This is a genomic window from Pseudacidovorax sp. DMC4, from assembly GCF_056314265.1.
This window is the reverse complement of record NZ_JBQUYR010000020.1, coordinates 1-55,503: the sequence shown is the minus strand read 5'-3', so window position 1 is coordinate 55,503 and position 55,503 is coordinate 1. Positions and strand designations below refer to the sequence as shown.

The 55,503-nt window shown below is 71.5% G+C and carries 51 protein-coding genes and 1 pseudogene (1 of these 52 only partly in view); 27 read left to right on the top strand and 25 right to left on the bottom strand.

The genetic code is table 11. The features are described 5' to 3' along the window. Nucleotides 1-142: the 3' portion of a hypothetical protein gene (locus tag ACT54X_RS27100; RefSeq protein ID WP_476349644.1), read on the top strand. It extends 86 nt beyond the left edge of the window; the window shows 142 of its 228 coding nt (coding positions 87-228); its start codon lies off the left edge, out of view; it ends in the stop codon at nt 140-142. 73 nt (nt 143-215) lie between these two features. On the opposite strand, the gene priA is transcribed toward ACT54X_RS27100, so the two are convergent. The 4 genes from priA to ACT54X_RS27080 all read right to left on the bottom strand — a co-directional run bounded on the left by priA (nt 216) and on the right by ACT54X_RS27080 (nt 5,603). Continuing rightward, nucleotides 216-2,339 carry a replication restart helicase PriA gene (priA, locus tag ACT54X_RS27095; protein WP_476349642.1) on the bottom strand — a complete coding sequence of 708 codons (2,124 nt, stop codon included), beginning with the start codon at nt 2,337-2,339 and terminating at the stop codon, nt 216-218. A 359-nt stretch (nt 2,340-2,698) separates the two neighbouring features. Next, nucleotides 2,699-3,805 (bottom strand): uroporphyrinogen decarboxylase, encoded by a 1,107-nt coding sequence (hemE, locus tag ACT54X_RS27090; RefSeq protein ID WP_294375934.1) that lies wholly within the window; start codon nt 3,803-3,805, stop codon nt 2,699-2,701. A gap of 79 nt (nt 3,806-3,884) precedes the next feature. Next, a complete protein-coding gene (locus ACT54X_RS27085; RefSeq protein ID WP_017758377.1) occupies nt 3,885-4,595 on the bottom strand; it encodes a thioredoxin family protein in 711 nt (236 codons plus the stop codon). Nucleotides 4,596-4,796: 201 nt separating this feature from the next. After that, nucleotides 4,797-5,603, bottom strand: coding sequence for a hypothetical protein (locus ACT54X_RS27080; protein WP_294375937.1), 807 nt, complete (start codon nt 5,601-5,603; stop codon nt 4,797-4,799). Nucleotides 5,604-5,687: 84 nt separating this feature from the next. Between ACT54X_RS27080 and ACT54X_RS27075 the strand changes: the two genes are divergently transcribed. From ACT54X_RS27075 to ACT54X_RS27055, 5 genes are all read left to right on the top strand, one after another. Then, complete coding sequence (locus ACT54X_RS27075; RefSeq protein ID WP_294375940.1) at nt 5,688-6,701, top strand: sugar-binding transcriptional regulator; 1,014 nt, start codon at nt 5,688-5,690, stop codon at nt 6,699-6,701. A gap of 213 nt (nt 6,702-6,914) precedes the next feature. Further along, on the top strand, nt 6,915-8,246 hold the full coding sequence (locus ACT54X_RS27070; RefSeq protein WP_017758324.1) for an NAD(P)H-dependent oxidoreductase: 1,332 nt from the start codon (nt 6,915-6,917) through the stop codon (nt 8,244-8,246). Beyond that, nucleotides 8,243-9,292, top strand: a complete 1,050-nt coding sequence (locus tag ACT54X_RS27065) for a thiamine pyrophosphate-dependent dehydrogenase E1 component subunit alpha (RefSeq protein WP_294375943.1) — start codon at nt 8,243-8,245, stop codon at nt 9,290-9,292. The genes ACT54X_RS27070 and ACT54X_RS27065 overlap by 4 nt, the downstream gene beginning before the upstream one ends. Continuing rightward, on the top strand, nt 9,282-10,280 hold the full coding sequence (locus ACT54X_RS27060) for an alpha-ketoacid dehydrogenase subunit beta (protein WP_017760769.1): 999 nt from the start codon (nt 9,282-9,284) through the stop codon (nt 10,278-10,280). Before ACT54X_RS27065 ends, ACT54X_RS27060 begins: the two co-directional genes overlap by 11 nt. A gap of 2 nt (nt 10,281-10,282) precedes the next feature. Further along, complete coding sequence (locus ACT54X_RS27055) at nt 10,283-11,584, top strand: acetoin dehydrogenase dihydrolipoyllysine-residue acetyltransferase subunit (RefSeq protein WP_294375949.1); 1,302 nt, start codon at nt 10,283-10,285, stop codon at nt 11,582-11,584. A gap of 331 nt (nt 11,585-11,915) precedes the next feature. Here ACT54X_RS27055 and ACT54X_RS27050 read toward each other — a convergent pair whose 3' ends face one another. Beyond that, entirely contained in the window at nt 11,916-12,488 is a 573-nt protein-coding gene (locus ACT54X_RS27050) for a hypothetical protein (protein ID WP_294375952.1), read from the bottom strand. A 170-nt stretch (nt 12,489-12,658) separates the two neighbouring features. Here ACT54X_RS27050 and ACT54X_RS27045 point away from each other — a divergent pair, with 170 nt between their 5' ends. The 6 genes from ACT54X_RS27045 to ACT54X_RS27020 all read left to right on the top strand — a co-directional run bounded on the left by ACT54X_RS27045 (nt 12,659) and on the right by ACT54X_RS27020 (nt 18,048). After that, complete coding sequence (locus ACT54X_RS27045) at nt 12,659-13,123, top strand: transcriptional regulator GutM (RefSeq protein ID WP_294375955.1); 465 nt, start codon at nt 12,659-12,661, stop codon at nt 13,121-13,123. A gap of 87 nt (nt 13,124-13,210) precedes the next feature. Next, nucleotides 13,211-13,765, top strand: coding sequence for a PTS glucitol/sorbitol transporter subunit IIC (srlA, locus tag ACT54X_RS27040; protein ID WP_234197908.1), 555 nt, complete (start codon nt 13,211-13,213; stop codon nt 13,763-13,765). A 70-nt stretch (nt 13,766-13,835) separates the two neighbouring features. Beyond that, a complete protein-coding gene (gene srlE / locus ACT54X_RS27035) occupies nt 13,836-14,858 on the top strand; it encodes a PTS glucitol/sorbitol transporter subunit IIB (protein WP_294375961.1) in 1,023 nt (340 codons plus the stop codon). A gap of 26 nt (nt 14,859-14,884) precedes the next feature. Next, a complete protein-coding gene (locus ACT54X_RS27030) occupies nt 14,885-15,262 on the top strand; it encodes a PTS glucitol/sorbitol transporter subunit IIA (protein WP_017761672.1) in 378 nt (125 codons plus the stop codon). Nucleotides 15,263-15,397: 135 nt separating this feature from the next. Further along, nucleotides 15,398-17,368, top strand: a complete 1,971-nt coding sequence (ptsP, locus tag ACT54X_RS27025; RefSeq protein WP_294375966.1) for a phosphoenolpyruvate--protein phosphotransferase — start codon at nt 15,398-15,400, stop codon at nt 17,366-17,368. Further along, a complete protein-coding gene (locus tag ACT54X_RS27020) occupies nt 17,365-18,048 on the top strand; it encodes an HAD family hydrolase (protein WP_294375969.1) in 684 nt (227 codons plus the stop codon). Before ptsP ends, ACT54X_RS27020 begins: the two co-directional genes overlap by 4 nt. Nucleotides 18,049-18,200: 152 nt before the next feature. Here the strand turns inward: ACT54X_RS27020 and ACT54X_RS27015 are convergent, their stop codons facing one another. Both ACT54X_RS27015 and ACT54X_RS27010 read right to left on the bottom strand, forming a co-directional pair. Further along, a complete protein-coding gene (locus ACT54X_RS27015; protein WP_294375975.1) occupies nt 18,201-20,486 on the bottom strand; it encodes a protein-disulfide reductase DsbD family protein in 2,286 nt (761 codons plus the stop codon). A 122-nt stretch (nt 20,487-20,608) separates the two neighbouring features. Beyond that, nucleotides 20,609-21,427 carry an alanyl-tRNA editing protein gene (locus ACT54X_RS27010; protein ID WP_476349637.1) on the bottom strand — a complete coding sequence of 273 codons (819 nt, stop codon included), beginning with the start codon at nt 21,425-21,427 and terminating at the stop codon, nt 20,609-20,611. Between the two features lie 119 nt (nt 21,428-21,546). On the opposite strand from ACT54X_RS27010, the gene ACT54X_RS27005 reads away from it, so the two are divergent. Further along, nucleotides 21,547-22,875, top strand: a complete 1,329-nt coding sequence (locus ACT54X_RS27005; protein WP_354321916.1) for a PQQ-dependent sugar dehydrogenase — start codon at nt 21,547-21,549, stop codon at nt 22,873-22,875. A 28-nt stretch (nt 22,876-22,903) separates the two neighbouring features. Here ACT54X_RS27005 and ACT54X_RS27000 read toward each other — a convergent pair whose 3' ends face one another. After that, nucleotides 22,904-23,749 carry an IclR family transcriptional regulator gene (locus ACT54X_RS27000; protein ID WP_294376048.1) on the bottom strand — a complete coding sequence of 282 codons (846 nt, stop codon included), beginning with the start codon at nt 23,747-23,749 and terminating at the stop codon, nt 22,904-22,906. Nucleotides 23,750-23,884: 135 nt separating this feature from the next. Here ACT54X_RS27000 and ACT54X_RS26995 point away from each other — a divergent pair, with 135 nt between their 5' ends. The 8 genes from ACT54X_RS26995 to ACT54X_RS26960 all read left to right on the top strand — a co-directional run bounded on the left by ACT54X_RS26995 (nt 23,885) and on the right by ACT54X_RS26960 (nt 31,486). Next, a complete protein-coding gene (locus ACT54X_RS26995) occupies nt 23,885-25,174 on the top strand; it encodes a 3-isopropylmalate dehydratase large subunit (RefSeq protein WP_476349634.1) in 1,290 nt (429 codons plus the stop codon). Beyond that, the gene (locus tag ACT54X_RS26990) at nt 25,171-25,743 is read left to right on the top strand and encodes a 3-isopropylmalate dehydratase small subunit (RefSeq protein WP_354321918.1); all 573 of its coding nucleotides are present in this window, start codon (nt 25,171-25,173) and stop codon (nt 25,741-25,743) included. Before ACT54X_RS26995 ends, ACT54X_RS26990 begins: the two co-directional genes overlap by 4 nt. 11 nt (nt 25,744-25,754) lie before the next feature. Further along, a complete protein-coding gene (locus ACT54X_RS26985; RefSeq protein WP_017762000.1) occupies nt 25,755-26,618 on the top strand; it encodes a branched-chain amino acid ABC transporter permease in 864 nt (287 codons plus the stop codon). A gap of 16 nt (nt 26,619-26,634) precedes the next feature. Continuing rightward, on the top strand, nt 26,635-27,603 hold the full coding sequence (locus ACT54X_RS26980; RefSeq protein ID WP_294376055.1) for a branched-chain amino acid ABC transporter permease: 969 nt from the start codon (nt 26,635-26,637) through the stop codon (nt 27,601-27,603). Next, nucleotides 27,600-28,457: an ABC transporter ATP-binding protein gene (locus ACT54X_RS26975; protein WP_294376058.1), complete on the top strand. Its 858-nt coding sequence runs from the start codon at nt 27,600-27,602 to the stop codon at nt 28,455-28,457. Before ACT54X_RS26980 ends, ACT54X_RS26975 begins: the two co-directional genes overlap by 4 nt. Continuing rightward, a complete protein-coding gene (locus ACT54X_RS26970; RefSeq protein ID WP_294376062.1) occupies nt 28,441-29,184 on the top strand; it encodes an ABC transporter ATP-binding protein in 744 nt (247 codons plus the stop codon). The genes ACT54X_RS26975 and ACT54X_RS26970 overlap by 17 nt, the downstream gene beginning before the upstream one ends. Nucleotides 29,185-29,242: 58 nt before the next feature. Continuing rightward, nucleotides 29,243-30,451 carry an ABC transporter substrate-binding protein gene (locus tag ACT54X_RS26965; protein ID WP_294376064.1) on the top strand — a complete coding sequence of 403 codons (1,209 nt, stop codon included), beginning with the start codon at nt 29,243-29,245 and terminating at the stop codon, nt 30,449-30,451. A gap of 159 nt (nt 30,452-30,610) precedes the next feature. Then, the gene (locus tag ACT54X_RS26960) at nt 30,611-31,486 is read left to right on the top strand and encodes an isocitrate lyase/PEP mutase family protein (protein ID WP_476349630.1); all 876 of its coding nucleotides are present in this window, start codon (nt 30,611-30,613) and stop codon (nt 31,484-31,486) included. Between the two features lie 58 nt (nt 31,487-31,544). Here the strand turns inward: ACT54X_RS26960 and ACT54X_RS26955 are convergent, their stop codons facing one another. Beyond that, the gene (locus tag ACT54X_RS26955; protein ID WP_476349628.1) at nt 31,545-32,555 is read right to left on the bottom strand and encodes a zinc-binding alcohol dehydrogenase family protein; all 1,011 of its coding nucleotides are present in this window, start codon (nt 32,553-32,555) and stop codon (nt 31,545-31,547) included. Between the two features lie 92 nt (nt 32,556-32,647). Here ACT54X_RS26955 and ACT54X_RS26950 point away from each other — a divergent pair, with 92 nt between their 5' ends. Continuing rightward, the gene (locus tag ACT54X_RS26950; RefSeq protein WP_476349626.1) at nt 32,648-33,634 is read left to right on the top strand and encodes a LysR family transcriptional regulator; all 987 of its coding nucleotides are present in this window, start codon (nt 32,648-32,650) and stop codon (nt 33,632-33,634) included. Next, nucleotides 33,631-34,470 carry a creatininase family protein gene (locus ACT54X_RS26945; protein WP_476349624.1) on the top strand — a complete coding sequence of 280 codons (840 nt, stop codon included), beginning with the start codon at nt 33,631-33,633 and terminating at the stop codon, nt 34,468-34,470. Before ACT54X_RS26950 ends, ACT54X_RS26945 begins: the two co-directional genes overlap by 4 nt. A gap of 80 nt (nt 34,471-34,550) precedes the next feature. On the opposite strand, the gene ACT54X_RS26940 is transcribed toward ACT54X_RS26945, so the two are convergent. Beyond that, nucleotides 34,551-35,171 (bottom strand): YbhB/YbcL family Raf kinase inhibitor-like protein, encoded by a 621-nt coding sequence (locus ACT54X_RS26940; RefSeq protein ID WP_476349622.1) that lies wholly within the window; start codon nt 35,169-35,171, stop codon nt 34,551-34,553. A 208-nt stretch (nt 35,172-35,379) separates the two neighbouring features. On the opposite strand from ACT54X_RS26940, the gene ACT54X_RS26935 reads away from it, so the two are divergent. Genes ACT54X_RS26935 through cutA form a run of 3 tightly spaced genes read left to right on the top strand, consistent with a single transcriptional unit; the run spans nt 35,380 to nt 37,714 of the window. Continuing rightward, a complete protein-coding gene (locus tag ACT54X_RS26935; protein WP_476349620.1) occupies nt 35,380-37,074 on the top strand; it encodes a response regulator in 1,695 nt (564 codons plus the stop codon). A 48-nt stretch (nt 37,075-37,122) separates the two neighbouring features. Then, nucleotides 37,123-37,374, top strand: a complete 252-nt coding sequence (locus ACT54X_RS26930; RefSeq protein ID WP_294376081.1) for a GlsB/YeaQ/YmgE family stress response membrane protein — start codon at nt 37,123-37,125, stop codon at nt 37,372-37,374. A gap of 4 nt (nt 37,375-37,378) precedes the next feature. Beyond that, entirely contained in the window at nt 37,379-37,714 is a 336-nt protein-coding gene (gene cutA, locus ACT54X_RS26925; RefSeq protein WP_234197889.1) for a divalent-cation tolerance protein CutA, read from the top strand. Here cutA and ACT54X_RS26920 read toward each other — a convergent pair whose 3' ends face one another. The 10 genes and pseudogenes from ACT54X_RS26920 to ACT54X_RS26875 form a co-directional block, all read right to left on the bottom strand. Then, nucleotides 37,715-38,389 (bottom strand): histidine phosphatase family protein, encoded by a 675-nt coding sequence (locus tag ACT54X_RS26920; RefSeq protein ID WP_476349617.1) that lies wholly within the window; start codon nt 38,387-38,389, stop codon nt 37,715-37,717. A gap of 122 nt (nt 38,390-38,511) precedes the next feature. After that, nucleotides 38,512-39,495 (bottom strand): threonine dehydratase, encoded by a 984-nt coding sequence (locus ACT54X_RS26915; protein WP_294376086.1) that lies wholly within the window; start codon nt 39,493-39,495, stop codon nt 38,512-38,514. 89 nt (nt 39,496-39,584) lie between these two features. Then, nucleotides 39,585-40,535, bottom strand: coding sequence for a PhzF family phenazine biosynthesis protein (locus ACT54X_RS26910; protein ID WP_476349615.1), 951 nt, complete (start codon nt 40,533-40,535; stop codon nt 39,585-39,587). 106 nt (nt 40,536-40,641) lie between these two features. Continuing rightward, nucleotides 40,642-41,283 (bottom strand): glutathione S-transferase family protein, encoded by a 642-nt coding sequence (locus ACT54X_RS26905; protein WP_354321929.1) that lies wholly within the window; start codon nt 41,281-41,283, stop codon nt 40,642-40,644. 25 nt (nt 41,284-41,308) lie between these two features. Next, on the bottom strand, nt 41,309-42,157 hold the full coding sequence (locus tag ACT54X_RS26900; RefSeq protein ID WP_476349612.1) for a PhzF family phenazine biosynthesis protein: 849 nt from the start codon (nt 42,155-42,157) through the stop codon (nt 41,309-41,311). Nucleotides 42,158-42,194: 37 nt separating this feature from the next. Then, nucleotides 42,195-42,833 (bottom strand): LysE family translocator, encoded by a 639-nt coding sequence (locus tag ACT54X_RS26895; RefSeq protein WP_476349610.1) that lies wholly within the window; start codon nt 42,831-42,833, stop codon nt 42,195-42,197. Between the two features lie 17 nt (nt 42,834-42,850). Then, entirely contained in the window at nt 42,851-43,468 is a 618-nt protein-coding gene (locus ACT54X_RS26890) for a DJ-1/PfpI family protein (protein WP_476349608.1), read from the bottom strand. Nucleotides 43,469-43,490: 22 nt separating this feature from the next. Beyond that, nucleotides 43,491-44,705, bottom strand: a complete 1,215-nt coding sequence (locus ACT54X_RS26885; protein WP_476349657.1) for an aminotransferase-like domain-containing protein — start codon at nt 44,703-44,705, stop codon at nt 43,491-43,493. A gap of 129 nt (nt 44,706-44,834) precedes the next feature. Then, nucleotides 44,835-45,704 (bottom strand): annotated as a pseudogene (locus tag ACT54X_RS26880) (DMT family transporter); the annotation flags it as partial. Beyond that, entirely contained in the window at nt 45,701-46,300 is a 600-nt protein-coding gene (locus ACT54X_RS26875; protein ID WP_476349606.1) for a LysE family translocator, read from the bottom strand. The pseudogene ACT54X_RS26880 and the gene ACT54X_RS26875, both read right to left, overlap by 4 nt. A 92-nt stretch (nt 46,301-46,392) precedes the next feature. Here ACT54X_RS26875 and ACT54X_RS26870 point away from each other — a divergent pair, with 92 nt between their 5' ends. Continuing rightward, entirely contained in the window at nt 46,393-47,829 is a 1,437-nt protein-coding gene (locus ACT54X_RS26870; protein ID WP_476349605.1) for an aminotransferase-like domain-containing protein, read from the top strand. Here ACT54X_RS26870 and ACT54X_RS26865 read toward each other — a convergent pair whose 3' ends face one another. The 5 genes from ACT54X_RS26865 to ACT54X_RS26845 all read right to left on the bottom strand — a co-directional run bounded on the left by ACT54X_RS26865 (nt 47,830) and on the right by ACT54X_RS26845 (nt 54,841). Further along, nucleotides 47,830-48,546, bottom strand: coding sequence for an MgtC/SapB family protein (locus ACT54X_RS26865; RefSeq protein WP_476349603.1), 717 nt, complete (start codon nt 48,544-48,546; stop codon nt 47,830-47,832). Nucleotides 48,547-48,599: 53 nt separating this feature from the next. Further along, nucleotides 48,600-49,652 carry a serine hydrolase gene (locus tag ACT54X_RS26860; RefSeq protein ID WP_476349601.1) on the bottom strand — a complete coding sequence of 351 codons (1,053 nt, stop codon included), beginning with the start codon at nt 49,650-49,652 and terminating at the stop codon, nt 48,600-48,602. Then, nucleotides 49,582-50,838, bottom strand: coding sequence for a serine hydrolase (locus tag ACT54X_RS26855; RefSeq protein ID WP_476349599.1), 1,257 nt, complete (start codon nt 50,836-50,838; stop codon nt 49,582-49,584). Before ACT54X_RS26855 ends, ACT54X_RS26860 begins: the two co-directional genes overlap by 71 nt. Nucleotides 50,839-51,007: 169 nt before the next feature. Beyond that, entirely contained in the window at nt 51,008-52,768 is a 1,761-nt protein-coding gene (locus ACT54X_RS26850; protein ID WP_476349597.1) for a phospholipase D-like domain-containing protein, read from the bottom strand. A 171-nt stretch (nt 52,769-52,939) separates the two neighbouring features. Beyond that, on the bottom strand, nt 52,940-54,841 hold the full coding sequence (locus ACT54X_RS26845) for an ATP-binding cassette domain-containing protein (protein ID WP_476349595.1): 1,902 nt from the start codon (nt 54,839-54,841) through the stop codon (nt 52,940-52,942). Between the last annotated feature and the right edge of the window lie 662 nt (nt 54,842-55,503).

Genomic DNA, 55,503 nt, shown 5'->3' with positions numbered 1-55,503 from the left:
CGCCGCCCTTCTGGCGGCTGGCGCCGTCTTGTTCGCGATCGGTCTGTGGGCCGTCCGCCTGCGCTCGACGCGCCGGCGGGTGCTCTCCTACGTGCAGGTCATCAAGCCGCCGCTCGGGCACATCGAGCACCGTCAGGCCTGAGGGATGCCGGCATACCCCACGGGCCGGGCTGACCGCCCCGCGGTGAAAGGCCGCGATGCCGCGAGAGCGTGCCTCAGATCGCCTGGGGATCCACGTCGATCAGCCACCGGATGATCCCCTGCCCCTCCGGACCGCGCCGCAGCGCATGCAGCCGCGGATGCCACTGCGCCAGCAGGCGCTGCAGCGCCACCCGCGATTCGCTTTCGACCAGCATCTGCGCCCTTTCCACATTGGCCACGCGCTGGATCGCCAGCGGCACCGCCGGATAGCGTTGCACGGCGGTTGCCTCGGGCAGATCGTTCACCGCCGAGCTGGCGGCCGTCAGAAATGCCTGTGCCGCTTCCTGCGTACGGGCGTCGGCGCGCAGCAGCGCCTGGAAGGCGAAGGGTGGCAGGCTGGCGGCGCGCCGCTCTTCCAGCTGCTGTTCGGCAAAGGCCGCGTAGTCGTGCCGCCGCAGCGCCGCGAACAGCGGATGCTGCGGATGGAAGCTCTGGATCCACATCTCCGCTCGGCTGCCCTGTGCCGCCAGCCAGGCGCTGTCGCGGCCTGCCCGCCCGCCCGACTGCATCAGCAGCGAGAACAGCCGCTCCGGCGCGCGGAAGTCGCTGGAGAACAGCGCGCCGTCGGGGTTGATGGCCGCCACCAGCGTGATGCGCCGGAAGTCGTGGCCCTTGGCGATCATCTGCGTGCCCACCAGCACGTCCACGGCGCCGTCGTGCACCTGCGCCAGCTGCTGGGCCAGGGCGCCCTCGTGCCGGGTGCTGTCGGCGTCGATGCGGGCGATGCGAACCGGGCCGCCGCCGTCGCCCTCGGGCCGCTGCACGCCCGCCAGCAATTCGGCCAGTTCCTCCTCCAGCCGTTCGGTGCCGCGGCCCACGGGGGCGATGTCCAGGTTGCCGCAGGCCGGGCAGGCGCGCGGCACGCGTTCGGCAAAGCCGCAGTGGTGGCAGCGCAGGCTGCGGTCGATCTTGTGGAAGACGCGGTAGGCGCTGCAGTGCGGGCATTCGCTCTTCCAGCCGCAGTCGCCGCAGGCCAGCACCGGGGCATAACCGCGGCGGTTGAGCAGGAGCATGCTCTGCTCGCCGCGGGCCACGCGCTGGGCGATGGCGTCCACCAGCGCGGCCGACAGGCGGGTGCGCGGCGGCTGCAGGGTCATGTCCACCAGCCGGACGGTGGGCAGGTCGCCGGCCCCGACGCGGCTGGGCATGGACAGGCGCCGGTAGCGGCCGCCGGCATCGCCGTCCGACGGCGGGCGGCTGCCCCACCAGCTTTCCAGCGACGGCGTGGCCGAGCCCAGCAGCACCCGGGCGCCTTCGCGCCGGCCCCGCCACACGGCGAGGTCGCGCGCGGAATAGCGGGCGCCTTCCTGCTGCTTGTAGCTGGGGTCGTGTTCCTCGTCGACCACGAGCAGCGCCAGCCGGGGCAGGCTGGCGAAGATGGCCATGCGCGTGCCTAGCACGATGCGGGCGCGGCCCAGGTGTGCCGCCAGCCAGCTGGCCAGGCGCTGGGGATTCGTCATGCCGCTGTGCATCGACACCACCGCGCCCGGCCCGTAGATCGGCGCGAAGCGGGCGACGAAGCGCGCCTCCAGCTGGGGCGTGAGGTTGATCTCCGGCACCATCACCAGGGCCTGCGCCTCGGGGTCGGCCTCCAGCAGCTCGGCCACGGCCTGCAGGTAGACCTCGGTCTTGCCGCTGCCGGTGCTGCCGTGCAGCAGGAAGACGCCCGCATCGCCTGCGCGCAGTTCGGCCAGCACGGCCGCCTGCTCGGCGGTGGGCGGGCGGGGCGCGTCGCCCTCCACCGGCGCCGCCGCCTTGGGCTGGCGGGCGAGCCGACGCGCGAGCTGGTCGGCGCCCAGTTCCCGCAACTGGGGCGGCAGGCCGGCCAGCGCCACTTCGCCGATGGCGCGCTGGTAATAGCGGGCCGCGAATTCCACCAGATCGCGCCAGCCGGCCGAGAGGGGCGGCAGGCCCTCCAGCACGGCGGCCACGGCGCGCAGGGTGGTGCCTGCGGGCTCCCCCCCGGCCTCCCCCCACACCACGCCCAGCACCTCGCGCTGGCCCAGCGGCACCCGCACCAGCGCTCCCGCCGGCACCGGGCTGGGCGTGATGTAGGTCAAAGGTTCGGAGATGCCGCTGTGGGCCGGCGTCTGCACCGCCACCCGCACGCGAACCCCGGTTTGGGACGCTTCATTCATGCTTGTTTCGACAAGCAACATCTAAGTGTTTGATTTCTCGGGAGTTTGGCAGTCATCCAGAGTTCCTGTGGATAACTTTGTTGATAGGCGGCTGTGAAGGCCGCCAAAGCCCGTCAAATCAAGGCCTTGGCCAGATTGCCCGTAAAAAGGGCAGGGTGACGAATCCATAGGAATCAATCACTTAGCAGTGCTCGACGGCAGGGGCTCCGCCGTGGCAGGCACCCGGTGTTATGGCGCACCGCAGCACGAACTTTGTGCATAAGTAGGGGCGCGGGGGCTTGACAAAGCGCCAAAGCCCTGCCGGCGCCCGTTCCATGCGGGCTGGATGCTCCCTCAATGCGTGCAGCGGCGGCCGGCCGTCATGCAGTCCGCTGGGCGCGCGAATGCCGGTGGACGGCCTCCACCAGCGCGGCGACATGCTCGGGCGGCGTGAACTGGCTGATGCCGTGGCCCAGGTTGAAGATGTGGGTCGGGCCGGTGGTGGCCGGATCGCGGTGCGGCACGCCGAAACGGTCGAGCAGGCGCACGGCCTCGGCCGCCACCCGGCCGGGCGGCGCGAACAGCACATTGGGGTCGAGGTTGCCCTGCAGCGCCTTGCCCTTCGGGCCTTCGCCCACGCGGGCGCGGGCCACGGCCAGGTCCACCGTCCAGTCCAGGCCGAGCACCTCGCAGTCGAGCGTGGCCATGGCCTCCAGCCACAGGCCGCCGCCCTTGGTGAACACGATGCGCGGCACGCGCTGGCCGTCCGCGCCCTCGCGCTTGAGCTGCGACAGCACGCGCGCGGTGTAGGCCATGCTGAATTCGTGGAAGGCCCCGTCGGCCAGCGCCCCGCCCCAGCTGTCGAACACCATCACCGCCTGCGCGCCGGCGTCGATCTGGGCGTTGAGGTAGGCGGCCACGGCGTCGGCATTGATGGCCAGCATGCGGTGCATCAGGTCCGGGCGGCCGTACATCAGCGCCTTGGCATGCCGCCAGTCGCTGGAGCCGCTGCCTTCGACCATGTAGCAGGCCAGCGTCCACGGGCTGCCCGAGAAGCCGATCAGCGGCACGCGGCCGGCCAGCGCGCGGCGGATGGAGGCCACGGCGTCGAACACATAGCGCAGGCGCTCCAGGTCGGGCACTTGCAGCGCGTCGACCGCCGCCTCGTCGCGCACGGTGCGCGCGAAGCGCGGGCCTTCGCCAGCCTCGAAGGACAGCCCCAGCCCCATGGCGTCGGGCACGGTCAGGATGTCGGAGAACAGGATCGCCGCGTCCAGCGGAAAGCGGTCCAGTGGTTGCAGCGTGACCTCGGTCGCGTAGTCGACGTTGGTGGCCAGGCCCATGAAGCTGCCGGCCCGGGCGCGGGTGGCGACGTACTCCGGCAGGTAGCGGCCGGCTTGGCGCATCAGCCAGATGGGCGTGTGGTCGGTGGCCTGACGCCAGCAGGCGCGCAGGAAGCTGTCGTTCTGGAGGGGGGCGAAGGGCATCGCGGGATTGTCGCAGCGGTGCCCCAGAGCGTGACGGACTTGGCGGCGGCGGTGGCTGGCGCCCCGCCGCCGGCCTCGGTCAACCCGTGCGGTACTTGATCGAGCAGCCGTAGGGCTTGGTGCTCGCCACCGAGATCGGGCGGCCGCCGAAGGCATCGGCCAATGCCTGGTTCACGTAGTTGGTCGCGGTCCTGATGTCGTCGGGCCGCGCCGAGGCGATGCTGTCGATGCCGCCGGCGTACACCAGCACGCCCTGGGGATCGATGATGAAGATGTGCGGCGTGGTGCGCGCGCCGTAGGCCTGGCCCACGATGCCGTCCTCGTCCATGAGCACGGCGGTGGGGGCGCCCGACTGGGCCTTCATCCAGGCGGCCAGCTCGGCCGGCGGCAGGTAGTCGCTGGCGGCGCGCTCGGTGGAGTTGATGGCCAGCCAGACCGCGCCCCGCGCGGTGGCGGCCTTCTGGGTGGCCGGCATGTTGCCGCTGCCGTAGTGCTTGCGCACGAAAGGGCAGCCGGGGTTGGTCCATTCGAGCACCACGTACCTGCCGGCAAAGTCGGACAGCTGGTGGCGCTGGCCGCTCGTGTCCACGGCGACAAAGTCGGGCGCCTTCTGGCCCACGGTCGGGGCGGCATGCGCCTGGGCATTGATCAGCAGGCTGGCGCCCAGGGCCATGGCGGCCGTCATCACGGCGCGGCGCGAGGCACGGGAGAGGGCGGCACGGGCCGCGCGGACATTGCGCGCGGCGCGCTCGGTGCGCGAAAGTTTGGATGGCGACGGCGAGGTCGACATGGATGGATCAGCTCCTCATGACGGAAGGGGCCTTTGCACGGGCGGCGGGCGCCGTGTCGGCCGGGTTGAATGCTGAAGCGCAGCGGGAGCTTAGACCGCTTTCTTGAAGCCGGCGCGACAACCTGTACGGATCGGGGGAAATCGGGATCGCGCGTGCAGGCGCGGTGGCACCGGTCCAGGGCCGGGGCGCCCGGCGCCGCGTCAGAGGTGCCGGGCCACGAAGCCGAACCAGCGGGTGAGTGCGCCGACGGCATCGTCGGACTGGAGCGCCTGCAGCCATGCCTCCTCCTGGGCCCGCATGATGTCGTCGGCCATGTCCAGCGCGTCACGGTAGCGCCGGGCCGGGTCCTGCGCCGGGGTCAGCGGGTAGGTTTCCCCGACGAGCATGGCGACGATGGCGCCGCGCGCCGTCAGGCGCTGCAGGTCGTCGCCGCATTCGCCTGCGGGAATGATCGGCCCGCTCAGCGCGCCGTGCGCCACCATGGCGGCCGCTACCGTGGCCAGCACCTGCGGGGCCGTGGCGCCGTCGCCGCCGGCGGCCAGGTCGTCCCGCGCCTGCAGGCCGGCGGCTTCGATCGCCGCCTCGTGCACGAACACGCGGTCGTGGCCCGCCCGCTTCAGCCAGTGGCGCTGCCGCCAGCCGTGGTCGACCGTGAAGGCATGCAGCGACAGCGCAGGGTCGGCGCTGCCGCCGAAATAGCGGGCCGTGGGCAGGGGCGGCGCCTGCATGGCGCGCAGCGGCGCATCGTCGGCCAGCAGGCTGACGGCCGCGTGGTCCACGTTGCTCAGCAGCGAGGCGGTGGTGCGCAGGGCCAGGCCCAGCGGCTCGCCCAGCATGGCCAGCGGACCGGGCGCCGGCAGGTCGCGTGCCGAGGCCATGGCGTCCACCGCCTCGGTCAGCTTGCGCACGCCCTGCTTCACGTTGAAGCGCACTTCGCGCAGGCCGTCCTTGAGCGCCAGCGCCTTGTCCGGACTGGCGGCAGCGGCATCCTGGGGTTTGCGAGACATTTGCGACTCCGGCAAGGCACTATGTACAGGGGGTAGCATACCGGCTGGACGCAAGGGGTGTCCGCCAAGCAAGAGGTCCCTCCATTGAACCGTAAAGCCACGTCGACGGACGAAGCGGCGGCGCAGGACGGTGGCGCCGACAAGGTCACCGCCAATGCCCGCAACCGGCGCATGCGCCTGCGCGCCGCCTGGATGTACTACATCGAGGACATGACCCAGAACGACATCGCCCAGCGCCTGGGCCTGGGCCGGGTGACCGTGGTGCGCCTGCTCAACGACGCACTGGAGCGGCACGAGGTCAAGTTCACCATCGAGAGCGGCGTGCCCGAATGCGTCAACCTCGAGCGGGCGCTGGAGCGGCGCTTCGGCCTGGCCGAGGCGGTGGTGGCGCCGCTGTCCAGCCCCGAGGCCGACGCCGCCCTGGCCGTGAGCGCGGCCACCGGCCAGTACATGTCGGAGCTGGTGCGCCCGGGCATGAAGCTGGGCCTGGGCTGGGGCCGCACGCTGCTCGAATCGCTGCGCTACATCCGCACGACGCCGGTGCCCGACCTGTCGGTGGTCTCCATGCTGGGCGGCATCACCAAGATCAAGCGCTACAACCCCTCGGAATTCGCCTGGCGCTTCTCCAGCCTGTTCCAGGCCGAATGCCTGCAGATGAATGCGCCGGCGCTGGTGGACAGCCCGGCCTCGCGCCGCATGCTGATCGAGGGCTGCGGCCTGGGCGAGGTCTTCGACAAGGCCAGGGAGCTCGACGCCGTGCTGCTGAGCGTGGGCGACCTGGCGCCGACGGCCACCGCCTTCCGCGATGGCTATCTGTCGGACGAGGTGCGCCGCTCGATGCTGCGCCTGGGGGCGGTGGGCGAGTCGCTGTTCCACTTCTACGACGCGCGCGGCCAACTGATCGACCACCCCATCCACGAGTGCGTGATGGCCATCCCGCCCGACACCATCCGCCAGGTGCCGCAGCGCATCGTGGCCTCCGGCGGTGTCGGCAAGGCACGGGCGCTGCACGCCACCATGCGCCTGTTCAAGCCCACGGTGCTGATCACCGACGAGCATGCCGCCGCCCGCATGCTGGAGATCGACCAGGAAGACTGACCCTCCCTACGCCGATGCCGCGTGCCTTCTGGCGCGCCCCCAGGCCCCGCCTCGCACCGCGACGCGGGGCTTTTTGCTGCCTCCGGGTTTCCCCGATCCGTGGGCCGCGCCGCCCGGCCTTGCTGAGAGATGAACATAATGACAAAATAAAAATCAAATGTTCATTCATGGGCCGAGCCGGTCCTCCTTCCCCCACACTTTCAGGAGACTCCCTTGAGCGGATTCATTCCCAGCGGCCTGGCGGCCGATCTCGAAACCCGTGCCCTGACGGGCAAGCCCATCCGCATCGGCCTGATCGGCTCGGGAATGATGGGCGGGGACATCGTCACGCAGGTGCTGCAGATGCGCGGCGTGGTGGTGGCGGCCATTGCCGACATCCACGTGCCCGCTGCCCTGCGCGCGCTGCAGGAGGCCGGCCACGGCGGCGACGCCCATCGCGTGGTGGAGACGCAGAGTGACTTCGACCGCGCCGTCGAGGCCGGCCGCGTGGCCGTGACGCCCGATGCGCAGCTGGTCTGCCGCAGCGGCCTGATCGACGTGGTGGTGGACGCCACCGGCAAGCCCGCGGTGGGTGCCGAGATCGGCCTGACCGCCATGGAGCACGGCAAGCACCTGGTCATGATGAACGTCGAGGCCGACGTCACCATCGGCGCCTACCTCAAGCACGAGGCCGACCGCCTGGGCGTGATCTATTCGCTGGGGGCGGGCGACGAGCCCAGCTCCACCATCGAGCTGATCCAGTTCGTCTCGGCCCTGGGCTATCCGGTCATCGCCGCCGGCAAGGGCAAGAACAATCCGCTCAACATCGACGCCACGCCCGACGACTACGCGGCCGAGGCGCATTCCAAGAACCTCAACCCGCGCATGCTGGTGGAGTTCGTGGACGGCTCCAAGACGGCGGTGGAGATGTCCGCCATCGCCAACGCCACCGGCCTGGTGCCCGACGTGCCCGGCATGCATGGCCCGTCCTGCTCGCTGGAGGAATTGAGCCAGGTGCTGGTCCCGCGCGAGGACGGCGGCGTGCTCGGCCGCAAGGGCGTGGTCGACTACACCATCGGCAAGGGCGTGGCCCCGGGCGTGTTCGTGGTGGCCGAGATGGCGCACCCGCGCCTGCGCGAGCGCATGGACTACCTCAAGCTCGGCAAGGGCCCGTACTACACCTTCTACCGGCCTTACCACCTGTGCAGCCTGGAAGTGCCGCTGACCTGCGTGCGCGCCGTGCTCTACAACCGCGCCGACATGGCGCCCATCGCCCGGCCCACGGCCGAGGTGTGCGCCGTAGCCAAGCGCGACCTGCGCCCCGGCGACACGCTGGACGCCATCGGCGAGTACACCTACCGCGCCTGGGCCATGACGGCCGAGGATGCCCGCCGCCAGCGCGCCGTGCCCTGCGGCCTGCTGGAACGCGGCAAGGTCACGCAGCCGATCCGCAAGGGCGAGCTGCTGACCTCGGCCAACGTGGCCGTCGACCAGAGTTCGCGCATCGTCGAGTTCCGCCGCCGTCAGGACCGCCTGGTCTACGGCGAACTGGAGCTCGCAGCATGACGACGCCTTCCGTCCAGGGCGGCGTCGTCGGCGCCGAAGGCGTGCCGCGCGTGTTCGAGCGCTTCAGCGTCGAGCAGCTGCACGGCTTTCTGCGGCAGATGCACCTGATCCGCCAGTTCGAGGAAGGCGCCGAGCAGGCCTACATGCGCGGCCTGGTGCACGGCACCATGCACCTGTCCATCGGCCAGGAGGCCAGCGCCACCGGCGTCGGCGCGGCGCTGCGCGAGGGTGACGTGATCACCTCCACCCACCGCGGCCACGGCCACTGCATCGCCAAGGGCGCGGACCCGAAGTTCATGTTCGCCGAGTTCTTCGGCAAGGACACCGGCTACTGCCGTGGCCGCGGCGGCTCCATGCACATCGCCGACGTGGCCAGCGGCAACCTGGGCGCCAACGGCATCGTGGGCGGCGGCCTGCCCATCGCGGTGGGCGCGGCCCTGGCGCTGCGCCAGCAGGGCAAGCCCAACGTGGCCGTGTGCTTCTTCGGCGACGGTGCCAACAACGAAGGCGCCTTCCACGAGAGCCTGAACATGGCCGCCGTTTGGAAGCTGCCGGTGGTGTTCGTGTGCGAGAACAACCAGTACGGCATGTCCACCTCCACCGAGCGCTCCACGGCCGTGCGCCGCATCGCCCAGCGCGCGCAGGCCTACGACTTCCCCGGCGTGACGGTGGACGGCAATGAATTCGCCGCCGTCGCCGAGGCCGCCATCGAGGCGGTGGAGCGTGCCCGCAGCGGCCAGGGCCCCACGCTGCTGGAGTGCCTGACCTACCGCCACCGCGGCCATTCCAAGAGCGACCGCAACCGCTACCGCACCAAGGAGGAGATCGAGTCCTGGATCGCGCGCGACCCCATCGGGCGCTACGAGCAGGCGCTGCAGTCCTGCGGCCTGATCACGCCCGAGCAGGTGTCGGCCCTCGTCGACGACGTGGCGCGCGAGATCGCCGAGGCGGTGGAATACGCCAAGAACAGCCCGGCCCCCGACGCCGCATCCGTCACCGACTTCGTCTACACGCGCTCGCCCAAGGAGGCCGCCCATGTCCGTTGAGAGCCGCGAGCTGAGCTACGCGCAGGCCATCCAGGAGGCGCTGGCCATCGCCATGGAGCGCGACCCGCGCGTGTTCCTGATGGGCGAGGACATCGGCGTCTACGGCGGCGCCTTCCAGGTCACGGGCGACCTGGTGCATCGCTTCGGCGAGTCGCGCGTGATGGACACGCCCATCTCCGAGCTGGCCGGCGCCGGCGTGGCCGTGGGCGCCGCGCTCATGGGCCAGCGGCCGGTGTACGAGTTCCAGTTCTCGGACTTCGCCACGCTGGCCATGGAGCAGATCGTCAACCAGGCCGCGAAGATCCGCTACATGCTGGGCGGCAAGGCCTCGGTGCCGCTGGTGATGCGCTTTCCGAGCGGCTCGGGCACCGGCGCCGCCGCGCAGCACAGCCAGAGCCTGGAGGCCTGGCTGGCGCACGTGCCCGGCCTGAAGGTGGTGCAGCCCTCCACGCCGCACGACGCCAAGGGCATGCTGCTGGCCGCCATCGAGGACCCGGACCCGGTCATGTTCTACGAGCACAAGCTGCTCTACAAGATGAAGGGCCCGGTGCCCGAGGGCTACTACACCGAGCCGCTGCACGAGGCGCGCATCCGCCGTGCCGGCGAGCACGTGACCATCGCCGCCAACTCGATCATGGTGCACAAGGCGCTGGAGGCCGCGATCGAACTGGCCGCCGAGGGCATCTCGGCCGAGGTGGTGGACCTGCGCTCGCTGCGGCCGCTGGACCTGTCCACACTGGTGGACAGCGTCAGCCGCACCACGCGCCTGGTCTGCGTGTACGAAGGCACCAAGGAGCTGGGCATCGGCGCCGAGGTGTCGGCCGCCATCGCCGAAAGCGCCGCCTTCGACCGGCTGGACGCCCCCATCATCCGCCTGGGCGGGGCCGACTGCCCGCTGCCCTACAACCCGCAGCTGGAGCGCGCGGCCGTGCCGCAGGTGCCCGACATCGTGGGCGCGGTGCGCCGCAGCGTGCGCGCGAGGGGCTGAGCATGGCCACCGAAGTCATCCTCCCGCGTGTCGACATGGACATGGCCGAGGGCAAGATCGCCCATTGGTATGTCAAGGACGGCGACGCGGTGCGCAAGGGCCAGGTGCTGTTCGAGATCGAGACCGACAAGGCCACGATGGAAGTCGACGCGCCGGCCGACGGCACGATGCACGGCATCCGCGGCGAGATCGGCGTGTCGATGCCGGTGGGCGAGATCGTGGGCTGGATCCTGGCGGCGGGCGAGGCGCCGCCGGCCGAGTCGGGCCCGGTTGCCGCCCCCGCCGCCCATGCCGAGGCCCTGTCGGACGAGCCGGTGGCGCAGGCGATCGCCCAGCCCGCGGCCATCGCTGCCGCCGCCGCGGCGGCGCCCCTCGCGGCGGAAGGCGGCCTGCTGCGCGCCACGCCCCTGGCCCGCAGCCTGGCGCGCCAGCGCGGCATCGACCTCGCCACCGTGCGCGGCAGCGGGCCCGACGGCCGCATCCTCGCCGCCGACCTGCTGGGCGGCGCCGGTGCGGCGACGGATGCGCCGGGCCTGCATTTGCAGTGGCTGCGCACGGGGCAGGGCGCGCCGCTGGTGCTGATCCATGGCTTCGGTGCCGACCTGGGCTCCTGGCGACCGCTGCTGGCGCACCTGCCGGCCACGTTGCCGGTGCTGGCGCTGGACCTGCCGTCGCATGGCAAGTCGCCCGAGTCCGGAGCCGTGGACCTGGCGGGCGTGGCGGCCGAGGTGCTCGACCGGCTCACCCGCGAGGGCGTGGAGACGGCGCATGTGCTGGGCCATTCGCTCGGTGGCGGCGTGGCGCTGGCGCTGCTGCAGCAGGCGGCGGTGCGGGTGCGTTCGCTCACGCTGCTGGCGCCGCTGGGGCTGGGCGGCGGGGCCGATCCCGCCTTCATCGACGGGCTCACGCAGGCCGAGGACGAATCCATGCTCAAGGCCGTGATGGGGCGGCTGGTGCACGAGGCCCGCTGGATCACCGGCTCCTTCGTCGCCACTGCCTTGCAGCAGTTGCAGCGGCCCGGCCGCCGAGAGGCGCTGCGGACGCTGGCCGAACGGCTGCTGCCAGCGGCCGGGCCAGCGCCGGCGCTGCACGCGGTGCTGGCGCAGGCCGACGTGCCGGTGCATGTGCTGTGGGGCCGCGAGGACCGCATCCTGCCCTGGGCCCAGGTCGAGGCCCTGCCGCCGTCGGTGGGCCTGCACCTGCTGCCGGGCGTCGGCCATCTGCCGCAGGTCGAGGCCGGCGCGTGGGTGGGGCAGGTGGCCGCGCTGCAGTGCGGTGCGGTGGGGTCGGTGGCGCAGGGTTAGGCGCGCGGCGGGGCGCCTCGGCATCGGTGTCTGGGTCGGGGCTTGGGCTTGGGCTTGGGCTTGGGCTTGGGCTTGGGCTTGGGCTTCAGGTTGGGTCGTGTCGCGTCAGGCGACTGCTTGAGGGTGGCGCGGGGCGGGTGGGCGCTGACCCGGCAGAGTGCGCCGGCATGCGCGCTCCCGGTGCACGCATGCCGGCGTCCTCCACCGGTTGGCACTCCAGTCGTTGGGCCTCCCTGCCGGGTGGCAACCCAGTCGTCGACTGGCCCCCATTCGTCAAGCAAGCCGCCAATGGGCCCCGTGCATCGCACAGCCGCCCCTGAAGCGGCGTCATTCAGGCGGGCACGGCGACGAAGGCAGGCCGCAGTTGCGGATGCGTGGGATAGCGCCAGACTGGCTTGGCGCCACTGAACAGGTCCAGGAAGGCGATGGCCTGCCCGGCGTCTTCGCGCACGTTCTCCAGGTAGCTGGTCCAGTGCTGCGCCACGCGCGCCTCCAGTCCTGCGTCCAGCGGCGGCGCGCCGCGCGCCACACGCCAGGCTTGCAGCAGCGTCAGCGCCGCGTCGGTCAGCACACGCACCTGCGGAGCCTCGTGCGTCGCACGCGGCAGCACCAGCGGCGGGTGGCGCAGCCATTGCCACAGTAGCGCACCGCTGGCGAAGTGGGCCACGTCCACGGCATCGCGTGCTTCGAGCGGCTGGGCCTGCTCCAGCAGCGCCGCCCAGGTCCAGAAGGCCTGCGCGAGGGCAGGGCGGTCCACCGTGGCATCGACGCCGTCGGACCCCAGGGCCCGGGCGCGGCCCAGCAGCAACGCGGCATGGGCGTCGCGGCACCAGTGCCAGCGACGCAGTTGCGCAGGGAAGTCGGGCTGGACGCTCCAGAGGTGGGCGAGTTGGGTGTCGAGCATGGGGGTCGGACGATGGCACCGGCGCCCGGGCCTGGCACCTAGTGAACACCCTTATGCGTGAACATATTGACTAGTCGATGGACAAATGTACCATTTTCTCCATCGCCAACGATCGATGGCGGGCGTGCCGTAACCGAATAACCGGCCGCCGACAACAACCTGGAGACACCATGCCCACAACGCAACAACTGCTGCTTCTGCTGACCCTGTTCTGGGCCCTCCAGGTGGCGGCGTCCTGGGTGCAGTACCGCCACTACCGCGGCGCGATGGGCGAGGCCACGCGCCGCTGGTCCGACGGCTACCTGGGCGTGGGCCAGTCCCGCCGCCGCCTGCGCGGCGGCGCCGTGGCGCTGCTGGAGGTCGATCCGGCCCTGCGCGTGCGCCGCCTGCAACTGCTGGGCGGCATCAGCATCTTCGCCCGCTTCAAGCCGCAGGAAGGCGCCGAAGGCCTGACGCTGCAGCAGCTGGCCGCCCAGGCCGAGGGCAGCACGCCCCAGGCCCTGGCCATCCGCCAGGCCATCGCCCAGGTCGAGGCCGTCCATCGGCGCCAGACCGAGCGCGCCGCCGAGGCGCCAGCAGGGCCCGCCGCCCCCGAAGGCCAGGCCGTACCGCAGCCCCAGCCCCAGGCCGCCTGACACCCCGACGTCTCACGCGCCGCGCCGTCGACGCGCGCCGCCCCCGATTTCCCCCCGTCCACTCCACAACCACAACGGAGACATTCCATGGAGACTTTCGAATTCCTCGCCCGCGCAGCGGAGGCGTTCATCGGCGTGTTCAACGCCGGCGGCAAGACCTTCGTCGGCTTCGTCACGGGCATCCTGCCGACGCTGATCGTGCTGCTCACCGCGGTCTACACCGTGATCGCCCTGGTGGGCGAGCAGCGGGTGCACCGGCTGGCGCGCTTCGCCGCCGGCAACGCGATCACCCGCTACACGGTGCTGCCCTTCCTGGCCATGTTCTTCCTGACCAACCCGATGGCCTACACCTTCGGCATGTTCGTGGAAGAAAAGCACAAGCCCGCCTTCTACGACTCGGCGGTGTCGCTGTGCCACCCCATCACCGGCCTGTTTCCGCATTGCAACCCCGGCGAGCTGTTCGTCTGGCTGGGCGTGGCCACCGCCATCACCAAGCTGGCCGAACAGGGCCATGCGCCCTTCTCGTTGCCCAAGCTCGCCCTGGCCTACCTGCTCGTGGGCCTGGTGGTGAACCTGCTCAAGGGCATCGTCACCGAGAAGATCACGATGCTCATCGCCAAGCGCGACGGCGTCGCGCTGTAAGCCGCCGCGATCCGACCGCCCCGCCCCCACCGAAAAGCACAACAAGACCAGACCCGAGGAGACCCGCGCCATGTCCAGCACTTCCGCGTTCCGTTCCGTCACCGTTTCCGCCGGCCCCGGCGGCTGGGGCGGCCCGCTCACCATCACGCCGACACCCGAGCGCGACAAGATCATGGCCGTCACCGGCGGCGACATCCCCGAGGTGGCGCGCCGCCTGGCCGAGATGACCGGCGCCACGGTGGTGGACGGCTTCCGCGCCCCGCCGCCCGAGAGCGAGGTCGCGGCCGTGGTGATCGACTGCGGCGGCACGGCCCGCTGCGGCGTCTATCCGCGCAAGCGCATCCCCACCATCAACCTGACGCCGGTGGGCAAGTCGGGCCCGCTGGCCGACTTCATCGCGGAAGACATCTACGTCTCGGGCGTGAAGGTGGAGCAGTTGCAGCCCGCCGGCGGCGCGGCGGCTGCGGCCGCCCCGGCCGCGGCGGCCATGGGCGGTGCCTTCGGCGGCGCGGCCGTCATGGCGGCCTCCAGCCGCGCGGCCGACAACCAGCCGCCGCAGGGCGGCGTGGTGGGCCTGATCACCTCCATCGGCCGCGGCATGGGCGGCGTGATCGGCGTGCTGTTCAACAGCGGCCGCAAGTCCATCGACCAGGTGCTGCGCAACGTGCTGCCCTTCATGGCCTTCGTGACCATGCTGATCGGCCTGATCAACGAGACGGGCATCGGCGGCGTGCTGGCCCACCTGCTGGAGCCGCTGGCCGGCAACGTGATCGGCCTGCTGGTGCTGTCGGCCATCTGTGCGCTGCCCTTCCTCTCGCCCATCCTGGGGCCCGGCGCGGTGATCGCGCAGGTGATCGGCGCGGCCATCATCGGCCCGGCCATCGCCAACGGCACCATCTCGCCGGCCATGGCGCTGCCGGCCCTGTTCGCCTACGACGCGCAGGTCGGCTGCGACTTCGTGCCCGTGGGCCTGGCGCTGGGCGAGGCCAAGCCCGATACGATCCGCGTCGGCGTCCCGGCGGTGCTGATCTCGCGCCAGATCATGGGCCCGACCTCGGTCGTGATCGCCTGGGCGGCCAGCTTCCTTCTTTGAGCATCCAAGACCTGTACGGAGACCCCATGATCTATTACTCCACCACCGTGACCGCCATCGGCGAGGAGGTGCCCGACCTGCTGGACGGCGGCGTGCTGATCCTCTACGCCGACGGCGCCCCGCCGGCCCTGGCCGAGGTGTCGGTGCAGCACCGCGTGGCGGCCGAGGTGCCGCTGCAATGCCCGCCGGTGGGCGCGCGTATCACGCTGGGCGGCATCGACACCCGCGTCACCGCCGTCGGCAGCACGGCCTGGGACAAGGTGCGCGACATGGGTCACGTGGTCATCAGCTTCAATGGCGCCACCGCCGCCGAGCGGCCCGGCGAGATCTGCGTCGAGGCCCTGGACGCCAACGCCCTGCGCCGCGAGATCGGCGCCGGCAGCCGCATCACCATCGCCGACTGACGCTTCCCTCGCCTGCGTTCCCCGCCTGCGCCGGCACGGCCGCGGGGCGTCGGGCGCAGCGCCCGGCCCGTCCTGCCGCCGCCTTCAGCGCGCGCGGCGGTACGCCCTCCGACCTCCCCGCGCCCCGAACTCCCCATGATCGAGTTATCCACCGTTGTCCGTGTGGTGGAAGGCCTCCACACGCGTCCCGCCGCCCAGATGGCCAAGCTGGCCAAGGGCTTCAAGTCCAGCATCCACCTGGTCCGCCAGGGCAACCCGGCGGACGCCAAGAGCTCGGTCAAGCTGATGCTGCTGGGCGTGAAGGAGGGCGAGGAGGTGCTGCTGCGCGCCGATGGCAGCGACGAGCAGGATGCGCTCGCGCGTCTGGTGCAGTACCTGCAGGACCCGCGTGCCGGCCTGGAAGAGGGCGCACTGATCGCCCCCGCCACGCACGCCGCTGCGCAGGACTGCGGGGCCGACGATGCCGACGATGCCGACGAGGCCATCGCCGACAACTGCTTCTGCGGCGTGGCCGGCAGCCGCGGCACCGCCCTGGCGCCGGCCTATGTCTACCTGCCGCAGCCGCTGGTGGCCAGCCGCCAGGTGATCGACGCCGCCGAGGTGCCGGCCGAGCTGGACCGCTTCCGCCGCACGCTGGCCGACTTCGTGCAGCCGGCCGGCGGCGGCGTGCCCAACGGCGCCGCCAGCGAGCAGGACCGGGCCATCCTCCAGGCCCTGATCGACCTGGCGCAGGACGAGGAATACGTGGGCGCCATCATCCGTGGCATCGAGGGCCGCGGCGATGCGGCGGCCGTCACGCTGCGCGTCGGCCAGGTGCTGGCCGACAGCTTCAACGCCATGGCCGACGATTACATGCGCGCCCGGGCCGAGGACATCCGCGGCGTCACGCGCCACCTGGCGGCGCGGCTGCTGGGCCAGTCGCTGCCGGACCTGCGCGGCATCCACGCGCCCTGCGTGCTGGTGGCCGCCGACCTGAGCGCCTGGGAGTTCGCGCAGGTGCCCATCCGCCATGTGCGCGGCCTGGTGTGCACCGGCGGCTCGGCCACCTCGCACGTGGCCATCATGGCCCGCACCCATGGCGTGCCGGCCGTGCTGGGCGTGCCGCTGGGCGCGCCCCAGCTCAAGGCCGCCGACACGCTGGTGGTGGACGGCACGCGCGGCCGCGTCATCGTCAACCCCGACACCGCGCAGCAGCGCCATGCCGAACGCCGCATGGCCGCCGAGCGCGAGGCCCGCGCCGCGCTCGACCGCTACCGCGACCTGCATCCGCGCACCCGCGACGGCCGCGAGATCGAGGTGGTGGCCAACCTGGGCGGCCTGGACGAGATCCCGCTGGCGCAGGCCGCCGGCGCCATGGGCGTCGGCCTGTTCCGCACCGAGCTGCTGTTCATGCAGCGCCGCAGCCTGCCCACCGAGGACGAGCAGGCCGAGGTCTACCAGCGCCTGGCCGAGGCCTTCCACCCGCGGCCGGTGATCATCCGCACGCTGGACATCGGCGGCGACAAGCCGGTGGCCGGCATCGACTTCCCCAAGGAAGAGAACCCTTTCCTGGGCTGGCGCGGCGTGCGCATGTGCCTGGACCGGCCCGAGGTCTTCAAGCCCCAGCTGCGGGCGCTGCTGCGCGCCGCCTCCGTGGGCAATGTGCGGGTGATGATCCCGATGATCAGCGACGTCGACGAAGTGCGCCGCGTGCGCGCGCTGGTCGACGAATGCAGCGCCGAGCTGACCGCCGCCGGCGTGGCCCATGCCCGCTTCGAGCTGGGCATCATGGTCGAGACGCCGGCCGCCGTGCTGCAGGCCGACGCGCTGGCGGCCGAGGTGGGCTTCTTCTCCATCGGCACCAACGACCTCACGCAGTACGTGATGGCCACCGACCGCGCCAATGCGCAGATCGCCTCGCTCTACCGCACCGAGCATCCAGCCGTCATGCGCGCCATCGCGCTGACCTGCGAGGCCGCCCGCGCCGCCGGCATCTGGGTGGGCCTGTGCGGCGAGGCGGCGGCCAACCTGGACCTGATCCCGCGCTTCGTCGACATGGGTGTGACCGAGCTGAGCATGAGCCCGGCCTCCATCCTCGCGGCCAAGAAGCGGGTGACGGAGCTGTGAGCACGGCGGCCCTGCGCGCCCTGCTCAGCGACTGCGACGGCGTCATCGTCGACAGCGAGGTGGTGGCCGACCGCGCCATGCGCGAGGTGCTGGCCGGCGCCTTCGGCGGCGTCGACGTCGAGCCGGCCCTGGCCGGCCTGTTCGGCCGGCGGGTGATCGACATCATCCGGCTGGTGGAGCAGCGGCTGGAGCGCCCGCTGACCGACGAGCACCGCGCGGCCCTGCAGCGCGACATCGATGCCCGCGTGGCCAGCCTGGCGCCGGCCATGCCCGGCGTGTACGAGGCCTATGCCGAGATCGGCCTGCCGCTGGCCATCGTCTCCAACAGCGCCTTCGACCGGCTCCACCGCAGCGTGGAGGCGTCGGGCCTGTTGCCGCTCGCCGGCCGCCACGTCTATGCCGCCGAGGACGTGGGCCGGCCCAAGCCGGCGCCCGATGCCTACCTGCATGCCGCCCGCCAACTGGGCGTGCCGCCGGCCGCCTGCCTGGTGGTCGAGGACAGCGCCACCGGCGTGCTGGCCGCCCGCGCGGCGGGCATGGCGGTGCTGGGCTTCCTGGGCGGCAGCCATGTGGATGCGGACCATGGCCGCTGGCTCACCGAGGCCGGCGCGCTGGGCCTGTTCGAGCGGATGGATCAGTTGCCGGCGCTGGTGCGCGGCTGGCCGGCGCTGGCGGCCTGAGGGACGGGGCGGCCGGGCAGTGGCAGGCTGATCGAGCAGCCGTTGCCGGGCAGCAGCCGGCTGAAGGCCCTGGCAGCCCGTGAGTCAACGACCGTTCGGGCTGAGCTTGTCGAAGCCCCGCGTGGCGCTTGGGTCTTCCGGCGATCCGCTTCTCAGGACTTGCCCGCCCCGCCCGGCAACGCACGCAGCGCCTCGCGCACCTCAGCGGGCGAGAGCAGCTCGCTCAGCACCACCGGCGCCTTCCCGGGCGCCTGCAGCACATACACCGGGACGCCATTGCGGCCCAGCGCGTTCAGCGCGGCTGCGATGGCCGGATCGCGCCGGGTCCAGTCGGCGCGCAGCAGCTGCACGCCGCGCGCGTCGAAGTCGGCCAGCAGATCGGCGTTGCCCAGCGTGGTCTTCTTGTTGACCTGGCAGGTGACGCACCAGGCGGCCGTGAAGTCGATGAACACCGGCTTGCCCTCGGCCTGCAGCTGCGCCACGCGCTCGGCCGACCAGGGCTGCCAACGCGCCTCGGACGACGCGCCGCCCGCCGTGGCTTGTGGCGCGGGTGCCATCTGCAGCAGCAGCGGCCCGAAGCTCGCGGCCAGCGCCGCGAAGCCCAGCGCCAGCGCCCCGCCCAGCAGCAGCCGGGTGCGGCCGGCCAGCGTGCCCAGTGCCCAGACCACCGCGCTGCCGGCCACCAGCAGGGCCAGCAGCGCGCCGGCGCCGTCGATGCCGGCCTGCTGGCCCAGCACCCACACCAGCCAGGCGACGGTGGCGAACATCGGGAAGGCCAGCAGCCGGCGCAGGGTGTCCATCCACGGTCCGGGCCTGGGCAGCAGCCGCGCCACCGCCGGCACGAAGCCGGCCAGCAGGTAGGGCAGGGCCAGACCCAAGCCCAGCGCGGCGAAGAGCAGCAGCGCCTGCAGCGCCGGCAGGCCGATGGCCAGGCCCAGCGAGGCGCCCATGAACGGCGCCGTGCAGGGCGAGGCCACCAGCACCGCCAGCACGCCGGAGAGGAAGTCGTTGAGCACCGGATGGCGGACCTGCGTCCCTGCCAGCCGCGCCGGCGCCAGCATGCCCACCTCGAAGACGCCCGCCAGGTTGAGCCCCAGCAGCGTGAACAGCCCGGCCAGCGCCGCCACCATGCCGGGCGACTGCAGCTGGAAGCCCCAGCCCAGCTGGGCGCCGGCCGCACGCAGCGCGATCAGCAGGCCGCCCAAGGCGAGCAGGCTCAGCACCACGCCGGCGCTGTAGGCCATGGCGGCACGCCGATGGCCGCGCCGGTCGTCGGCATGGCGGGCGAAGCCCAATACCTTGATCGCCAGCACGGGGAAGACGCAGGGCATCAGGTTCAGCAGCAGGCCGCCGGCGAATGCGCCGAGCAGGGCCAGCAGCAGGCCGGCCGGTGCGACCGGGGCCGGCGCCACGGGCGCGGCCGGGCGGGCATTGGCGTCCAGCGCCGCCTGCAGCGCAGGCGAGACGGTGGCGGGCGCGCCCACGGCGGGCCATTGGCCGTCGACCGCGGCATCGACCCGCCAGCCCACCGGCTGGCCAGCGGCCTCGGCCCTTTTGCGGTCCTCGCCGGTGAGGGCCAGCACCAGCGGCATGCGCGCGGGGCTGGCCGAGCGCTGGTCGGCCACCGGGAACTGCGCCGTCCACACGCCAGCCTCCCAGCGCTGCTGCCAGTCGGTGCCGGCGACGGCACCGTTGCGCAGCACCTCGGCGGTCTCGGGCATCAGCTCCAGCGTGCGGCCCTGCGCGGCGGCGGGCAGGCCCTCGATGCGCATTGCGAGGCTGCGGGCGTCGGCGGCGAGCTTGGCCGTGGCGGGCGCTTCGACGGCCACCGGCCGCGCCGCCCAGGCGGCGTCGAACTCGGCCCCATGGCCCGCGGTGGAACTGCGTACGGGCAGGTCGAGGCGGAACTCGCCGTCCTCGGGGATGCATTCCTTGCGGCACACCAGCCAGGTGGCCGACAGGCGGATCGGCAGCGTGGCGGTGCCGGTCAGCGCGGTGGGTGGGCGGAAGTCCGGCGCCACCGTCACGGGCACCGGCAGCAGCACCTCGTTCTCGTAGCCGTAGTTGGCCAGGCTGCCGATGAAGAGCTTGTGCGGCACCGGCCAGTCGACCTCGCCCGCGTCCAGGCCCGGGGGCAGTTGCCAGCGCAGCTCGGTGGGCAGGCCGGAATCGCCGGCGTTCTTCCAGTAGGTGTGCCACTCGGGCTGGTGGCTGATCTTCAGGCCCAGCCAGACGGTGGCGCCGGGGCCCACGCCCTGTGGCGCCTGGGCCACCAGCTCGGCGCGCACATGCGGTGTGGTGACGACGGCGCTGCCGCCGCCGTTGCTGCCGGGCGTGAGCTGGGCGGAGGCGCGGGGCAGCAGGCCCGTGGCCAGCAGGAAGGCCGCGAAGAACGGCAGCAGCCAGCGGGCAGGAAGAAGGGAGTGGGCGGTGCGCATGCGCGGGGTCGGAGCGGGGCCCGGGCCTGAAGTTCCGGCCGCCAGGGTTGTCGATCTGTTCTTGCCGCCAGCCACGGCGCATCCGTCCACGGCGTAGGCCGCCGCGTGCCGCCAGGCCGCCATCAGGTTGCCTCGCCGAAGGCCAGCACCACGCGCCGGGCCTGCGCGCCCTTCTTCTCGACCTTGGCCACGCGCAGCGCGCCGATCTCGGCGATGTTGGCCACATGCGTGCCGCCGCAGGGCTGCAGGTCGATGGGCGCCTCGGCGCTGCCGACGCGGATGGTGCGCACCGTGCCGCTGCCGCGCGGCGGCTGCACGCTCATGCTCTTGACCAGGCTGGGGTTGGCGTCCAGTTCGGCGTCGGTGACGCTGCCCACGGTCACCGGCAGGGCCTGGGCCACCAGGGCGGCCAGCCCTTCGGCCAGGGCCGCGGCGTCCAGCGCCTCGCTCATGTGGAAATCGACGCGCACCGCCTCGGGGGTGATGGAACAGCCGTTGACCGGCTGTGCCACCAGGTGGCAGAGCAGATGACTGGCGGTGTGCAGCCGCATCATGCGGTGCCGGCGGTCCCAGTCGATGGCGGCCGTGACGGTGTCGCCGGGCGCGATCCGCGCAAGAAGCGAGTCCTGACCCGGTGCGGCCAGGTGCCAGATCTCGGCGGTGGGCTTGCCTTCCGCGTCCTTGCCCTTGCGGGTGTCGGCGATGGCCAGTTCGGCACCGTCGGCCAGCCGCAGCACGCCGCTGTCGCCGGCCTGGCCGCCGCCCAGCGGATAGAAGACGGTGCGGTCCAACACCACGGTGCCGGTCGCGGCCTCCACGCGCAGCACGCGGGCGGGGCAGTCGCGCAGATAGGCGTCGGCGCGGAACAGGTCGTCGGTGGTCGTGGGCGGGATGGCGGGCGCGGCCGGCGAGGGCGCAGCCGCAGGGGCATCGGCGGTCATCCTGCGATGGTAGCCCTGGGGCCGCAGCCCGTCGGTGTGCGTACGCACCGTCTGCCAGCGGGTCACGCGCGGCGTGCGACTACACAGCCCGGGACGCCCGGCCCCGATCATCCGCACCCATGATGCGCACCGCCACCCTCACCCTTGCCGCTGCCGCGGTGCTGGCCCTGGCCGGCTGCGGCGACACCGCCAAGCTGCCCTTCGAGGCCGGCACCGGCCCCAACCCGCAGCTGCCCGCGCCCAACAAGACGCTGCTGCCCACGATGAAGGTGGCGTCCGCCACGGGCTGGCAGGACACCGCCGCGCCCACGCCATTGCCCGGCTTCAAGGTCACGGCCCTGTCTCGTGGCCTGGACCATCCGCGTTGGGTCTATGTGCTGCCCAATGGCGACGTACTGGTGGCCGAAAGCGACCGGCCCCGCAATGCCGACCCCAAGCCGGGTGGCTTCTTCGACAAGATCAAGGAGAAGGTCACCGGCCTGGTGATGAAGCGCGCAGGCTCCGGCACGCCCAGCGCCGACCGCATCACCCTGCTGCGCGATGCCGACGGCGACGGCGTGGCGGAGACGCGCACCGTCTTTGCCAGCGGCCTGACCTCGCCCTTCGGCATGGCGCTGGTGGGCAACGAGCTGTTCGTGGCCAATGCCGACGCGCTGGTCAAGCTGCCCTACACCGAAGGCCAGACCCAGGCCGGCGGCCCGGCCGTGAAGGTGACGGACCTGCCCGCCACCTTCAACCACCACTGGACCAAGAACGTCATCGCCAGCCGCGACGGCGCCAAGCTCTACGTCACCGTGGGCAGCAACAGCAACATCGCCGACTACGGCATGCAGCACGAAGAAGGCCGTGCCGCCATCTGGGAGGTGGACCGCGCCACCGGCGCCAAGCGCCTCATGGCCAGCGGCCTGCGCAACCCCAACGGCATGGCCTGGGAGCCCGACACGAATGTGCTGTGGACGGTGGTCAACGAGCGCGACGAGATCGGCAGCGACCTGGTGCCCGACTACCTGACCTCGGTGCGCGACGGCGGCTTCTACGGCTGGCCCTGGAGCTATTGGGGCGGCGTGGTCGACACCCGCGTGCAGCCGCAGCAGCCCGAAAAGGTGGCCACGGCCATCCGTCCCGACTATGCGCTGGGCAACCACGTGGCGCCGCTGGGCCTGGCCTTCTCCAGCGCGCGTGGCATGCCGGAGGAATTCGCCAACGGCGCCTTCATCGGCGAGCACGGCTCCTGGAACCGCAACCCGCCCTCGGGCTACCGCGTGAGCTTCGTGCCTTTCATCGGCGGCAAGCCCAGCGGCGCGCCGCGCGAGTTCCTCACCGGCTTCCTCTCGGCCGACGGCAAGGCGCTGGGCCGACCGGTGGGCGTGGCGCTGGACAAGTCGGGCGCCCTGCTGGTGGCCGACGACGTGGGCGGCGCGGTGTGGCGCGTGTCGCGGGCCCGTTGACCCCAGCGGGCTCGCCTGTCGCGCCCGGTTAGCTGCCGCCCGCCTCGGGCGGCAGCAGCGCATGCGCCGTCATGTCGGCGCAGATCAGCCGCACCTGCCGCTGCACCTCGCGCGCGATGTCCTCCCGCCGCTCGGCCGTCAGCCGGCCCGATATCGCGGCCACGCTGATCGCCGCCACCGGGTTGTCCGGCGGAAAGGCCACGCCGATGGCCGCCGTGCCGGGCGTCACCACGCTGTCCAGAAACGAGTAGCCCTGCTGCCGCCCCTGCGCCACGACCTCGCGCAGGAAGTCGGCCGAGAAAGAGGCGTACTTCTCGTAGCGGTGGCCATTGGCCTGGATGATCGACTCCGCCTCTGCGGCCGGCATGGCGCACAGCATGGCCAGGCCGCCCGCGCCCACGCCGAGCGGCCGGCGGATGCCGATGTCCAGCGGCAAGGCCTTGATGGGGTAGTCGCCCAGCGCACGGTTGGTGCACACCGCCTCCAGGCCGCTGCGCTCGCTCAGGTAGAGGGTGTCCTGCGTCGTCTCGGCCAGCCGGTGCAGGGCGGCGTCGCACATCTCGCTGAGCCGGTAACGCGGACGTGCCAGCAGACCCAGCTCGTGCAGCAAGGGCCCCAGGTAGTACTTGCGGGTGCGCGCATCGCGATCGACCAGGCCTTCCAGTTCCAGCCGCGCCAGCATGCGGAAGCAGGTGCTCTGCGGCAGCCCGCTGGTGGCCGCCACCTCGCCGATGCGCATGCCGTTGCGACCGCGGGACGCCACAACGCGGAGCATGTTCACCACCCGTTCGATGCTCTGCGTGCCGGTGCGTGTCTGTCCACCTTGTGGCGGTCCGTCTGTGCCTTCGGCGGCTTCCTCGTTCTCTTCACTCATGTGAGCTTTGTAGTTTGCATCCACATTGTGGGCAATCTAGGGTTAACCGCATCAGGGTGAATCGGGTGCACGCTCTGTAATTCATCCATGGGTGCCGAGCAAGGCGCCACATTGTGGATAAGGAGACGAGGCGCCATGCCCCAGACGATGACCGAGAAGATCCTGGCCCGCGTGGCCGGGCTGCCCGCCGTGAAGGCCGGTGACGAGATCCTGGCCCGGCCGGATTTCGTGATCGCCTACGACTTCCCCGGCTACACCGACGTGTTCTTCAAGGAGGCCCGCGAGGAATTCGGCGTCGAGAAGGTCACGAGCCCCGAGCGCTTCGTTCTGTTCATCGACCACATGGTGCCGGCCGCCGCGCCCAAGGAAGAAGAGCTGCACCGCGTCACCCGCGCCTGGGGCGCCGAGCAGGGCGTGCCGGTGCATGAGCGCGAAGGCATCGGCCACCAGGTGTCGGCCGAGCTGGGCTATGCCACGCCGGGTGCCTTCGCCGTGCATTTCGACGGCCATGTGAGCCAGCTGGGCGCCTTCGGCACCCTGGCCTTCGGCGCGCGCAAGAGCGTGCTCGAGACCTTCGTGAGCGAGAAGATGGCGCTCACGGTGCCCGCCACCGTCAAGGTCGAGCTCACGGGCACGCTGCAGCCGGGCGTGATGGCGCGCGACGTGTTCCACCACATGGTGCGGGTGATGGGCCCGTCCTCCTGCCGCTTCAAGGTGGTGGAGCTCAGCGGCCCGGTGATCGACGCCATGAGTATCGAGGGCCGCCAGACCATCTGCGGCCAGGCCATGTTCCTGGGCGCCACCACCATGCTGATCGCGCCCGACGCCAAGACGCTGGCGTACACCCGCGAGCGGGCCAAGATCGCGCTGGAGCCGGTGTATCCCGACGCCGACGCCGTGTACGAGCGTGTGGTGCAGATCGACGTCTCGGCGCTGGAGCCCATCGTCGTGGCGCCGCCCAGCCCGGCCAACACCCGCGACCTGGCCGACTACGCGGGCCTGGAGGTGCACACCGGCTACCTGGGTTCCTGCGCCAGCGGCCGGCTGGAGGACCTGCGCGCCGCGGCCGACGTGCTGCGCGGCAAGCGCATCAAGCCGGGCTTCCAGCTGCATGTGGTGCCCACCTCGCAGGCCATCATGTCGCAGGCCGCGCGCGAGGGCTTGATCGCCACCCTGGTGGATGCCGGCGCCTTCATCAGCTCGTCGAGCTGCGACTACTGCTACGGTCGCATCGCCACCATGGCCGACGGCCAGCGCGCCGTGTCCACCGGCACGCTCAATACCCCGGGCCGCATGGGCAGCTCGGACACGGAGATCTTCCTGTGCAACGCGGCGGTGGTCGCCGCCTCGGCCCTGGAGGGGCGCATCGCCGACCCGCGGCCCTACCTGGCGGCGGCCGCCGCGGCCGAAGGGAGCGCGGCATGAGCGCCCAACTGCCCAACCTGGAAGGCCGCGCGGCCTGGATCTTCACCGAGGACGACTACGACATCGACCTCATCGTCGGCATCAAGAACATCAAGATCACCGACATCCACGAGCTGGCCGCGGTCACCATGACCAGCTACGACCCGCAGTTCGCCGCCAGCGTGCAAAAGGGAGACCTGCTGGTGGGCGGCCACAACTTCGGCTACGGCCACCCGCACTACCCGGCCATGCGCGCCATGCGCCACCTGGGCGTGGCGGGCGTGATCGCCGAATCCTTCTCGCCCGGCTTCTTCCGCGGCGAGATCAGCATGGGCTTTCCGCTCGTCACCTGCCCGGGCATCCGCGCCGCCACCGAGCGCTGGCAGCGGCTGCGCGTGGACTGGGCGCTCGGCCGCGTCATCAACCTCGACACCGGCGCCGAGCTGCCCTTCGAGCCGCTGTCGTCGGTGGAGCGCGGCACGCTGGCGGCCGGCGGCTTCATCCCCTACCTGAAGGCGCGGCTGGCGCGCGAGGCGGCGCAGAAGGCCGCCGCCGCAGACGCCGCCACCACCGGCGCCGCCGCAGGCTGAGGGCGCCGCGCATGCTGCAGATGATCGTCAGCGGCGTCGCCCTGGGCGCCATCTACGGGCTCATCGCCCTGGGCATCGTGATGGTGTTCAAGGCCACGGGCATCCTCAACTTCGCGCATGGCGAGGCCGCCATGCTGTCGGCCTTCACCGCCTGCACGCTGGTGCGCCTGGGTCTGCCGATGTGGGCGGTGGTGCCGCTCACGCTGCTGTTCGGCGCGGCGCTGGGCATGCTGATCGAGCGCTTCATCATCCGGCGCTTCATCGGCAAGGCCCTGCTGTCCTCGGCCATCTGCACGCTGGGGCTGTTCCTGCTGTTCGGCGACATGGCCATCTGGATCTGGGGCAAGGACACGCAGGAGCTGCCGAGCATCTTCCCGAGCACGCCGCTGCAGGTGGGCGATGCCGTGGTGTCGGGCATCGACCTGGGCATCGTGGCCGTGTGCGCCACGCTGGCCGCGGCGCTGTTCGCCTTCTTCCGCTTCACGCGGCTGGGCATCGCCATGCAGGCCACCATGGAGAACCCGGTGGCGGCCCGGCTGATGGGCATTCCCATCAAGCGCATCTATGCGCTGGCCTGGGCGCTGTCGCACGTCATCGCGGCGGCGGCGGGCCTGCTGATCGCGCCGCTGACCTTCGTGCACTTCTCGATGATGCAGCACGCCCTGCACTTCGCCTTCGCGGCGGCGGTGCTGGGCGGCATCGGCAGCATGCCGGGCGCGCTGCTGGGCGGCGTGATCATCGGCGTGAGCAGCAACCTCACCGGCGCCTATGTGTCCTCGGCCTGGAAGGACGCCGTCCCCTTCATCGTGATGCTGGCCATCCTGGTGCTGCGCCCGCACGGGCTGCTGGCGCGCCGGCAGGTCAAGAAGGTCTGAGGAGGCGACGACGCGCATGACCCATCTGCTCGACGGCCGCCCCTGGCTGGCCCCCGCCCTGTTCGTGGCCCTGCTGGTGCTGGCGCCGCTGGTGCCGGGCGGCTACGTGCTCTACATCGCCACGCTGGTGCTGATCTACACGCTGGCTTCCTTCGGCACCAACATCCTCACCGGCTACACCAACCTCATCTCGATGGCGGGTGCAGTGTTCTTCGGCATCGGTGCCTATGGCACGGCCATCCTGACGCAGCAGTTCGGCGTGCCGATGCTGCTGGCCATGCTCATTGCCGCGGCCATTGCCACCGTGGTCGGCCTGGTGCTGGCGCTGCCGGTGCTGCGGCTGGAGGAGGTGTTCCTCGCCATCGCCACGCTGGGCTTCGTGATGATCTCGGTGGAGATCGCCAAGTCCGGCGGCGACCTGACCGGCGGCGAGAACGGCATGGGCGCGCCCGGCCCCACGCTCTTCGGCCTGGCGCTGGACGAGCGCGCCTACCACCTGCTGGCGGCCTGCGTGCTGGGTGCCGCGCTCTGGCTGGCGCGCAACTTGGCGCGCAGCCGCTTCGGCCGCGGCTTCCTGGCCATCAAGGGCAGCGAGACGGCGGCCCGCGCGCTGGGGCTCAACACCACGGGCCTCAAGCTGGTGGCCTTCGGCGTCTGCGCCTTCTACACGGGTCTGTCCGGCGCGCTCTATGCGCCGCTGGTGCGCTTCATCGACCCATCGCTGTTCAACATCATGGTGTCGATCAGCTTCGTGTCGATGGTGATCGTCGGCGGCCTGGGCTCCATCCTGGGCTCGGTGCTGGGCGCCATCTTCGTCATCGGCGCCCCGCAGCTGCTGACCTACTTCGGCTTCGACCAGTTCCAGCGCGCGCTGTACGGCGTGGCCATGATCCTGGCGCTGATGTTCCTGCCCGACGGGCTGGCCAGCCTGTTCAAGACGCGCCGCCTGCCCGGCGCCGACGCGCCCGGCAAGGAGGGCACATGATGCGCGCGATCGACGCCCAGGCCGCGCCCGCGCGGGGCGGGGCGCGGCCGGCGGGTGCCGCGGCGCCGCTGCTGTCGCTGGCCGGTGTGCGCATGAGCTTCGGCGGCATCGTGGCCGTGCAGGACGTGGGCTTCGACGTCATGCCCGGCACCGTGCATGCGCTGATCGGCCCCAACGGCGCCGGCAAGACCACGATGCTCAACTGCATCAGCCGCTTCTACACGCCGCAGCAGGGCCGCATGGTGCTGCGCACGGCGCAGGGCGAGCACGACCTGCTGCGCCTGAAGGCGCACCAGATCTCGCGCCTGGGCATCGCCCGCACCTTCCAGAACCTGGAGCTCTTCGCCGAGCTAACGGTGTTCGACAACGTGCTCATCGCCCGCTCGCAGGCCATGCGTGCCACGCTGGCCGAGGCCCTGCTCAACCTGCCGCGCCAGCGGCGCGAGGAGCGCGCCGAGCGCGAGCGCGTGCAGGCCCTCCTGGAAGAGTTGCGCCTGGCGCCCCACGCCCACACGCTGGTGCGCGACCTGCCCTACGGCACGCAGAAGCTGGTCGAGCTGGCCCGCGCCATGGCGCTGGAGCCCGTGCTGATGCTGCTGGACGAGCCGGCGGCCGGCATGAACAACCGCGAGATCGACGCCCTGGGCGACACGCTGCGCACGCTGCAGGCGCGCACCGGCGCCACGCTGCTGCTCATCGAGCACAGCATGCCGCTGGTCATGTCCATTTCCGACACCATCACCGTGATGCACAACGGCGCCTTCCTGGCGCAGGGCACGCCGCGGGAGATCGAATCGCATCCGGCCGTGATCGAGGCCTACCTGGGAGGAGGCAAGAGTGGCCAACGTCGCTGAACCCACGGGCGCCATCCGCCCGCTGCTGCAGGTGGACCGGCTCGCGGCCGGCTACGGCAAGATCCGCGCGCTGCATGGCATCGGCCTCACGGTGCACGAGGCCCGCATCGTCTGCGTGCTGGGTGCCAACGGGGCCGGCAAGACCACGCTGATGCGGGTGCTGTCGGGCCTGCTGCCGGTCATGGACGGCACGGTGCAGTTCGACGGCCAGTCCATCGCCAACGTGCCGGCCGAGACGCTGGTGCGCCGCGGCATCGTGCATGTGCCGCAGGGTCGCATGGTGTTCGCGCAGCTGAGCGTGCGCGAGAACCTGATGCTCGGCGGCTACACCCGCCCCGCCGGCGAGGTGCGCGACCACATCACGCATGTGCTGGACTACTTTCCGCGGCTCAAGGAGCGCATCGGCTCGCGCGCCGGCACCCTCTCGGGCGGCGAGCAGCAGATGCTGGCCATCGCCCGCGGCCTGCTGGCGCGGCCCCGGCTGCTGATGCTGGACGAGCCCTCGATGGGCGTGGCCCCCATCCTCAAGGACGCCATCTTCTCCACCCTGCGCGACATCCGCGACCGTGAGCGCCTGACGCTGCTGGTGGTGGAGCAGGACGCCGACATCGCCCTCGACATCTCGGACGAGGGCTATGTGATCGAGACCGGCCGCGTGGTCATGCAGGCCAGCGCGGCCGAACTGGCCGGCAACGAGGACGTCCGGCGCGCCTACCTCGGCGGCTGATGCCGCTTCCCTTGCGCTTCTTCCTTCCGCGACAAACCCACCCCAAGGAGACACACCCATGATGACGCTGCATTCCCGCCGCACCCTGATCGCCGCGGCCGCCTGTGCGCTGGCCGCCGCCGCGCTGCCGGCCGCCGCCTTCGAGAACAAGGACGAAGGCGTGCTGGAGAAGGAGATCGTGCTCGGCTCTTCGCAGCCGCTGTCCGGCACGCTGGCCTACATGGGCAAGGCCGTGGACGAGGGCATGCGCACCTACTTCGACATGGTCAACGAGAAGGGCGGCGTCAACGGCCGCAAGATCAAGCTGATCACCTACGACGACGAGCTCAAGCCCGCCAAGTCGGTGGCCAATGCCAAGCTGCTGATCGAGCGCGACAACGTGCTGGCCATGGTGGGCAACATCGGCCATGCCACCAACGTGAGCGCCTACGAATACAGCTCGACCAAGAAGGTGCCCACCATCGGCGCGCTGTCCATCTCGGACCTGACCAGCACGCCGCCGCGCGAGCTGCTCTATGTGCTGCCCTCGCCGCAGTCCACCGAGACGGCCGCCTACATCGACTATGCCGTGGGCACGCTCAAGGCCAGGAAGGTGGCCATGCTCTACCAGAATGACGGCTGGGGCAAACCGGCCTACGACATCGCCGTCAAGCAGCTGGAGAAACACGGCATGAAGCTGGTCGAGGCGCAGAGCTTCGAGCGCTTCGCCACCGACCTCACCTCGCAGGTCTTCAAGCTCAAGCAGGCTGAGCCCGATGTGGTCGTGGTCTATGCACTGGGCCAGGAGGCGGTGCAGTTCTTCCGCAGCGCCGAGAAGCTGGGCTGGAAGCCCACCGTCTTCGGTGCCGGCGGCCTGAACGATCCCAAGTTCGTGGAGCTGCTGGGCAAGACGCAATCCAAGCTCTACGTGGCCTCCTACTACGACGCCATCGAGGGCGACAACCCGGCGATCCAGTCCTTCTTCGCGCGCTACACGAAGACCTATCCCAAGTCGGCGCCGTCGTCGAACGCGCTGATGGGCTACTCGGCCGCGGCCGTCGCCGTGGAGGCGCTGCAACGCGCCGGCAACGAGCCCTCGCGCGCCAAGGTCGTGGCAGCGCTGGACGGCCTGAAGGACTTCGACCAGAAGATCGGCCCCAAGATCACCTTCCAGCCGCTGAACGCCGGCCCCTATTCGCGCCGCGGCCAGACCGGCGTGGCGCTGATGGAACTCAAGGGCGACAAGTTCGCGCCCTTGGGCGGCTACATCGATCCGGTGAAGAGATAAGCACCCCCCATGCCGCTTCGCGGCTCCCCCCTCTCATGCGCCTTCGGCTTGGAGGGGGGCGCACCCAGAGGCCTGGCAAAGCCAGTTCCTCGGGTGCCCTGGCATGGCCTGCTCCGCGGCCACTCGATCATCCGAACAACGCTCGACAAGGAATTCTCCGTGCCCACTCTGCGCCAGACCCTTCGCCAACGCATCACCGACGGCCCCACCTTCTGGATGGCCGGCGTGCAGGACGCCCTGTCGGCCCTGCTCGTGGACCAGTCGGACTTCGACGGCATCTTCACCACCGGCTTCGGCATCTCGGCCTCGCTGCTGGGCCAGCCGGACATGGAGGTCTACACCCTCACCGAGAACGTGGCGGTGGTCAATCGCATCGCCAACGTGGTGAAGAAGCCCATCTTCGCGGACGCCGACACCGGCTACGGCAGCGTGATCAACGTGGCCCGCACCGTGCGCGAGTTCGAGAAGGCAGGCGTGGCGGCCATCTCCATCGAGGACCAGATCAGCCCCAAGCGCTGCCCCGCCGCTGCCTCGGTGATGCCGGTGGTGCCGGTCAAGGATGCGGTGGCGCGCATCCGCGCCGCGGTCGACGCGCGGCAGGATCCGGACTTCCTGATCGTGGCGCGCACCGATGTGCTCGACCCGGCCGAGGCCATGGACCGCGCCGCGCGCTATGCCGAGGCGGGCGCCGACCTCATCCAGCCGATCTCGCGCACCTTCAAGGGCTACGAGGACCTGGTGAAGCTGCGCGAGGTGTCGGGCCGCCGCCTCTCGCTGCAGCTGATGCAGGGCCTGTGGATGGAGAAGCTCACGCGCGAGCAGGTGGAGTCGGTGGCGGCCTTCGCCACCTATCCGATCGTCACGCTGATGAGCACGGTGCATGCGCTGCAGGCCAACCTGGCCACGCTGGCCGCGCGCCGCAGCGGCGAGGTGGACGGCCTGCCGGCCGGCCAGGTGCCCATGGCCGAATTCAAGCGCGTGATCGGCTGGGAAGCGATGGAGGCGCGGCAGGCGCACTACGAGCAGCAGGACTGAGCCGGGCAAAGCGCCCGGCCGGCGTGCCACGCACGCACGCCGCCCACGGGCCGGTGGCTCAGAAGCCTTCCAGCACCACCTTGCCCCGCGCCTGGCCGCTCTCGACGAAGGCATGTGCGCGGCGCAGGTTGGCCGCATCGATGCGGCCGTAGTGCTCGCCCAGGGTGGTGCGCAGGCGGCCTGTGTCGACCAGCTGCGCCACCTCGGCCAGCAATGCGCCCTGCTCGGCCATGTCGGGCGTCTCGAAGCGCGAGCGGGTGAACATCATCTCCCAGTGCAGCGAGATGGCCTTGCCCTTGAGCGGCATGGCGTCGAGCTGCGGCATGTCGTCGATCAGGCCCAGCCGGCCCTGGGGCTTGAGTGCCTCGATCAGCTGCGCATAGTGCTGGGCGGTCTGCGTCAGGCTGGCGACCAGGTCCACGGCGTCGATGCCGGCCGCCTTCAATTCGGCGGCGAGCGGGCGGCTGTGGTCGATCACCGCATGGGCACCCAGGTCCAGGCACCACTGGCGCGTCTCGGGCCGCGAGGCGGTGGCCACCACGCGCAACTGCGTCAGTTGGCGCGCCAGCTGGATCAGGATCGAGCCCACGCCGCCGGCACCGCCGGTGATGAGCAGCGTCTGGCCGGCGCCGCCGCCGCGCGGCACCTGCAGACGGTCGAACAGCAGCTCCCAGGCCGTGATGGCCGTGAGTGGCAGGGCCGCGGCCTCGGCGTCGCCGAGCGTGGCGGGCGCACGGGCGGCGATGCGCTCGTCCACCAGGTGCAGCTCGCTGTTGGCGCCAGGCCGTGCGATGGAGCCGGCGTAATACACCCGGTTACCGGGCGCGAAGCCGGTGACGTCGCTGCCGACGGCATCGACCGTGCCCACGGCGTCCCAGCCGAGCACGCGGGCCTGGCCGGCCTCGGGCGCGGCAAGGCGGCGCACCTTGGTGTCGACGGGGTTCACCGAGATGGCGGCCACCCGCACGCGCAGGTCGCGCGGGCCGGGCTGCGGTTCGGGGAGATCGAGGTCGATCAGCGATTCCGGTTGTTCGATGGGCAGGTTCTGGCGGTAGCCGATGGCTTTCATGGGCGTTCTCCGAAGAAGGGACGTTGCGATGGCGTGACTCTAGGTTCTGCGTCCGGCATTGATAAGCCGCCCGCCAGTGGCATCATCTTCAAATGGGAATTGAAAATCTCGCCGACCTGCGGCTGGTGCAGGAAGCGGCGCGCAGCGGCTCGCTGAGTGCCGCCGGCCGCACGCTGGGCCTGACGCCGGCGGCGGCCAGCGCGGCGCTCAAACGGGTCGAGTCGCAGCTGGGTGCGCGGCTCTTCGAGCGCTCGACGCGGGCCCTGCGGCTCACCGCCGAGGGCCAGACGCTGCTGGACTACGCCGGCCGCGCCTTCGAGCTGCTGGCCGAGGCCGAGGCGCAGGTGGCCGCAGGCCGCGGCGAGCTGGTCGGCACACTGCGGGTGGCGTCGCCTTCGGACCTCACGCGCCGCGTGCTGCTGCCCGCCTTCGACGAATTCCTGGCCCGGCATCCCGGCGTGCAACTGGCGCTGTCGGTGGGTGACCGGCCGCTGGACGTGATGCGCGATGAGGTGGACCTGGCCCTGCGCTATGGCCCGCTGGCCGATTCGCGGCTGGTGGCGCGCCCGCTGGCGCAGACCCGGCCCGTGCTCTGCGCCGCGCCCGCCTACCTGCAGCGGCGCGGCACACCTCGCCTGCCCCAGGACCTGGTGCAACACAACTGCCTGAGCTTTCACCGCGGCGGCCGACGCCAGCGCGAGTGGCGCTTCGGCCAGGGCGGCCAGTGGGTGGCGGTGCGCATCGATGGCGACCGCCATGCCGACGACGCCTCGCTGGCGCGCGAATGGGCGGTCGCCGGCGTGGGCATCACCTTCAAGTCCTACCTGGACGTGCGGGCCGACCTGGACAGCGGCGCCCTGGTGCGGCTGCTGCCCGACTGGGACACGGAGGCCTATCCGCTACATGCCCTGCTGCCCAGCAACCGCTTCGTGCCCGCACGCGTGCGGGCGCTGGTGGACTTTCTGGCCGACTGGCTGGCGCAGTGGCTGGCCGACGATCCCGCCGGCATCGCCACCGCCGGGGGCGGCGCGGATGCGGGGGCCGGCAGGGCGGCAGGCCGGCCTAACATCGCCGCATGACCGCCAAGCCCGCCATGCCGCCGACGCTCCCCCGCTTCTGGGCCGAACTCGGCACCCGCGACTTCGCCACGCTGGACCCGGCCACCACCGTCGCGGTGCTGCCGCTGGGCGCCACCGAGCAGCATGGCCCGCATCTGCCGCTGGGCGTGGACACCGTCATCGCCGACGGCATCGTGCAGGCCGCGCTGCCGCTGTTGCCGGCCGACCTGCCTGCGCTGTTCCTGCCCACGCTACCCGTGGGCCTGAGCCCCGAACATGCCCGATTCGCCGGCACGCTCACCCTGTCGTCGGAGACGGTGCTGCGCCTGTGGAAGGAGATCGGCGCCGGTGTCGCCCGCGCGGGCGTGCGCAAGCTGGTGCTCTTCAATGCCCACGGCGGCCACACCGGCGCGATGGACATCGCCGCGCGCGAGCTGCGCGAGGCGCACGACCTGATCGTCTACAGCCTGAGCTGGTTCAACCTGCCGCTGACGGATGCCGCAACCGGCCAGGCGCTGGTGCCGGACCGCTTCGATGTGCATGCGGGCGAGTTCGAGACGGCGTTGATGTTGGCGCTGGCGCCGCAGCAGGTGCGGCGCGAGGCAGTGAAGGACTTCCCATCCACCTCGCGCGCGCGGGCGTGGGAGTACGCCATCCTCGGCAACGGCCGCAGCGCCAAGCTGGGTTGGGCCATGCAGGACTACCACCCCGAAGGCGCTGCCGGCAATGCCGCGGCTGCCACCGAGGCGCAGGGCCGCGCGCTGCTCGACGCCGCGGCGCGGGGGCTGGCGCAGGCGTTGGAAGAGGTGTCGCGCCTGCCGCTGTCCACGCTGGGCGCCGATCCGCCGCGGCGCTGAGTCATCCGGGTGTCGGCCTATCGAGGGTCGCCGTCCCAGCCGATTTCCAAGCGGGACACCGCTGCCCAGCGGCTGCCTGTTCAGCCGGCGGCCACGGCCGGCGCGTCTCCCACCGGAATGCTGCCGTCGCCCCGCTCGTAGGTGCCGATCAGCAGGCCGCTGGCGACGGCGCGCGCCTGGATGGCCTCCACCAGCGCGTCGCGGCCCGGCGTATCGCCCAAGGCCTCGCCTTCGGCCAGGGCATAGAGCTGGAAGGCATAGCGGTGCGGCCCATGGCCCGGCGGCGGATCGGGGGGCAGCCAGGCGGCCTGCAGGTAGGAATTGCGGCCGGCATGCAGGCCCGCGCCCTCGTGGTCCGGGCTGGGCCAGACGCCTTCGGCCAGGTGGCCGTCCTCGGGCGGCAGATCCACCGCGATGGCGTGCACCAGCGGATGCGGCGTGGGGGAATCGGCGTCTTCCACGATCAACACCAGCTCTGCCACGCCGGCCGGCACGCCGGTCCAGGCCAGCGGCGGGGAGAGCCCCTCGCCATCGGCGGTATAGCGCTGCGGAATCGGCGCATGGTCCCCGAAGGCCAGGCTGCTCAGCTGCAGCGTGCCGTGGCCCGCGCGCAGGCCCACCGTGTTGAAGACGATGTCGTCCAGGCCGGCGCGTACGCCGGCCAGCGCCTGGCCGATGGCCCCAGGAAGTTTTTCGAGCATGGCGCCAAGGTAGGCGCAACTGGCCCACACGGATGTAGGACTTCGAGCGACACGCGCCGCCGGACGCCCTCCCTACATTGCGACGGTTGTGCTGTCCCGAGCGACGCACGGTCGCGTTGGTTTTTCGTTGTCCGGTTTTCCTGCCTTCATGTCCTGCTGCCCTGCCGTGTGTGTCGTCGATCCTGTGGCGGTGGCCACACGCTGAGCCATGGAGCGCCGCGTTCTCATCCATGCGCCGGAGGCGGCGGACGCCGACATGCTGGCCCGCATCGCGCGCGGCCTGGGGCTCAACGCCGTGGCCTGTCCTTCGCTGGCGGTGCTCATGACGCATCTGCAGGAAGGCGCTGCCGCCGCCCTGCTGACCGGCCCTTCCCTGTCCCTGCTGCCCGAAGCGACGCTGCAAACTTGGCTGTCGGCCCAGCCGGCATGGTCGGACTTTCCCTTCGTCGTGCTGATGAGTCAGGACGGCCATACGCCCGAGGCGATGGCACGGCTGCGTGAGCTCGGCAATGTGGTGGTGGTCGACCATCCCGCCTGCGACGAGACGCTGACGCGCGCGGTCCACGCCGCCGTTCGACAGCGCCACCGCCAGTACACGATGCGCCAGCAGATCGAACAGCTGGAGGCGGCCCGCGCCGAGGTGCAGCGCCTGAACACGGGGCTGGAGGCGCGCATTGCCGAGCGCACGCGCGAGCTGGCCGGCGCCAACGACCGGCTGATGGCCGAGATCGGCGAGCGCGAGCGCGCGCAGGCCGCCCTGCTGCAGGCGCAGAAGATGGAAGCCGTCGGCCGGCTCACCGGTGGCATCGCCCATGACTTCAACAACCTGCTGCACGTGGTGCAGATGAACCTGGACCTGCTCGGCCGAATCTCCAAGGAGGCCAAGGTGCAGGAAATCAGCGGACGCGCCCGCGGCGCCGTCGCCAAGGGTGCGCGTCTGACCAGCCAGCTGCTGTCCTTCTCGCGCAAGCAGTCGCTGCTGCCGCGGCTGTTGGATGTGAATGGGCTGATCGAGGGCATGCGCGAGCTGATCGCCGTCTCGGTCGGCTCGGCCGTGCGGGTGGAGCTGGCGCTCGACCCGGCGCCCTGCTGGGCCGTGCTGGACGCCAGCCAGCTGGAAATGGCGCTGATCAACCTGGCCGTCAATGCGCGCGAGGCCATGACGGCCGGCGGCGTGCTCACGGTGCGCACCGGGCATGTGCAGCGCGAGGCTGCGGGCGGCCTGCCCGCCGGCGACTATGTGGCCGTGCAGGTGCAGGACACCGGCGCCGGCATCCCGGCCGGCGTGCTGGGCCAGGTCTTCGATCCCTTCTTCACCACCAAGCCCCTGGGCAGCGGGAGCGGACTGGGCCTGAGCCAGGTGTATGGCTTCGCCCGGCAGTCGGGCGGCGAAGCCGCCATCGACAGCGTGGAAGGCCACGGCACCCGGGTGGACCTGCTCTTTCCCGCCGCGGCCGTCCCGGCCGCCGACGCGCCGCCGCCGCCCGAGGCCGAGGTCCAGGCCCTGGCCGCCGGCCGCTCGGTGCTCGTGGTCGAGGACGACGCCGAGGTCCGCCGCGTCATCGCCGACAGCCTGTCCCTGCTGGGCTGCCGGGTCACGCAGGCGGCCGACGGGCGCCAGGGGCTGGAGGTGCTGGGCGCCCAGCCCAGGCCCGACCTGATGGTGGTGGACTACGCCATGCCGGGCATGACCGGCGCCGAGTTCATCGTGCATGCGCGCGAACGCGTGGGCGCCGTGCCCGTGGTGCTGGCCACCGGCTATGCGGACATGGCGCAGGTGGGGCGTGTGCTGGGCACGCAGTCCATCCTCATCAAGCCCTTCGAGATCTCTGCGCTCGCGGCCTGCGTGGCCCGGGCGTTGGCGCCCGCAGCGGCGGGCGGCAATCCCGGTAAGCTGCACTGAGCCACCCGTTTCCCTTCCTTCCTTTCCAACCCCTTCAAGGAGATCACCATGGGCATCATCGGCACCATCCTCATCGGCTTCATCGTCGGCCTCGTGGCGCGCGCCATCAAGCCGGGCGACGACTCGGCGGGCTTCATCGTCACCACGCTGATCGGCATCGTGGGCTCCTTCATCGCCACCTACCTGGGCCAGGCGATGGGCTGGTACACGGTGGGGCAGCCGGCCGGCTTCATCGCCTCGGTCATCGGTGCCGTCGTCCTGCTGTTCGTCTGGGGCATGGTGGCCGGCCGCCGCCGCTGAAACCATGACCGACACCGCATGCGTGGTGATGACCACGGCCGGCACCGAGGAAGAGGCCGAGGACCTGGCCGGCGCGATGGTCGAGGCGGGCCTGGCAGCCTGCGTGCAGATCCAGCGGGTGCGCAGCGTCTACCGCTGGGAAGGCGAGACCCGCCGCGAGCCCGAGTGGCTGCTGATCTGCAAGACGCGCGCGGGCCGCTTCGAGGCACTGCAGGCGCTGATCCAGGAGCGACACAGCTATGCCGTGCCCGAGGTGGTGCAGTTGCCCATCACGGCCGGCTCGCCGGCCTATCTGCGCTGGCTGGCCGAGGCCACGGCCGAGCCGCCTGCCGCTGCCTGATCAGGCGTACGTCACCCACTTCTCGTACGCGGGGCCGTCCAGGTGCGGCAGCGTGTTGTAGGTCACCAGCATGTGCCGCTTGGGCGTGAATGCGAATTCGGTGACCGCCGTGTTGCGGATGCGCAGGTTCAGCTCGATGGTGGTCTCGGGCGAGGTGCCCAGCACATGGCCCACCGCCGTCGAGATCGGCCCGCCGCTGCTCACCACCAGCACCTTCGCGCCATGGTGGCGGTCGCGCACATGGTCCAGCGCGGTCGTCACGCCCGCCAGGAAGTCCACATAGCTCGGCATGCCCACGGGCGCCGCCTGCCCGCTCATCCAGGCCGACAGGCCCTGGCGCAGCAGGCGGAAGTGGGCCTTGTACAGCTCGGGCGTGTCGGCCTTGGGCAGCTTCTCCGGATGGATCGTGGCGACCACCGCCTCGCTGTCGTATTCGTTCAGGCCCGGCCAGGGCAGCACGTCCTGCGGCGGCAGCTGCATGCCGCGGGCGATGCCTTCCCAGGTCTCGCGGTGGCGGCGCAGGGTGCCGGTGATGACGGCATCGAAGCGCATGCCGCGCTCGCGCCAGTATTCGCCCAGCCGCTCGGCCTGGCGGTGGCCGAGTTCGCTGAGGCGGTCGTAGTCGTCGGAGCCGAAGGAGGCCTGGCCGTGGCGCACGAGGTAGAGCGTTCCCATGGCGGGCGATTGTCCAAAGCGGGCGGGCGGCGCTTGTCGCGCGTGGGACGGTATGCGCGGTGGCCGTCGCTTCGGTGACCCGGCCTCGCTCCCTCTCCCCTTGCGGGAGAGGGAGGCAATCCTCAGCCCTCGTTGGCGCCCGCAGTCAGCACCTCGGCGAACAGGGGCGCATCCACATTGCCGCCGGTCAGCGCCAGCCCGATGCGCTGGCCTGCCCAGCGGCCCCGCTGCTGCAGCGCCGCGGCCAGCGCGGCGGCGCCGGCGCCTTCGGCCACGTTGTGCGTGGCGGTGTAGAGCAGGCGCATCGCGCCAGCCACCTCGTCGTCGGTGACGGCCACCACGTCCTCGGCCTGCGCGCGCACGACGGCCACCGACTCGGCCACCGGCGTGCGGCAGGCCATGCCGTCGGCGATGCGCGTGGTGGCGGGCGATTCCACCAGCGTGCCGCTGCGCCAGGATTGCAGGCAGGCGTCCGCATGCGCCGACACCACGCCCACCAGCCGCGTGGACACGCCGCAGTGGGCCCGTGCCGCCGCGGCACCGGCGAAGCCCGAGCCCAGCCCGATCGGCACGAAGAGCACGTCCGGCGCGCCGCCGGCCGCCTTCGTCGCCTCGAAGAATTCCACGTAGGCCGTGGCCACGCCGCGCACCAGGTCGCGGTGGAAGGAGGGGATGCGGTGCAGCCCGTGCTGCGCCGCCAGCGCGGCCGCATGGTCGGCGGCGGCCTGGAAGTCGTCGCCGTGCTCGACCAGCTCCACGCCCAGGGCGCGCATGGCGGCGTTCTTCTCGACCGAGTTGCCGTGCGGCACCACGATGGTGGCCTGCAGGCCGTGGCGCCGGGCCGCGAAGCCGACCGACTGGCCATGGTTGCCGCGCGTGGCGCTGATCACATGCCGTACCGCGGGCTGGGTGCGGCGCAGTTCCTCGAAATAGGTCAGCCCGCCGCGCACCTTGAAGGCGCCCACGGGCGTGTGGTTCTCGTGCTTGATCCAGGTCTCGGTGCCCAGCGCCTGCTCGATCAGCGGCCAGCGGTACTGCGGCGTGGGAGGCAGGGCGCTGCGCACGGTGGCCAGTGCGGCCGCGATGTCGTCGGGCGTGAAGCGCATGGGGGATCCTCGAAGGTGCGGGCGAACAGGCCGGAGCAGAAGGCAGTCGGGCGCCCGGAAGGTGCGGATGAGGCCGGTGCGGGCTGGGGTCAGAGCAGCACCTGGCCCTCGATGCAGTCGGCCACGTCGCCGCCGATCCAGATCTGGCCCGAGGCGTCCTGCGCCACATGCACACGGCCGTCGCGGCCCAGGCACTGGCCCTGGCCGGCGACGTAGCGCGTCGGCATCAGGCCATCGGCGATGAGCCACTGCGCCAGGCTGGCGTTGAGGCTGCCGGTCACCGGGTCTTCCTCCACGCCGATGGGGGCGGCGAAGCCGCGCACCTCCAGATCGACCGACGGCGCGGCCACTGCTGCGGCGGCCGCCGTGCTGCTGCGCGCCCCGAAGGCGCGGGCCTCGCGGTTGGCGCGGCCGATGAGCGGTGGTGCGCCGGCATCCTGGGCGTCCGTGCGTGCCGCCACGCCCACCTTCTGGCCCAGCGCCTTGAGCGCCGCGTGATCCGGCCGCAGCGCCAGCACCGTCTCGGGGCTGTCCAGCAGCAGACCGAGCCAGACCGGCCCATTGTTGAGGCACTGCGCCGCCTCGATCTGCGAGGCCTTCAGGCCCATGGCCGCCGCCACCTTGGACAGCAGCATGGGGCTGGGCGCGCTGCGCTGCAGCGGCGGCGCGGCGAAGGCCAGGCGTTCGCCCTCGGTGCGGATCGGCACCAGGCCGATGGCGCATTGCTGCACGATGCGCCCGGCCTGCCGCGGTCGGCCGCCATGGGCCAGCCAGGCGCTGCAGGTGCCCAGGGTGGGATGGCCGGCGAAGGGCAGCTCGCCGCCGGGGGTGAAGATGCGCACGCGGTAGTCCGCGCCGCCAGCCGCGCCTTCGGCGGTGGGCGGCAGCACGAAGGTGGTTTCCGACAGGTTGGTCCAGCGCGCGAAGCGCTGCATGGCCTCGTCGTCCAGGTCCTGGCCGTCCAGCACCACGGCGACCGGATTGCCGCGGGTGGGCGTGTCGGTGAAGACGTCGGGCTGGCGGAAGGGGCGGGTTCTCATGGCGGGACTCGGGAAGCGGAAATGAAGGAGGAAGCGGAGGGGGCGGCGCCGGGGCGCCTGCGGGCGCTGGTCGGGCGCCAGGTGTCGCGGGCGGGCCCGCGGCGGATCAGGCCAGCGCCAGATCCAGCACGCCGAGGGCGGCCGGCCGGGTGCGCAGCGCATCGAACCAGCGCTCCAAGTTCGGCCAGGCCGGGCGGCGGTACTCGGCCGGCGGCAGGCCGAACCAGCGATGCACTTCGCAGGCGACCGGGATGTCGGCCATGGTGAAGCGCTCGCCGGTCATGAAGTCGCGGCCGGCCAGGTGGGCATCCAGCATGGCCATCAGCGGCTCGGTCGCGGCGATGGAGGCGGCGACGGCCTGCACATCGCGCTCGGCGGCCGGCACGCGCACCAGTTGCACAAAGGCATCGCGGCCCGCGGGGTTGAGCGTGGTCTGCTGCCAGTCCATCCAGCGTTCGGCGTCGAAGCGCGCCTCCAGCGGCTCGGGATACATGAGTCCGTGCGAATGGCGGGCGCAGAGGTAGCGCACGATGACGTTGCTTTCCCACAGCACGAAGCGGGCGTCGCCCTCGCCGTCCTGCAGCAGCGGCACCAGCGCGTTGGGGTTCAGGGCCAGGTATTCGGGCGTGTGCACCAGGCCGTGGGCGCCGCCGGCCTCGGTGCGCTGGAAGTCCAGGCCGAGTTCCTGCGCGCACCACACCACCTTGCGCACGTTGATCGAGCTGATGCGGCCCCAGAGATTGAGCATGGGTCGGTTTCCTTGTCGAAGCGGGTCAGGGGGTCATCATGCGGGCGGTGCCGCGCACGCGGATCGAAGCGCCCGGCGTAGGAGCGATATCCGCCTGCAGGCGGCAGAGCACGCCCATGTCCTCGCCCTGCGTGATGGCGATGGTGCCGCCATGGGGCCAGCCCCGGTCGCGCAGGTAGCCGCCCAGCGCGGCGGCAGCGGCGCCGGTGGCCGGGTCTTCGTAGACGCCACCGCCTGCGAAGGGATTGCGCACATGGAAGCGCTGGGGGCTTTCGGCATGCGCCAGCACGATCGTCGCCAGGCCTGCGCGCTGCATCAGTTCGCGCCCGGTCTCGAAGTCGTAGTGCATGGCGGCCAGCCGGGCCCGGTCCCGCAAGGCCAGCAGAAAGTGGTCGGCGCCGCCGTGGATCAGGGCCGCGGGAAGGCGCGGGTCCAGGTCGGACTCGGCCAGGCCGAACAGCGCGAGGGCCTCGGCCTTCCAGGCGGCGTCCAGGGGCTGGCTGCGCGTGGGCGGCGACTGCAGCGCGGCCTGCATGAGGCCGGCAGCCGATGGGCGGTCGCGGCTTCCCTCCACCGTGATCCGCGCGGCGTTGAGCGTGAGCGCGAACGTCCCATCGCCGTACTCTCGCGCCAGTGCGGCGCCCAGAGCGATGGTGGCGTGGCCGCAGAAGGGCACTTCGGCGGCGGGAGAGAAGTAGCGCACCCGCCAGGCGCCGTCCGTCATCGGCGCGGCGAACACGGTTTCGGAATAGCCGAGCGTGGTGGCGAGTTGCTGCATCTGCCCGTCGTCGGGCAGGCCGTCGCCGATCACGACGCCCGCCGGGTTGCCGCCGCGTGGGCCGTCGGAGAAGGCGGCGATGTGCTGGACATTCATGGTGTCTAGAGCTTGGAAGTGCGCCGGGGAAGCGCGATCAGGCCACGGCAGGGCGCGCCATCACCAGCAACCGCAGCGCCAGACCGAACATCACGCTGGCCAGAAGCCGCTGGCGCAAGCGCACACTGCCTTCGCCTGCGGCCATGCGCCGCGCCACCAGGCCGGCTGCGCTGCCCAGCGAGGTGTTGAAGGCCAGCGAGACGACCGCCATGACGGCGCCGAGCTGCACCATCTGCACGCCGACCGGCACCCGGTCGGGATGCGCGAACTGCGGCAGGAAGACGACGAAGAAGAGCAGCGCCTTGGGATTCATCAGCGTATGGAAGAAGCCCATGCGCGCGATGTGCAGGCCGCGCCAGGGTCCGGCGCGGTGTGCTGCTGCCGCACCGGAGCCGGCGCGCAGGGCCTGTACGCCCAGCCACACCAGGTAGGCCGCACCGGCCCAGCGCAGCAGGTCGAAGGCCGGGGGCCATGCAGCCATCAGCGCGGCCACGCCGCTGGCGGCCGCCAGCGCGAGCACCAGGTCGGCCAGGGCAATGCCGATGGCGCCGGCAAAGGCGCCGCGTGGCCCGTGCGCCGCGCCCTGCGCCAGGATGAAGGCCATGTTCGGCCCGGGCGACGCCAGCAGTGCGAGCACGGCCAGCAGGAAGAGGCCCAGGGTGGTGGCGGCGATCATGGGTGCATCTCCGTTGATCAGGCGGGCGTCATGGCCGCCGGCAGGTAGGGCGCGACGGCGGCCATCGCGCGGGCCACGTAGTCGTCCTTCTCGCCGACGGGCGCGACGTAGTGCAGCGCGTCGCGGGCCGCGGCGATGCCTTCGCTGCGCGCGATCAGCCAGGCGGCCAGGTAGGGCGAGGCCAGGCAGCCGCCGGCCGTGGCCACGTTGCCGTCGGCGAAGAAGGGCTGGTCGAGCACGCGCACGCCGGCCTCCTGCACCCAGGGCTTGGTCGTGAGGTCGGTGCAGGCGGGCACCGTGCCCAGCAGGCCCAGGCGCGCGAGCACCAGCGTGCCGGAGCACTGGGCGCCGATGAGCTGGCGCGCCGGGTCGAGCCGCAGCTGCGCCATCAGTGCCGCATCGGCCACCACCTCGCGCGTGCGGATGCCGCTGCCCACCAGCACGGCGTCGGCCTGAGCGGCTTCTTCCAGCGTGGCGGTGGCGTCGAGCGTGACGCCGTTCATCGACGTGACGCGGGCCGTGGGCGCGGCCAGTGTGACGCGCCAGCCGGGCCGCTTGATGCGGTTGAGCACGCCCAGCGCGATCAGCGAGTCGAGCTCGTTGAAACCGTCGAAGGTGAGGATGGCGATGTGCATGGTTCTGGCCTCGGCGACGGCGTCAGTGGGCGGCGGCCAGTTGCTGCTGAACCTGCGCCGCGGCGCGGTGGGCCAGCGCCTCGCGCACCGTCTCGGCCAGGGCGGCGATGGCGGTCGCGATCTGCTGCTCGGTGGCGGTCACGAAGGACAGGCGCAGCGTGCGCGGATCGGGCTCGCCCGCATAGAAGGGCGAGCCGGGCACGAAGGCCACGTTGCGCTCCACCGCCTGGGTCAGCAACGCCGTCGCGTCGATGCCCTCGGGCATGCGCAGCCACAGGAACATGCCGCCCTTGGGCACGTTGAATTCGACGTCCAGGCCCTTCATCTCGCGCTGCAGGGCGTCCACCATGGCGTCGCGCTGCGCCTTGTAGAGCGCGCGGATCTTTGGCACATGCCGCTCCAGGAAGCCGCCCTGCATCACCGTGCTCACCATGCGCTGAGTGAAGATGGGCGTGTGCAGGTCCACCGCCTGCTTGGCCTGCAGCAGCTTGGGGTACAGCGCCTTGGGGGCGACCAGGAAGCCCAGCCGCAGGCCCGGCGCCAGCACCTTGGAGAAGGAACCGAGGTAGATGCAGCCCTCGGGGTTGCGCGCCGTCAGCGGCAGCGGGGGCGCCTCGTCGAACCACAGCTCGCCGTAGGGGTTGTCTTCGATGATGGGCAGGCCCGCGGCCTGGGCGGCGGCCGAGACGGCGGCGCGGCGCGCCTCGCTCATGGTGCGGCCGGTGGGGTTCTGGAAGTTGGGCAGCAGGTAGATGAAGCGCGCACCGGCGGCCTTCGCGCTCAGATCTTCGGGCAGCACGCCTTCGGCATCGCTGGCCACGCTGACGGCCTGCGGCTCCATGGGGCTGAAGGCCTGCAGCGCGCCGAGGTAGGTGGGCGTCTCCACCAGCACCTTGGCTTGCGGGTCGATCAGCACCTTGGCGATCAGGTCCAGGCCCTGCTGCGAGCCGGTGGTGATCAGCACCTGGTCGGCCTCCACGTCCCAGGGCAGCATGTCGGCCACGGCCTGGCGCAGCGGCGCGTAGCCCTCGCTCGCGGCGTACTGCAGGGCGCCCTGGCCGTCGGTGGCCAGCACCTCGGCGCAGGCGGCCGCGAATTCGGTGACCGGAAAGGTCTTGGGCGAGGGCAGGCCACCCGCCAGGCTGATCACGTTGGGCCGCTCCGTCACCTTGAGGATCTCGCGGATGGCGGAGGGGTTCATCTTCTCGGCGCGGGCGGCGAGTTTCCAGTGGGTCATGGTGGGCTCCTTGTCGGTCGTTGTCGGGCCGGGCCTCGGTGGACCCGGCAGGGTTTTGCAAGAGGGTGAGTCGGCGACCGCGCGCGCGGCGGCGGGCGGCTGGGCGAGCTTCTTGCCGAGCAGCACCGTCGCCACCACGGCGAGGGCGAAGCCCAGCGTCATGGCGTCGATGCGCTCGCCCAGGATGGGCACCGCCGCCAGGATGGAAAAGAAGGGCTGCAGCAGCTGCGCCTGGCTCACGCGCAGCGCGCCGCCCAGCGCGAGCCCACGGTACCAGGCGAAGAAGCCCGCCCACATGGAGAACACGCCCAGGTACACCAGGCCGCCCCAGGCGACCGGCGCCACCGGCGCGGTGGGCCACAGCACGAAGGTGGCGGGCAGCGTCACCGGCAGCGCCAGCACGCAGACCCAGCAGATCACGCGCTCCGCACCCAGCGCCGGCGTGACCTGCGCGCCATAGATGTAGCCAGCCGAGGCGGCCACCACGCCGCCCACGAGCAGCAGGTCGGCGGGATCGAGGCCGAAGCCGCCCTGCGGCGAGGCGCGCAGCAGCGAGAACACGATCACCAGCGCGCTGCCGGCCACCGCGCACAGCCAGAAGCCCCAGTGCGCCCGCTGGCGCAGCACCATCGCGGCGATCACGGCGGTCACCAGCGGCAGCAGGGCCGTGACCACGGCCGCATGGCCGGCCGTGACTGTACGCAGGGCCAGCGCCAGCAGCAACGGATAGCCCAGGGCATTGCCCAGCGTGGCGAAGGCCAGCGGTCGCCAGTGCTGGCGCTGCGGCAGTGGCGAGCGGGTGACCAGCAGGAAGGCGGCCGACAGCAGCCCCGCCAGCGCCGCACGGCCCAGGGTGACGAACCAGGGCGAGAGCTGCGGCGCCTCGGCCGTGCCCGTGGCCAGGCGGGTGGCGGGCAGCGTGATGCCGAACACGGCGACGCCCAGGATCCCCAGCCACAGGCCCAGGCGCTGGTCGCGGGCATGCGTGCTCGCGCTCATGCCTTCACCATCCACGCCGCTGTCAGCAGAAGCAGCAGCGCCATCGCCCGGTTGAACATCAAGAGCCGCCGCCCTTGCGCCAGCCAGCCGCGCAACAGGGCGCCGGCGGCCGCATAGGCCAGGTTGCTGGCGAGTGCGAAGAGGATCATCACGCCGGTCACGATGGCCGTGCGCACCATCGGCTGCGCCTGCCCGCTCACCCAGCCGGCCACGATGGCCAGGGCCAGGAGCCAGGCCTTGATGTTGACGAACTGCAGGCCCACGCCCTGCCAGAAGCCCACCCGCAACTGCGCGGCCGAGGCCTGCGCCATCCGGTCCGCGCCCCACAGGCGCCAGGCCATCCACAGCAGATAGGCGATGCCCGCGGCCTTCACGGCCAGCCGCAGTGCAGGCGCCGCGGTCACCAGGGCGCCCAGACCGGCCGCCGTCAGCAACAGCAGCAGGCTCCAGCCCACCGGCACCGCGCAGACGAAGCGCATCGCCCGGCGCAGACCGCCATTGGCCGCCAGCGTGGTCGAGAGCGTGGTGTTGGGGCCCGGCGAAAAGCTCATCGCCGAGGCCAGCACCAGCAGCGCGGTGAATTCTTGCCAGGTCATGGAGGCCCACTCTACACTTTGGCGCCAGTACAGAAGCAGTACAGTTTCTCGAACAAACAGGCCCATCTGTATCGGTGGGCGCACCAACACACATGCTCACCCGCACCCACAGCCAGACCCTCACCGAGCAGCTGGCCGCGCTGTTTGCCGAGCGCATCCGCAACCGCCTGCTGGCGCCCGGCGCGCGCCTGCCGTCGGTGCGCGAATGCGCCCGGCAGCACAGCGTGAGCCCGCACACCGTGGTCGCCGCCTACGACCAGTTGCTGGCGCAGGGCTTGGTGGAGGCGCGCCGCCAGCGCGGCTTCTTCGTGCGGCAGGCCGAGGCGGCCGACCGTGCCGAGCCCCATGCCCGCGGCGCGGCGCCGGCCGCGCCGGTCGCCACCGTGCTGGCCGCGCCGCCAGCCGCACCGGCCGATGCCAGCACGCTGATCCGCGGCATGTTCCATCGCCAGAGCGACAAGCCGCAGCCCGGCATGGGCGTGCTGCCGCCCGACTGGCTGGACAGCAGCTTCATGCCCGCCGCCGTGCGCCGGGTGACGGGCCCCGCGGCGTTGCGCGAGTTCTCGCTGCAGTACGGCGATCCGGCCGGCGACGCCACGCTGCGCGCCAGCCTGGCGCAGAAGCTGGCCGGCCTGCAGCTGCCGGTGACGCCGGCGCAGATCGTCAGCACCGTGGGCGCCACCCATGCGCTGGACATCGTCAGCCGCACCCTGCTGCGCGCCGGCGATCCGGTGATGGTCGAGGAGCCCGGCTGGGCGGTCGAATTCGCCCGGCTGGAGGCCCTGGGCATGCGCGTGCTGCCCGTGCCGCGCCGTGCCGACGGGCCCGACCTGGCCGTCATGCAGCGCTACTGCGAAGCCCATGCGCCCAAGCTCTTCGTCAGCGTCAGCGTGCTGCACAACCCCACCGGCCATTGCCTGTCGCCCGGCAGTGCCCACCGCGTGCTCCAGCTGGCGGCGCAGCACGACTTCCATATCGTCGAGGACGACACCTACGGCCACCTCGCGCCCGAGCATGCGACCCGGCTGGCCGTGCTCGACGGCCTGCAGCGCGTGATCTATGTGAGCGGCTTCGCCAAGGTGCTGGCGCCCAACTGGCGCATCGGCTTCCTGGCGGCCGCGCCGCCGCTGGTGGAGCGGCTGCTGGAGACCAAGCTGCTGGCCACGCTGACCACGCCGGCCCTGTTCGAGCGGGCGCTGGCCTGGTGCATCGACCAGGGCCAGCTGCGCCGCCATGTGGAGCGCATCCGCCTGCGCCTGGACGGCGCCCGCGGCCGCGCCGTCAAGCTGGCGCTGGCCCACGGCTGCACGCTGGCTTCGGAGCCGGCGGGCCTCTTCGGCTGGCTGGACACGGGCGTGGATACCGACACGCTCACCCAGCGCATGCTGGACCAGGGTTACCTGCTGGCGCCGGGCTCGCTGTTCCATGCGCGGCGCCAGCCCACCACGCTGATGCGCATCAACTTCGCCACCGCGCAGGACGCCGGCTTCTGGAAGGCCTTCGGCCGCACGCGGGACGCGATGCGCTGATCAGTCTTCGGCGCTGGCGCTCCAGAAGGCCTGGTGCACGCCGGGCAGTGCCTCGATGGCCTGCGTGACCCGGTCCAGCTCGTCCGCCTCCACCGCCGTGGCATAGAGCACCGCCTCGATCTCCGCATCGCCCTGGCCGAAGGGATGCTGGTCGATCTCGCGCACCGGATAGCTGGCGGCGGCCAGACGCTCCACCAGTTCCTCGCGCATCTGCGCCTGCACGGCGCGCGCGCAGATCACGTAGACGGAGTACGCGGCCTCGGTGATCTCTTCCACCACCGGCTGGCGGTTGATGCGGTTGACTACCGGCCGCAGCAGCGTGTTGCTGGCCAGCACGAAGAGGGCGGCGACGATCGCTTCGCCCAGCAGGTCGGCACCGGCGCAGGCGCCCACCGCCGCCGAGCCCCACAGCGTTGCCGCCGTGTTGAGCCCGCTGATGTTGGCGCCTTCCTTCATGATGGCGCCCGCGCCCAGGAAGCCGATGCCCGACACTACGTAGGCCACCACGTGCACCGCGCCATCGCTGCCATGCAGCCGGTTGGCCATGTCCACGAACACCGCCGCGCCGACGGCCACCAGCGTGTTGGTGCGCAGTCCGGCCGTGCGTTGGCGGATCTGCCGCTCCAGCCCGATCATGCCGCCGAGCAGAAAGGCCGAGCCGATGCTCACGAGCGTGTCGAGCAGGGAAGGAAGGTTGAAGTTCTGGATGGCTTGCATGGGATGACGGGCGCGTGGGCGCGCATCATCCACCATCCCTGTGACGGCGGCGCTCAGCCGCCGAGCGCCACCTGCCGGATCGCCCGCCCCACCGATTCCAGCACCGGCCCGGCCTGCTTCTGCTCGTCCAGGTCGGCCGTGCAGGCCACGATCACCAGCGCCTTCTGCAGGTCGTCCGGGTCGAGCACGCCGGCATGGCAGGCCCGGCGGTGCTGGGTGCCGGTCTTGTGGATGAAGGCATGGTCGCGCGGCAGGCCGGCCTGCAGCCGGTAGCCGGTGTAGATGCCGTGCTTCATCGCCTTGTAGAGCAGCGCTCGCGGCGGCGCGTCGGGCAGCACCTGGCCGCGCACCAGCCGCTCCAGTATGGCGCCATAGGCGATCAGCGTGGTGGTGTTCAGGTCGCGGCGGTAGTAGCGCTCGTAGGCCTCGTCCATGCCGGTGGTGGCGAGGTCGGTGCGCTTCACGTCGACGGCGCGGCGGATGGCCTCCACACGCGCTGGCCCGTTGCGGGCCGAGGCGATGCGCACCAGCGTGCGGTTGTCCAGGTCGCGCGCCTTCGGGTGCACCTCGGCATACACGTCGCGCCGCACCTGCGCGAAGGTGGTCAGCGTGACGTTGGGCGTGCCCATGGCCTGGCGCGTGCCGTCGTTGAGCGTCTGCACGGTCACGGTGCGGATCAGCATGTTGGCGGCCGTGTTGTCGCTTTCCAGCAGCATGCGTTCGATCAGCGTGCGCAGGCTGTAGCGGGTGCCGGTCTCGTTCCAGACGATGTTGCCCACGTCGATGCGGTCGCCGTCTTCCAGCGCCAGTTCGTCGTCCAGCGAGCGGCGGCCGTCCTGCACCTGACGCAGCACGGCCAGCGCGACCGGCACCTTGGCCATGGAAGCCAGGTACCAGCGCTGGTCGGCGCCATGGTTCATCTCGCTGCCGTCCGACAGGCGCTTGACGTAGACGCCCAGGCGCCCGGGCGTCTGCTGGTCGATGCGCGCGATGCGCTCGGCCAGGCGTTGCTGCCAGGCGCCGTCTTCGGCGGCCTCAGCGCGCCAGGCCGGCAGCAGCAGCGCCGTGGCGATCGTCAGGCATGAAAGCAGGGCAGGTGGGCGCATCGAGGGTTCCTTGCGTGAGCAATCCGGATCGGCACAGGGCGGCGGCCGTCTGGGCCAGAAGATGTTCGGCGCGGGTCAGGCTGGGTGCGTCGCGGACGCAGGCCACCAGCACCACCGGGTGCCGGGCGTCTGAGCCAGGCATGCGCACCAGGCCGGCATCGCAGATGCGGCGGCGCTGGGTGCCGGTCTTGTGGGCGAAGCGCGCCTGCGGCGGCAGCCCGGCCCGCAGCCGCTGCGGGCCGGTGACGACGTCTTCCATCAGCTTGAGCAGCGTCTGCGTGGCCTCGGCGCCCAGCGCGCGACCCTCGGCGAGGGCGACGAGGATCTGGGCATAGGCATCCAGACGGCCGCTGTTGAGGCCTTCGGTGTAGTAGGCGTCGTAGGCGGCCTCGAGGGAGCCGGCCTTGAGCTGGCCGGGTGACAGGGCCAGCAGTTCGGCGAGCTGGCGGCGCCGCGCCGCGTCGCTGCCGGCGCGGTGCAGGGTCAGCAGGTCGTTGCCCGACAGGTGGCTGGCCGCGGGCGTGAGCTGGCCATAGACCTGGCGCCGCACCTCGGCCAGCGGCGTGATGCGTGCAATGCCACGCGGCGCCAGCGTTTGCGCCACGCCGTTCACAGCCTGCAGCCCGACCAGGTCGATCAGCATGTCGGTGGCCGTGTTGTCGCTGTAGATGATCATCTGGCCCATGAGCCAGCGCACGCTGAGCGACGCGCCCAATGGCTGACGCAGCGTGGCGCCCGCGCCGTCCACCCGGTCGCCCGCCCTCAGGGTGACGGTGGTGTCCAGCGAGATCTCGCCGCGCTCGACCGCCTGCAGCACGGCGATGGCCACCGGCACCTTGACCATGGAGGCCAGGTACCAGCGCTCGTCCGCCCGGTGGCCGAAGGACTGGCCGCTGCCCAGGTCCAGCACGTACACGCCGATGCCGGTCTGTGGCCCTCCGTCCAGTTGCTGCATGGCGCTGGCCATGCGGGCCCGCCAGTCCGCGCCCGTGCTCGACGTCGGAGGCAGTGCCGGCACGACCGACGGCACCGGCGTCACGTGGGACGGCGTGCCGGGCACGGTGACGGGCGCCGGCGCGAGCGGCTGCACCTCGGCGGTCGCGGCTGCACACAGCGAAAGCAAAAAGGCCGGAGCACCGGGCAGGCGCATGAGGCGGCACAGGCGATGGAGGACGGAAGGGCGCATCGGGTCGTCGGGTTGCGCGAAGGTTGCGGTGGGAAGTCGGTGGCGGAAGTCGGAAGCCGTAATGCGTTGGCAAGGGTGGTCTGCGTGGCGAGCGAGCTGGTCGACCCGCGCCGGAAAGGGGGGCCTGGCCCGCCGCGCCGACTGGACGGGCGCGGGCATTGGCGACAGGTCACAACATCGAGTCGGGCGCGAGGGGGCCGATCAGCCACAGCAAGGCGCGCAGGCTTGCGCTGGTGTCGGGCTCCGTGTGGGCATCCTGCAGGCCGCTGCCGGCCGGCGCCCGCCAGACGAGTGCGCCGCCGGCCGACGGATCGCGTTCCACCTTCCAGGCGCCTTCCTTGAGGCTCTTCTCGACGATGGACGCGGCCTCGGCGGACAGCTCGGGGCTGCGTATCACCAGCGCGATCTCGGTGTTCTGCTTCTGCGATCGCAGGTCGAGGTTCATCGAGCCGATGGCCAGCAGTCGGCCGTCGCGCACGATGAACTTGGAATGCAGCATGGCCTTGGATTCGCCCATGCCGCCCGTCACGCCGCTGCCCGTGCCCAGCGCCTGGCGCAGGCCGGCCTGGTCGGCGCGCATCTCGTAGAGCTCCACGCCCATGTCCAGCAGGTCGGTGCGGTGGCGCGCATAGCCCACATGGGCCACCGGCGCATCGTTGGACGCTAGCGAGTTGGTCAGCACGCGGATGCGCACGCCCCGCTCGCGGGCCTTGGCGAAGGCGTTGCGGATCTCCTTGCCCGGCACGAAGTAGGGCGAGACGATGACCAGGTCCTGCCTGGCCTGGGCGATCAGGGGCAGCACGCCCTCGACCACCGTCTCGCCTGCCGGCATCTCGCCGTGCGGCGCGTCGGGCTTGGCCGGCGCGGGGCCTTCCTTGGCCTGCTCGTCGGCAGGGATCTTGCCGGGCCGGTCGACCAGCAGCAGCGCGGGCGCCCACGTGAACTTCACTGTCTTCAGGTCCATGGGCTGTTCGTCCCAGCCCGGGCGCTGGGCAGCCTTGCTGTCGCCGAAGGCGGCAGCGCTTTGCGCATCCGGGCGCGGCTCTCCGTCGGGCGGGGAGGGCGCACCTTGCGCGCCCCCGCTGGCGCCCGAGCGCCCGCTTTCGGCGGCCTTCTCGCGGATGCGGTCCATCTCCTTGCGGTCCACCAGCGACTCGACGGGATAGGCGCGCTCGTCGTTCCAGTACTGGTCGAAGCTCTTGGACATCTGCTGCACGATGGGGCCGGCGGCCAGCACGTCCAGGTCGACGAAGTTGCCGGCGTCGCCGCCCAGGCCGAAGTAGGCATCGCCCAGGTTGCGCCCGCCGGTGATGCCCAGCGTGTTGTCCGCGATGAAGAGCTTGTTGTGCATGCGCTGCTGGATGCGGCCTATGTCGCCCAAGGAGACGACGACGCGGCCGATGGACGAGGCGCGAGCGCCGGCGAGCGGGTTGAACAGCCGGATCTGCACGTTGGGCGTATCCGCCAGGCCCAGCACCAGCGCATTGCGGCCCGCGCTGTGGAAGTCGTCGATCAGGATGCGCACCCGCACGCCGCGCCCGGCGGCGTCCTGCACGGCACGCATCAGGCGACCGGTGCTGGCGTCGGCGTGGATCGCGTAGTACTGCAGGTCCAGACTGCGCTGGGCCTGCTCGGCGAGGGCGAGCCGGCTGGAATAGGCGGCCTGCGGGCCGTCGATGAGCATGAAGCCGGAGGTGGTGCGCGGCGCGGCGACAGAGGTGGCCGGCTTGTCCGACCCGTTCTGCTGGATGAACGCGGCGAGCGGGCCGTCCGTCGCCGGTGGCAGGGCCTGCGACACGGGCCGGTTCACGTTCTCCGGCAGGCTGGTGCAGCCCCCCACGGTGGCGCCCAGCAGGGCGGCCGCAGCGAGCAGGGCGGCACCGGCGCCGCGGCGCAATGTCCGGCGACGGAGGGTCAGTGAAGGTGGCATTGCACGGGGCTGGCAGGCATGGTGCCCGCGGTATAGCCCGGGGTGGTGCGTCGCCGTGTCGGACAAGGGGGCGCTTCGCGCGACGGAAGGCGCCTTTTTCTGAGGCGCTTTGCGCAACGTGGCGGGACGTGCTCTCGCCGCTTCTGGCGCCCTGGGCGCGGCCTCCGGCGCTCAGCGGGCCTCGAGCACTTCCCAGCGCTCCAGCGCTTCCAGCAGTTCTTCCTCGATCTGCGCGAAGCGTTGCGCCAACTGGGCGCCCCGGCCGGGGTCGGTGCCGTAGATGGCGCCGCCGCCGCGTTCGAGTTCGGTCTGCACCGTCTTCTGCTCGGCTTCCAGGGCCGCAATGCGCGCGGGCAGCGCGTCGAGTTCGCGCTGCTCCTTGTAGCTGAGCTTGCGGCGCGGGGCCGCAGTGGTGGCGTCGGCGACAGGCGGCGTTGCCGTGGCTGGCGCCGCCGCGGGGTCGCTCGACGTTGTCGCGGCGGCCGATGCGGCCGCGATTTCGCGCGCGCGCCGCGACTGGATCAGCCAATCCTGCACGCCACCTTCGTACTCACGCCAGCGGCCATCGCCCTCCGCGGCGATGGTGCTCGTCACCACGTTGTCCAGGAAGGCGCGGTCATGGCTCACCAGAAAGACGGTGCCTTCATAGTCCTGCAGCAGCTCTTCGAGCAGTTCGAGGGTGTCGATGTCCAGGTCGTTGGTCGGCTCGTCCAGCACGAGCACGTTGGCGGGCCGCGCGAACAGGCGCGCCAGGAGCAACCGATTGCGCTCGCCGCCGCTCAGCGAGCGCACGGGGGACTGCGAGCGGGCCGGGGAGAAGAGAAAGTCCGACAGGTAGCTCTTGACGTGCTTGCGCTGCTTGCCGATCTCGATCCATTCGCTGCCGGGGCTGATGAAGTCCTCCAGCGTCGCGTCCAGGTCCAGTGCGTCGCGCATCTGGTCGAAATAGGCGACCTCCAGATTGGCGCCCTGGCGCAGGCGGCCCGCGTCGGGCGCGATCTCGCCCAGGATCAGCTTGAGCAGCGTGGTCTTCCCGGCACCGTTGGGGCCGATCAGCCCCACCTTGTCGCCGCGCAGGATGGTGGCGGAGAAGTCGCGCACCACGGTGCGCTCGCCGTAGCGCTTGGTCACCTCGGTGAGCTCGGCCACGATCTTGCCGCTGGGCAGGCCGCTGGCCACATCCATCTTGACGCGCCCCAGCGCCTCGCGCCGACTGGCACGGCGGCTGCGCAGCGTCTCCAGTCGGCCGATGCGGCTCTGGCTGCGCGTGCGGCGGGCTTCGACGCCTTTGCGGATCCACACCTCTTCCTGCGCAAGAAGCTTGTCGGCCTTGGCATTGATCACGGCTTCCTGGGCGAGCTGCTCTTCCTTCTGTACCTGGTAGCGCGCGAAGTTGCCCGGGTAGCTGCGCAACTGGCCGCGATCCAGCTCGACGATGCGCGTGGCCACGGCGTCGAGGAAGGCGCGGTCGTGGGTGATGGTGACCACGCTGCCCTTGAAGGCGAGCAGCAGCTGTTCGAGCCACTCGATGGCTTCGAGGTCCAGGTGGTTGGTCGGCTCGTCGAGCAGCAGCACATCGGGCGCCGCCACCAGGGCCTGGGCCAGGGCGACGCGCTTGCGCATGCCGCCGGAGAGCGCGCCGATGCGCGCGTCCGGCGCGAGGTTCAGGCGGTGCAGGGTCTCGTCGACGCGCTGCTCCCAGTTCCAGCCCGCCTGCGCCTCGATCTGTGACTGCAGCGCGTCCAGGTCATCGCCCTCGCCGCCAGCCAGGTAGCGGGCGCGCAGTGCGACGATCTCTCCGAGTCCATCGCTGACGGAATCGAACACGCTGTGCCCTGCGTCGAGCACTGGCTCCTGGGCCACATAGGCCACGCGCAGCCCCTGCTGCACCTGCATCGTGCCGTCGTCGGTCTTCTCCAGACCACCGAGGATCTTGAGCAGGGACGACTTGCCCGCGCCGTTGCGGCCGATCAGGCCGACGCGCTCCTGGGCCTGCAGCGAGAAATCGGCGTGGTCGAGAAGCGGCACATGGCCGAAGGCCAGCTGTGCGTCCAGTAAGGTGATAAGTGCCATTGGGCGCAGATTATCGAAGCGTGCCGCAGCGTTGCCCGGTGGCCGGGGCACAAGGTGTCTCGGGCGCACGGAGTGGACTGAATGCAGAGCCCGCTCACCTTTGAGCCGCCGGAGGCGCTTTATCCATCCCTCGTGATTCTCTCCATACAGGTACCCAGTAGGCCGCCCACTTTGCGCGTTACGCAGGATGGCGCAGCGGCAGCTAGTGGCGACAGCGGGCAGCACGCCCACGAGACTTGGGCACCATGTGTTTTTCACTTGCCCTGCACGGCGGCGCCACGCGGGAGCAGGCGACGCACTTTGACGAAGAACGGGCCCGAAAAGAGATTGTTCATCCCCCTGCTCACGTACGCACGGCCGGCGCGCAGCGCCGCGTCAGCTGCGTGGCGCGGGCATACGCGCAGGATGCCGAGTGCTGCGAGTGTGGGTCACGGGCTCGGCTGCCCCACCCGTCCGCCAACTAAGACCATCCAGAAAGAGCCTCCAAGCTCCGGGGCGAAGCTGAAGCCATCAGCCACGCACCGGGCATCCGAGGTGAAATGCGATTTCTTGTCAGACGGGGCTTGCATCTTTGTCAGCCAGCGCCGTATACTGGCGGGCTCGCTGACTGATACGTAGCCTTTGGTTGCTGAGTTTGGCTGGTGAGGGGTTTGAGAGAGTGG

Bases quoted from the DNA above. Each gene is read 5' to 3' on its own strand.
- ACT54X_RS27045 (WP_294375955.1), top strand. From the start codon at position 12,659: ATGCCCACAACGCAACAACTGCTGCTTCTGCTGACCCTGTTCTGGGCC.
- ACT54X_RS26950 (WP_476349626.1), top strand. From the start codon at position 32,648: ATGGGAATTGAAAATCTCGCCGACCTGCGGCTGGTGCAGGAAGCGGCG.
- ACT54X_RS26865 (WP_476349603.1), bottom strand. From the start codon at position 48,546: ATGCAAGCCATCCAGAACTTCAACCTTCCTTCCCTGCTCGACACGCTC.
- ACT54X_RS26860 (WP_476349601.1), bottom strand. From the start codon at position 49,652: ATGCGCCCACCTGCCCTGCTTTCATGCCTGACGATCGCCACGGCGCTG.
- ACT54X_RS26995 (WP_476349634.1), top strand. From the start codon at position 23,885: ATGCCCCAGACGATGACCGAGAAGATCCTGGCCCGCGTGGCCGGGCTG.
- ACT54X_RS26955 (WP_476349628.1), bottom strand. From the start codon at position 32,555: ATGAAAGCCATCGGCTACCGCCAGAACCTGCCCATCGAACAACCGGAA.
- ACT54X_RS27005 (WP_354321916.1), top strand. From the start codon at position 21,547: ATGATGCGCACCGCCACCCTCACCCTTGCCGCTGCCGCGGTGCTGGCC.
- srlE (WP_294375961.1), top strand. From the start codon at position 13,836: ATGTCCAGCACTTCCGCGTTCCGTTCCGTCACCGTTTCCGCCGGCCCC.
- priA (WP_476349642.1), bottom strand. From the start codon at position 2,339: ATGAATGAAGCGTCCCAAACCGGGGTTCGCGTGCGGGTGGCGGTGCAG.
- ACT54X_RS26890 (WP_476349608.1), bottom strand. From the start codon at position 43,468: ATGCACATCGCCATCCTCACCTTCGACGGTTTCAACGAGCTCGACTCG.
- ACT54X_RS26875 (WP_476349606.1), bottom strand. From the start codon at position 46,300: ATGACCTGGCAAGAATTCACCGCGCTGCTGGTGCTGGCCTCGGCGATG.
- hemE (WP_294375934.1), bottom strand. From the start codon at position 3,805: ATGCCCTTCGCCCCCCTCCAGAACGACAGCTTCCTGCGCGCCTGCTGG.
- ACT54X_RS26845 (WP_476349595.1), bottom strand. From the start codon at position 54,841: ATGGCACTTATCACCTTACTGGACGCACAGCTGGCCTTCGGCCATGTG.
- ACT54X_RS27030 (WP_017761672.1), top strand. From the start codon at position 14,885: ATGATCTATTACTCCACCACCGTGACCGCCATCGGCGAGGAGGTGCCC.
- ACT54X_RS26985 (WP_017762000.1), top strand. From the start codon at position 25,755: ATGCTGCAGATGATCGTCAGCGGCGTCGCCCTGGGCGCCATCTACGGG.
- ACT54X_RS26975 (WP_294376058.1), top strand. From the start codon at position 27,600: ATGATGCGCGCGATCGACGCCCAGGCCGCGCCCGCGCGGGGCGGGGCG.
- ACT54X_RS27055 (WP_294375949.1), top strand. From the start codon at position 10,283: ATGGCCACCGAAGTCATCCTCCCGCGTGTCGACATGGACATGGCCGAG.
- ACT54X_RS26905 (WP_354321929.1), bottom strand. From the start codon at position 41,283: ATGCTCAATCTCTGGGGCCGCATCAGCTCGATCAACGTGCGCAAGGTG.
- ACT54X_RS26900 (WP_476349612.1), bottom strand. From the start codon at position 42,157: ATGAATGTCCAGCACATCGCCGCCTTCTCCGACGGCCCACGCGGCGGC.
- srlA (WP_234197908.1), top strand. From the start codon at position 13,211: ATGGAGACTTTCGAATTCCTCGCCCGCGCAGCGGAGGCGTTCATCGGC.
- ACT54X_RS27060 (WP_017760769.1), top strand. From the start codon at position 9,282: ATGTCCGTTGAGAGCCGCGAGCTGAGCTACGCGCAGGCCATCCAGGAG.
- ACT54X_RS27065 (WP_294375943.1), top strand. From the start codon at position 8,243: ATGACGACGCCTTCCGTCCAGGGCGGCGTCGTCGGCGCCGAAGGCGTG.
- ACT54X_RS26895 (WP_476349610.1), bottom strand. From the start codon at position 42,833: ATGATCGCCGCCACCACCCTGGGCCTCTTCCTGCTGGCCGTGCTCGCA.
- ACT54X_RS26920 (WP_476349617.1), bottom strand. From the start codon at position 38,389: ATGGGAACGCTCTACCTCGTGCGCCACGGCCAGGCCTCCTTCGGCTCC.
- ACT54X_RS26885 (WP_476349657.1), bottom strand. From the start codon at position 44,705: ATGACCCACTGGAAACTCGCCGCCCGCGCCGAGAAGATGAACCCCTCC.
- ACT54X_RS26990 (WP_354321918.1), top strand. From the start codon at position 25,171: ATGAGCGCCCAACTGCCCAACCTGGAAGGCCGCGCGGCCTGGATCTTC.
- ACT54X_RS27050 (WP_294375952.1), bottom strand. From the start codon at position 12,488: ATGCTCGACACCCAACTCGCCCACCTCTGGAGCGTCCAGCCCGACTTC.
- ACT54X_RS26940 (WP_476349622.1), bottom strand. From the start codon at position 35,171: ATGCTCGAAAAACTTCCTGGGGCCATCGGCCAGGCGCTGGCCGGCGTA.
- ACT54X_RS26915 (WP_294376086.1), bottom strand. From the start codon at position 39,495: ATGCGCTTCACGCCCGACGACATCGCGGCCGCACTGGCCACCGTGCGC.
- ACT54X_RS26855 (WP_476349599.1), bottom strand. From the start codon at position 50,838: ATGCGCCCTTCCGTCCTCCATCGCCTGTGCCGCCTCATGCGCCTGCCC.
- ACT54X_RS27085 (WP_017758377.1), bottom strand. From the start codon at position 4,595: ATGTCGACCTCGCCGTCGCCATCCAAACTTTCGCGCACCGAGCGCGCC.
- ACT54X_RS26945 (WP_476349624.1), top strand. From the start codon at position 33,631: ATGACCGCCAAGCCCGCCATGCCGCCGACGCTCCCCCGCTTCTGGGCC.
- ACT54X_RS26910 (WP_476349615.1), bottom strand. From the start codon at position 40,535: ATGAGAACCCGCCCCTTCCGCCAGCCCGACGTCTTCACCGACACGCCC.
- ACT54X_RS26930 (WP_294376081.1), top strand. From the start codon at position 37,123: ATGGGCATCATCGGCACCATCCTCATCGGCTTCATCGTCGGCCTCGTG.
- ACT54X_RS27080 (WP_294375937.1), bottom strand. From the start codon at position 5,603: ATGTCTCGCAAACCCCAGGATGCCGCTGCCGCCAGTCCGGACAAGGCG.
- ACT54X_RS26850 (WP_476349597.1), bottom strand. From the start codon at position 52,768: ATGCCACCTTCACTGACCCTCCGTCGCCGGACATTGCGCCGCGGCGCC.
- ACT54X_RS27000 (WP_294376048.1), bottom strand. From the start codon at position 23,749: ATGAGTGAAGAGAACGAGGAAGCCGCCGAAGGCACAGACGGACCGCCA.
- ACT54X_RS27015 (WP_294375975.1), bottom strand. From the start codon at position 20,486: ATGCGCACCGCCCACTCCCTTCTTCCTGCCCGCTGGCTGCTGCCGTTC.
- ptsP (WP_294375966.1), top strand. From the start codon at position 15,398: ATGATCGAGTTATCCACCGTTGTCCGTGTGGTGGAAGGCCTCCACACG.
- ACT54X_RS27010 (WP_476349637.1), bottom strand. From the start codon at position 21,427: ATGACCGCCGATGCCCCTGCGGCTGCGCCCTCGCCGGCCGCGCCCGCC.
- ACT54X_RS26980 (WP_294376055.1), top strand. From the start codon at position 26,635: ATGACCCATCTGCTCGACGGCCGCCCCTGGCTGGCCCCCGCCCTGTTC.
- ACT54X_RS26935 (WP_476349620.1), top strand. From the start codon at position 35,380: ATGGAGCGCCGCGTTCTCATCCATGCGCCGGAGGCGGCGGACGCCGAC.
- ACT54X_RS26965 (WP_294376064.1), top strand. From the start codon at position 29,243: ATGATGACGCTGCATTCCCGCCGCACCCTGATCGCCGCGGCCGCCTGT.
- cutA (WP_234197889.1), top strand. From the start codon at position 37,379: ATGACCGACACCGCATGCGTGGTGATGACCACGGCCGGCACCGAGGAA.
- ACT54X_RS26870 (WP_476349605.1), top strand. From the start codon at position 46,393: ATGCTCACCCGCACCCACAGCCAGACCCTCACCGAGCAGCTGGCCGCG.